Origin of the sequence: Glutamicibacter sp. AOP38-B1-38, from assembly GCF_052377485.1 — a bacterium.
Lineage (GTDB): Bacteria > Actinomycetota > Actinomycetes > Actinomycetales > Micrococcaceae > Glutamicibacter.
Genome location: NZ_JBQSWU010000023.1, coordinates 1 through 57,671 on the forward strand (window position 1 = coordinate 1; position 57,671 = coordinate 57,671).

General features: G+C 60.1%; 48 protein-coding genes (1 of these 48 running past the window's edge). 29 read left to right on the forward strand and 19 right to left on the reverse strand.

The genetic code is table 11. The annotated features are described in order from the left end of the window. Positions 1 to 207: 207 nt before the first annotated feature. Positions 208 to 1,191 carry an integrase gene (locus ACT3TP_RS13540; RefSeq protein ID WP_444620791.1) on the reverse strand — a complete coding sequence of 328 codons (984 nt, stop codon included), beginning with the start codon at positions 1,189 to 1,191 and terminating at the stop codon, positions 208 to 210. 385 nt (positions 1,192 to 1,576) lie between these two features. On the opposite strand from ACT3TP_RS13540, the gene ACT3TP_RS13545 reads away from it, so the two are divergent. The 3 genes from ACT3TP_RS13545 (at position 1,577) to ACT3TP_RS13555 (ending at position 6,679) form a co-directional block, all read left to right on the forward strand. After that, on the forward strand, positions 1,577 to 3,715 hold the full coding sequence (locus ACT3TP_RS13545) for an AAA family ATPase (RefSeq protein ID WP_444620792.1): 2,139 nt from the start codon (positions 1,577 to 1,579) through the stop codon (positions 3,713 to 3,715). Next, the gene (locus ACT3TP_RS13550; protein WP_444620793.1) at positions 3,712 to 5,505 is read left to right on the forward strand and encodes a UvrD-helicase domain-containing protein; all 1,794 of its coding nucleotides are present in this window, start codon (positions 3,712 to 3,714) and stop codon (positions 5,503 to 5,505) included. Before ACT3TP_RS13545 ends, ACT3TP_RS13550 begins: the two co-directional genes overlap by 4 nt. Before the next feature lie 217 nt (positions 5,506 to 5,722). Then, a complete protein-coding gene (locus tag ACT3TP_RS13555) occupies positions 5,723 to 6,679 on the forward strand; it encodes a DUF4062 domain-containing protein (RefSeq protein ID WP_444620794.1) in 957 nt (318 codons plus the stop codon). A 456-nt stretch (positions 6,680 to 7,135) separates the two neighbouring features. Here the strand turns inward: ACT3TP_RS13555 and ACT3TP_RS13560 are convergent, their stop codons facing one another. After that, positions 7,136 to 7,564 carry a LexA family protein gene (locus tag ACT3TP_RS13560; RefSeq protein WP_444620795.1) on the reverse strand — a complete coding sequence of 143 codons (429 nt, stop codon included), beginning with the start codon at positions 7,562 to 7,564 and terminating at the stop codon, positions 7,136 to 7,138. Positions 7,565 to 7,807: 243 nt separating this feature from the next. Beyond that, on the reverse strand, positions 7,808 to 9,439 hold the full coding sequence (locus ACT3TP_RS13565) for an Eco57I restriction-modification methylase domain-containing protein (protein WP_444620796.1): 1,632 nt from the start codon (positions 9,437 to 9,439) through the stop codon (positions 7,808 to 7,810). Between the two features lie 84 nt (positions 9,440 to 9,523). Between ACT3TP_RS13565 and ACT3TP_RS13570 the strand changes: the two genes are divergently transcribed. Together ACT3TP_RS13570 and ACT3TP_RS13575 are read left to right on the forward strand one after the other, a co-directional pair. Beyond that, positions 9,524 to 10,783, forward strand: coding sequence for a phospholipase D-like domain-containing protein (locus ACT3TP_RS13570; protein ID WP_444620797.1), 1,260 nt, complete (start codon positions 9,524 to 9,526; stop codon positions 10,781 to 10,783). 410 nt (positions 10,784 to 11,193) lie between these two features. Continuing rightward, complete coding sequence (locus tag ACT3TP_RS13575; RefSeq protein WP_444620798.1) at positions 11,194 to 11,676, forward strand: DUF6416 domain-containing protein; 483 nt, start codon at positions 11,194 to 11,196, stop codon at positions 11,674 to 11,676. Between the two features lie 958 nt (positions 11,677 to 12,634). On the opposite strand, the gene ACT3TP_RS13580 is transcribed toward ACT3TP_RS13575, so the two are convergent. From ACT3TP_RS13580 to ACT3TP_RS13600, 5 genes are all read right to left on the reverse strand, one after another. Further along, positions 12,635 to 13,354 carry a helicase C-terminal domain-containing protein gene (locus ACT3TP_RS13580; protein WP_444620799.1) on the reverse strand — a complete coding sequence of 240 codons (720 nt, stop codon included), beginning with the start codon at positions 13,352 to 13,354 and terminating at the stop codon, positions 12,635 to 12,637. Further along, entirely contained in the window at positions 13,351 to 13,773 is a 423-nt protein-coding gene (locus tag ACT3TP_RS13585; protein WP_444620800.1) for a recombinase family protein, read from the reverse strand. Before ACT3TP_RS13585 ends, ACT3TP_RS13580 begins: the two co-directional genes overlap by 4 nt. A 463-nt stretch (positions 13,774 to 14,236) precedes the next feature. Then, positions 14,237 to 14,575: a hypothetical protein gene (locus ACT3TP_RS13590; RefSeq protein ID WP_444620801.1), complete on the reverse strand. Its 339-nt coding sequence runs from the start codon at positions 14,573 to 14,575 to the stop codon at positions 14,237 to 14,239. Continuing rightward, positions 14,572 to 15,189, reverse strand: a complete 618-nt coding sequence (locus ACT3TP_RS13595) for an AbiTii domain-containing protein (RefSeq protein ID WP_444620802.1) — start codon at positions 15,187 to 15,189, stop codon at positions 14,572 to 14,574. The genes ACT3TP_RS13590 and ACT3TP_RS13595 overlap by 4 nt, the downstream gene beginning before the upstream one ends. Before the next feature lie 364 nt (positions 15,190 to 15,553). Beyond that, positions 15,554 to 16,720: a metallophosphoesterase family protein gene (locus tag ACT3TP_RS13600; RefSeq protein ID WP_444620803.1), complete on the reverse strand. Its 1,167-nt coding sequence runs from the start codon at positions 16,718 to 16,720 to the stop codon at positions 15,554 to 15,556. Between the two features lie 231 nt (positions 16,721 to 16,951). Here ACT3TP_RS13600 and ACT3TP_RS13605 point away from each other — a divergent pair, with 231 nt between their 5' ends. Further along, positions 16,952 to 18,217 carry an MFS transporter gene (locus ACT3TP_RS13605; RefSeq protein WP_444620805.1) on the forward strand — a complete coding sequence of 422 codons (1,266 nt, stop codon included), beginning with the start codon at positions 16,952 to 16,954 and terminating at the stop codon, positions 18,215 to 18,217. Then, positions 18,214 to 18,888 carry a FadR/GntR family transcriptional regulator gene (locus ACT3TP_RS13610; RefSeq protein WP_444620806.1) on the forward strand — a complete coding sequence of 225 codons (675 nt, stop codon included), beginning with the start codon at positions 18,214 to 18,216 and terminating at the stop codon, positions 18,886 to 18,888. Before ACT3TP_RS13605 ends, ACT3TP_RS13610 begins: the two co-directional genes overlap by 4 nt. Positions 18,889 to 18,993: 105 nt before the next feature. Here the strand turns inward: ACT3TP_RS13610 and ACT3TP_RS13615 are convergent, their stop codons facing one another. The 5 genes from ACT3TP_RS13615 to ACT3TP_RS13635 form a co-directional block, all read right to left on the reverse strand. Further along, a complete protein-coding gene (locus ACT3TP_RS13615; RefSeq protein WP_444620807.1) occupies positions 18,994 to 20,733 on the reverse strand; it encodes an ABC-three component system protein in 1,740 nt (579 codons plus the stop codon). Next, positions 20,734 to 21,006, reverse strand: a complete 273-nt coding sequence (locus ACT3TP_RS13620) for an ABC-three component system middle component 6 (RefSeq protein ID WP_444620809.1) — start codon at positions 21,004 to 21,006, stop codon at positions 20,734 to 20,736. It lies immediately after the preceding gene. Then, positions 20,979 to 21,908 carry an ABC-three component system protein gene (locus tag ACT3TP_RS13625; RefSeq protein WP_444620810.1) on the reverse strand — a complete coding sequence of 310 codons (930 nt, stop codon included), beginning with the start codon at positions 21,906 to 21,908 and terminating at the stop codon, positions 20,979 to 20,981. The genes ACT3TP_RS13620 and ACT3TP_RS13625 overlap by 28 nt, the downstream gene beginning before the upstream one ends. 241 nt (positions 21,909 to 22,149) lie before the next feature. Then, a complete protein-coding gene (locus tag ACT3TP_RS13630) occupies positions 22,150 to 23,292 on the reverse strand; it encodes a glutamate--cysteine ligase (RefSeq protein ID WP_444620811.1) in 1,143 nt (380 codons plus the stop codon). A 157-nt stretch (positions 23,293 to 23,449) separates the two neighbouring features. Beyond that, entirely contained in the window at positions 23,450 to 24,691 is a 1,242-nt protein-coding gene (locus tag ACT3TP_RS13635; protein ID WP_105553093.1) for a class I SAM-dependent methyltransferase, read from the reverse strand. A 496-nt stretch (positions 24,692 to 25,187) separates the two neighbouring features. Here ACT3TP_RS13635 and ACT3TP_RS13640 point away from each other — a divergent pair, with 496 nt between their 5' ends. The 12 genes from ACT3TP_RS13640 to guaA all read left to right on the forward strand — a co-directional run bounded on the left by ACT3TP_RS13640 (position 25,188) and on the right by guaA (position 41,824). Next, positions 25,188 to 26,729, forward strand: coding sequence for an amino acid permease (locus ACT3TP_RS13640; RefSeq protein ID WP_444620835.1), 1,542 nt, complete (start codon positions 25,188 to 25,190; stop codon positions 26,727 to 26,729). A gap of 192 nt (positions 26,730 to 26,921) precedes the next feature. Beyond that, positions 26,922 to 27,218 (forward strand): co-chaperone GroES, encoded by a 297-nt coding sequence (groES, locus tag ACT3TP_RS13645; protein ID WP_096283020.1) that lies wholly within the window; start codon positions 26,922 to 26,924, stop codon positions 27,216 to 27,218. A 100-nt stretch (positions 27,219 to 27,318) separates the two neighbouring features. Next, complete coding sequence (gene groL / locus ACT3TP_RS13650) at positions 27,319 to 28,917, forward strand: chaperonin GroEL (protein WP_096283021.1); 1,599 nt, start codon at positions 27,319 to 27,321, stop codon at positions 28,915 to 28,917. Between the two features lie 314 nt (positions 28,918 to 29,231). Then, entirely contained in the window at positions 29,232 to 31,331 is a 2,100-nt protein-coding gene (locus ACT3TP_RS13655) for an acyltransferase family protein (protein ID WP_444620812.1), read from the forward strand. 113 nt (positions 31,332 to 31,444) lie between these two features. Next, positions 31,445 to 32,950, forward strand: coding sequence for an IMP dehydrogenase (guaB, locus tag ACT3TP_RS13660; protein ID WP_096283025.1), 1,506 nt, complete (start codon positions 31,445 to 31,447; stop codon positions 32,948 to 32,950). Between the two features lie 163 nt (positions 32,951 to 33,113). After that, positions 33,114 to 33,932 carry a class I SAM-dependent methyltransferase gene (locus ACT3TP_RS13665; protein WP_444620813.1) on the forward strand — a complete coding sequence of 273 codons (819 nt, stop codon included), beginning with the start codon at positions 33,114 to 33,116 and terminating at the stop codon, positions 33,930 to 33,932. Between the two features lie 1,281 nt (positions 33,933 to 35,213). Beyond that, positions 35,214 to 35,804, forward strand: a complete 591-nt coding sequence (locus ACT3TP_RS13670) for a DUF222 domain-containing protein (protein ID WP_444620836.1) — start codon at positions 35,214 to 35,216, stop codon at positions 35,802 to 35,804. Positions 35,805 to 35,995: 191 nt separating this feature from the next. After that, positions 35,996 to 37,324 (forward strand): DUF4872 domain-containing protein, encoded by a 1,329-nt coding sequence (locus tag ACT3TP_RS13675; protein ID WP_444620814.1) that lies wholly within the window; start codon positions 35,996 to 35,998, stop codon positions 37,322 to 37,324. A gap of 145 nt (positions 37,325 to 37,469) precedes the next feature. Further along, positions 37,470 to 38,621: a GuaB3 family IMP dehydrogenase-related protein gene (locus tag ACT3TP_RS13680; RefSeq protein ID WP_105553087.1), complete on the forward strand. Its 1,152-nt coding sequence runs from the start codon at positions 37,470 to 37,472 to the stop codon at positions 38,619 to 38,621. A 177-nt stretch (positions 38,622 to 38,798) separates the two neighbouring features. Further along, positions 38,799 to 39,587 (forward strand): SURF1 family protein, encoded by a 789-nt coding sequence (locus ACT3TP_RS13685; RefSeq protein ID WP_444620815.1) that lies wholly within the window; start codon positions 38,799 to 38,801, stop codon positions 39,585 to 39,587. A gap of 36 nt (positions 39,588 to 39,623) precedes the next feature. Further along, positions 39,624 to 40,088, forward strand: coding sequence for a DUF3817 domain-containing protein (locus ACT3TP_RS13690; RefSeq protein WP_444620816.1), 465 nt, complete (start codon positions 39,624 to 39,626; stop codon positions 40,086 to 40,088). Positions 40,089 to 40,237: 149 nt separating this feature from the next. Further along, a complete protein-coding gene (gene guaA, locus ACT3TP_RS13695) occupies positions 40,238 to 41,824 on the forward strand; it encodes a glutamine-hydrolyzing GMP synthase (RefSeq protein ID WP_096283032.1) in 1,587 nt (528 codons plus the stop codon). A 262-nt stretch (positions 41,825 to 42,086) separates the two neighbouring features. Here guaA and ACT3TP_RS13700 read toward each other — a convergent pair whose 3' ends face one another. Then, the gene (locus ACT3TP_RS13700) at positions 42,087 to 42,947 is read right to left on the reverse strand and encodes an Ltp family lipoprotein (protein ID WP_444620817.1); all 861 of its coding nucleotides are present in this window, start codon (positions 42,945 to 42,947) and stop codon (positions 42,087 to 42,089) included. A 557-nt stretch (positions 42,948 to 43,504) separates the two neighbouring features. On the opposite strand from ACT3TP_RS13700, the gene ACT3TP_RS13705 reads away from it, so the two are divergent. Beyond that, positions 43,505 to 47,599, forward strand: coding sequence for a DNA helicase (locus ACT3TP_RS13705; protein WP_444620818.1), 4,095 nt, complete (start codon positions 43,505 to 43,507; stop codon positions 47,597 to 47,599). After that, positions 47,596 to 47,913 (forward strand): hypothetical protein, encoded by a 318-nt coding sequence (locus tag ACT3TP_RS13710; protein ID WP_444620819.1) that lies wholly within the window; start codon positions 47,596 to 47,598, stop codon positions 47,911 to 47,913. Before ACT3TP_RS13705 ends, ACT3TP_RS13710 begins: the two co-directional genes overlap by 4 nt. On the opposite strand, the gene ACT3TP_RS13715 is transcribed toward ACT3TP_RS13710, so the two are convergent. Both ACT3TP_RS13715 and ACT3TP_RS13720 read right to left on the reverse strand, forming a co-directional pair. Beyond that, the gene (locus ACT3TP_RS13715) at positions 47,910 to 48,608 is read right to left on the reverse strand and encodes an RcpC/CpaB family pilus assembly protein (RefSeq protein ID WP_444620820.1); all 699 of its coding nucleotides are present in this window, start codon (positions 48,606 to 48,608) and stop codon (positions 47,910 to 47,912) included. The two genes, ACT3TP_RS13710 and ACT3TP_RS13715, sit on opposite strands and share 4 nt — an antisense overlap. Before the next feature lie 64 nt (positions 48,609 to 48,672). Then, entirely contained in the window at positions 48,673 to 49,290 is a 618-nt protein-coding gene (locus ACT3TP_RS13720) for a 5-formyltetrahydrofolate cyclo-ligase (RefSeq protein ID WP_444620821.1), read from the reverse strand. A gap of 74 nt (positions 49,291 to 49,364) precedes the next feature. Between ACT3TP_RS13720 and ACT3TP_RS13725 the strand changes: the two genes are divergently transcribed. Both ACT3TP_RS13725 and ACT3TP_RS13730 read left to right on the forward strand, forming a co-directional pair. Next, a complete protein-coding gene (locus tag ACT3TP_RS13725) occupies positions 49,365 to 49,982 on the forward strand; it encodes a GNAT family N-acetyltransferase (RefSeq protein WP_444620822.1) in 618 nt (205 codons plus the stop codon). A gap of 183 nt (positions 49,983 to 50,165) precedes the next feature. Further along, positions 50,166 to 50,954 carry a hypothetical protein gene (locus ACT3TP_RS13730; protein WP_444620823.1) on the forward strand — a complete coding sequence of 263 codons (789 nt, stop codon included), beginning with the start codon at positions 50,166 to 50,168 and terminating at the stop codon, positions 50,952 to 50,954. A gap of 77 nt (positions 50,955 to 51,031) precedes the next feature. Here ACT3TP_RS13730 and ACT3TP_RS13735 read toward each other — a convergent pair whose 3' ends face one another. Then, entirely contained in the window at positions 51,032 to 51,532 is a 501-nt protein-coding gene (locus tag ACT3TP_RS13735; protein ID WP_444620824.1) for an Lrp/AsnC family transcriptional regulator, read from the reverse strand. Positions 51,533 to 51,643: 111 nt separating this feature from the next. Between ACT3TP_RS13735 and ACT3TP_RS13740 the strand changes: the two genes are divergently transcribed. The 6 genes from ACT3TP_RS13740 to ACT3TP_RS13765 all read left to right on the forward strand — a co-directional run bounded on the left by ACT3TP_RS13740 (position 51,644) and on the right by ACT3TP_RS13765 (position 57,311). Beyond that, positions 51,644 to 52,117 carry an NUDIX hydrolase gene (locus ACT3TP_RS13740; RefSeq protein ID WP_444620825.1) on the forward strand — a complete coding sequence of 158 codons (474 nt, stop codon included), beginning with the start codon at positions 51,644 to 51,646 and terminating at the stop codon, positions 52,115 to 52,117. 38 nt (positions 52,118 to 52,155) lie between these two features. Next, positions 52,156 to 52,983 (forward strand): glycine betaine ABC transporter substrate-binding protein, encoded by an 828-nt coding sequence (locus ACT3TP_RS13745; protein ID WP_444620826.1) that lies wholly within the window; start codon positions 52,156 to 52,158, stop codon positions 52,981 to 52,983. A gap of 67 nt (positions 52,984 to 53,050) precedes the next feature. Beyond that, positions 53,051 to 54,271, forward strand: a complete 1,221-nt coding sequence (locus ACT3TP_RS13750; protein WP_444617277.1) for a pyridoxal phosphate-dependent aminotransferase — start codon at positions 53,051 to 53,053, stop codon at positions 54,269 to 54,271. A 19-nt stretch (positions 54,272 to 54,290) separates the two neighbouring features. Continuing rightward, a complete protein-coding gene (locus ACT3TP_RS13755; protein ID WP_444620827.1) occupies positions 54,291 to 54,446 on the forward strand; it encodes a hypothetical protein in 156 nt (51 codons plus the stop codon). A 111-nt stretch (positions 54,447 to 54,557) separates the two neighbouring features. Then, entirely contained in the window at positions 54,558 to 56,360 is a 1,803-nt protein-coding gene (locus ACT3TP_RS13760; RefSeq protein WP_444620828.1) for a GmrSD restriction endonuclease domain-containing protein, read from the forward strand. A gap of 87 nt (positions 56,361 to 56,447) precedes the next feature. Continuing rightward, complete coding sequence (locus tag ACT3TP_RS13765) at positions 56,448 to 57,311, forward strand: PPK2 family polyphosphate kinase (protein WP_444620829.1); 864 nt, start codon at positions 56,448 to 56,450, stop codon at positions 57,309 to 57,311. A gap of 21 nt (positions 57,312 to 57,332) precedes the next feature. Here the strand turns inward: ACT3TP_RS13765 and ACT3TP_RS13770 are convergent, their stop codons facing one another. Both ACT3TP_RS13770 and xseA read right to left on the reverse strand, forming a co-directional pair. Then, the gene (locus ACT3TP_RS13770) at positions 57,333 to 57,563 is read right to left on the reverse strand and encodes an exodeoxyribonuclease VII small subunit (protein ID WP_444620830.1); all 231 of its coding nucleotides are present in this window, start codon (positions 57,561 to 57,563) and stop codon (positions 57,333 to 57,335) included. A gap of 9 nt (positions 57,564 to 57,572) precedes the next feature. Further along, positions 57,573 to 57,671: the end of an exodeoxyribonuclease VII large subunit gene (xseA, locus tag ACT3TP_RS13775; RefSeq protein WP_444620831.1), read on the reverse strand. The gene runs 1,170 nt beyond the window's last position; the window shows 99 of its 1,269 coding nt (coding positions 1,171-1,269); the start codon falls outside the window, past its right edge; the stop codon is at positions 57,573 to 57,575.

The window sequence follows — 57,671 nt, forward strand, 5'->3', positions numbered from 1 at the left end:
GCAGGTTTCGTCCCAGCCGTTTTCACGAACCTTGCTTTACGCATCTGGCTCGTGCCTTCAGCGATATCCATGGCACGACGCTCCATCAGATTGATGTTCCGATTATTCAGTGACGAAACGCTTCGCAGACCACCTGTTGCGTCATGTCAATGCCTCCGGGAACTCTGATACGTTACGTCAGATGAAAACGTCCGGGAAACAGGTTTCTCATGATGAGGCCTTCCTCGCCTGCCGGGCCGAGGACCCGGACTTAGATATCGACAATCGCTCCAGGCTGCCGGTCAACCCAAAGATCTGCTGCGACAACGCCATGACCCGTATCTTCTTGAACTGCCCGTTCATCCGAATCACCGGCATCTTCTTCACTTCCGGATGCGCTCCCGCACGCTGGTGAGCAGTAGCCGGCCGGTCATGCACCTTGATGACCTTGGCCCCTTTGCGAGTCTTGTGCAGCAACTTCTGCTGCGGCAGAAGATAGTTCGTGAACACCCGGTCCAGCTCCCAAATCTGATTCAGCAATACCAGCTCTTCGGGACTGTCATAGCGCTGGTAACCCGCGAGCTCACGAACCCGAGACCAGTTCTTCTGTTCCACGTGCGCCCCGTCGTCCTTGTTCCCTGACCGGGAGCGGGTGAAGCAGAATTCGCCTTGGCTGTTGCCGCCTTCATGGCCCACCAAATCGATCTCGACAAATCCCGGTACCGCGTCATCCCATTCGGCCCACGTGCGAATGGGAATTTGGGACTTGAGCAGCGAGCCAGGCTTGGTATGGGACCTGCCATGAAGGATCATCTTCCGGCGTTCGTTAGCCAAGCGCCGGTCGATCGTTGACGCGCTCATCTTGATCAGCAGAGCGGCTTGATCGTCAGTGACGTCCAGGGCTTTCTCGGCGCGCAGCATCGGCACCAGAAACGGCATGGAAGCAGTCAGCAGTTTCGACGCTGAGCCACGCAGGACGGCCCAGCACAGGATCAGGCCCGGTTGCAGGTCGGCCGGGTAGGTCGGTTTCCTGCCTGCTCTGATGATCCGTGGTTTGGCGGGCTTCATTGCTTCTCGCAGGGCGCAGCGGGCGTAGTCGCGGTGCCAGCCGGTGATTTCGACCAGTTCATCCAGGATCCGTGTTTTCCCGGCTTTAGCGCCGAGTCGGTAGCTGTTCGCGAGTTGTTTGGTGACTTGTTTGCGCGCGCTCATTGTCAGTCCCATGCTGCTGAGCAGATACCCGCAGGGTCCGAGAAGCAAGAGATATTTTGGCTGAGGTTTTCTTGTGACGCAACGTAGTATGGCGAGTTCTAACGGTCGTTGCAACGAAGACGGGTTGCGCTCTATAACAATGCACAGGAGCCTTGTTTCATTCGACGCCAACTATTGTGATGCGAGAACTGGCTCGTCAGCGGACGCCACCGATAGAATACAGCGGCATGTTGCGCTCAGCTGGCTGCAGCTGCACTGCCATACTGGGCCTTAGCCCTCGATGCTCAGTTCGATGTATTCAAGCTAGAGCATTCGAGAAGAAAACAAAATAGCGCGCGCTCAGTCGCGGGGCATTTAACTATGATTTTGAAAAGGAAAGTCCCAATTGCACATCTCGAAACTGAGCTTGGTCAACTACCGTAACTTCGCTGCGACTGCGTTGGACTTCAAGGCTGGAGTAAACACCGTGATTGGGGAGAACGGTGCAGGCAAAACCAATCTCTTTCGAGCAGTCCGTCTGCTTCTCGACGCCAATATGCTTCCGTCCGCGTACCGACTCAACAAGGAGGACTTTCACCGTCCACTTGGAGATTGGAGGGGCCACTGGATCGTTATCAGCATCGAGTTCGACGAGGTCAGTGACGACGAATCGATCCAGGCGCTGTTCCTGCACGGAACCGGTGTAGCCAACGAGAACTCCGTCCAGCGCGCCACCTACAACCTGATTTTCCGTCCGCGGCGCGAAATTCGGCACGAACTATCGCAGCTGACCTCGGGAGACCACGTTGGTCTTGCGGCAATCCGCAAGAACATTACGATCGCTGACTACGAAACAATTTTCACCGGGCGCAGTACCGGAGACTTCGTCGACCCGAATTTCTACAAGTCTGTGGTCGGAGACTTTGACGCGGTCGAGTTTGGTGGTGTGCTCCATCCTCCCGAGATCGGTGCCACATTGCCGAAGCAGTTGTCTGTCGCCAAAGAAATTTCCTTCTCATTTGTGCCGGCATTACGCGACGTAGTCCGCGACTTTCAGGAGAACCGTCCTAATCCCCTCCGTAATCTCCTGAAAAGCAAGAGCGGCGCGATAGATCTCACCGCTTTCAAGGTAATTGCCGACAAAGTCGTTGACCTCAATCAATCAATTGAAGACTGGCCCGATGTTGGCGTTATAACCGAGGACATTAGACAGACGATTAGCGAGACTGTCGGCGACGCATACTCGCCATCATCGTTGCATATTCGATCTGACTTACCGTCAGACGCGGATCACCTCTTCCAGTCTCTGAAACTGTTCGTGGGGGAAGACGGAGTAGGCTTTGAAGGAGGCATCCACCAATTGAGCTTGGGCGGCGCGAACCTCATCTACTTGACCCTGAAGTTGCTGGAGTTCAAGTACTCCCAGGCCACAATGCCGATTGCAAACTTTCTTCTCATCGAGGAACCCGAAGCGCACATCCATACTCACATCCAGAAAACCCTGTTCGACCGCCTGAACTACGACGCGACGCAGATTATCTATTCGACGCATTCGACCCAGATTTCCGAAGTCAGCAACGTCAGGAACATGAACATCCTCGGGCGTGAATCCGGTGTCGTGGAAGCGTTCCAACCGGCGAAGGGGCTTGACGATAAGCTCGTCCGAAACGTCCAGAGATACCTCGATGCGGTTCGGAGCAACTTGCTCTTCGCGCGCAGCGTTGTCCTGGTAGAGGGGGACGCGGAAGAGATCCTCATTCCCGTCATGATCAAAAAGCTCTTGGGGATCGGCCTCGATGAATTTGGGACGAGTCTCGTTAACATTCGAAGTACCGGCTTTGAAAACGTCGCATGTCTTTTCCATGACGAGCGAATACGGAAGCGCTGTGCAATCATCACCGACTTGGATGCACCGATCGAGGTGATTGATTCGGGCGACGAGGATGAAACTCGCGCCAAGAGGCGCAAAATGATGGCTCGATCCGCAAAAAGCGGTATTGAGCGCAAAGCACGACTTGACGCATTTGCTAACAAAAACCAATGGGTTGACGTCTTCTATGCGGCACATACATTCGAGGTTGACTTTGTCGAGAGTGGAAATAGCGAGCTGGTCAAGGAACATGTAGGGGAGAGCTGGAAGACAAAGCTATCCCGCAACTTTGCAAAGTCGGCGTTGTCCTCAGGCGACCTCGCCCGGTTCGGAAGAGTTGTTTTGCGGATGGCCGAGAAGCAAGGCAAAGGATGGTTCGCCGTGCACTTGGCATCGACTGTTACTCCCCACATTTCGATACCTCGGTACTTGATCGAAGCCATTCACTTCGCGAATCCGGTTCTGTCGGACGAGGTCTGGTTCAATATCTTGACCTACCGCCTAGACACGCTGATTAAAGAAGGATCCTGCGATGAAGGCGAGTCAAAGAAGTTTGCTCATGAACTCGGGCAATTCCGCCAGGGGAACAAAACACTCAAAAATCTTGCTGATCTCGCTAAACAGACATTTCAGAACGATGAGATCAACGACTTCCTCGAGGTCTTCGTGCGATGAACAGCCGGACCGAATACCTTCTCAACAGGGAACAGCGGGCAGCGATCACGGAGTCTGGAAACGTTATTCTGATCGCCTGCCCCGGAAGTGGCAAAACCCGAACCTTGACGCACAAGGTAGCGGCAGAGTTAGAGAAGCTCACCTCTCCGCGCCAGTACGTCGTCGCGATCACTTACACGCATCGCGCCGCCGAGGAGATTGAAGAGCGCATCACGGAGCTGGGTGTCGACACCGAACAGCTCTGGATTGGAACAATTCATTCGTTCTGTCTTGAATGGATCATTCGCCCCTACGGGATCTACCACCCGAAACTTCAAAACGGATTTCAAATCATCAACTCGCACGAGTCGGAGCAGATTATCACTCCCTTGTGCTCTGGTTATACGCCACGAATCACTTTCTACGACTGCGGCTATCACTTTACGACGTCCAGAAGGGTGCTCCAAGTGCAGGACACCCGAAAACATCGGGCCGTGGACACGGTGCTCGATCAATACTTTGCCAAACTCGAGAGCGAGCAAATGCTCGACTTTGAGCACATACTTCTATATGCCCTAGAGCTCATTCAACTTCGCCCGGCAATCAGCAAACTACTTGCAAAAGTCTTCGCCTTTATCGCGATCGACGAGTATCAAGATACCCGCGAGATTCAGTACGAGATCATTGCATCCATACTCCGGGCCGGAGGCGGCGAAGTGCGAACGCTGATAGTCGGCGACCCTAACCAAGCCATTTTCTCCTCACTAGGCGGCTACGCCGTGGATCCCCGGGACTACTCTGTGCAGACCGGAATGACGATTAGAAAAATGGAGCTGTCAAAGAACTATCGATCATCTGCTCGGATCATCGAGTACTTCGGCAACTTCAAGGTGACCGGAAGCCCCATCATGCCAGCTTCGCCCCATGTCAGCTATGCGAGCGAGGTGACATTCAATGAAAATCTCCAGAGATCTAACCTCGAAAATGAGATCGTTCGGCTCATACGCCACAACGTCGACGAATTAGGCATAGCTCCGAGTGAAATCTGCGTATTGGCTCCATGGTGGGCCCACCTGGGTTCACTGACGCGATCGCTCGTAGCTGCCCTGCCTGAGTTCGAGTTTGATGGTCCGGGAATGATGCCTTTCGCGCGAGATCACGACAACTTCTGGTACAAACTCGCGAGGATTGGACTGACTGAATCCTCGCCAAGGATGTTCGTATCCCGGCTTCGCTGGGCGCGCGAAATCCTTAATGAACTGAACGCAGCATCAATCAGCACCGGGGATCTAGACCCGAGGTCCTTGCTCAGGCTGTCGAATGGTATCCATCTGTCTGCTCTTGAAGGACTCGACTACCTGCGCGAATACTTTGACGAGTTTTTCGAAAGACTCCGAATTGACTTTTCGACGGTATCCACGCTCGTCGGGCAGCACGAGGCCTTTTTCCGAGAATCGCAGACACGTATCGATCGGCTCCTCCGAGAGGATACGCCGTTCGCGACAGACATCGACGTATTTAGAAAGGCGTTCCGCCCGCGGTCAGGCATCACCGTCTCGACCATTCATGGGGTCAAAGGAGCGGAGTTCGACACCGTAATCGCATTTGCGCTGATGGACGGAATGGTCCCGCATTTCAGTGACGCGGATCAGCTCAATGGTGCCAAACGGTTGCTGTACGTGATTGGCTCCCGGGCCCGCAAGAACCTTCACTTGATTGCCGAACGGGGGCGCAATCGTGGGGGAAGTTTCGGCGAATACGAAACCTCAATCCCATTGCGGGGACTCTCATACAAATATGACGACTTCTGACAAGTAACAACAGTGAGACGCCTCACGGAGACTCATTGGCCTTGTGCGATGGAGCGAACCATCGTCAATGAGCGGCGTCCTTGCTCTGAGTCCAAGACCTCGCACTCAGCTTCCATAGTTACTTTTCACTTCTATGGGATGGTGTAAGTATGGATCGCAGGCATCAAGTGTTTATCAGCTCCACGTTCGCAGACTTGAAAGAAGAACGCCGGAGATCATGCAGTCACTACTAGAAATGGACTGTATCCCGGCTGGCATGGAAATGTTCCCCGCCGCCAACGAAGACCAAATGACGCTAATCAAGGGCGTAATCGACCAATGCGACTACTACCTCGTCGTAATCGGCGGACGCTACGGCAGCATGTCCGCTGAGGGAATCAGCTACACAGAGCAAGAATACGACTACGCGGTAGCTGAAGGAATTCCAGTCATGGGCTTCGTCCCAGCTGAGCCCGACGCTATTCCTCGAGGGAAAACTGATAAAAGCGACGTGGCTGCGCAGAAGCTAGCTGCCTTTCAGGAAAAGGTGCAAACCCGAGTAACGAAAGACTACAAGAATGCAGAAGATCTAGGCGGAAAGGTTGCACGCGGACTCTCTCAACTCCGTAAGGCACACCAGCGTCCTGGCTGGGTTCGCGGCGACCAGGCGATGACCCCTGAAACACGTACCGAGATCGCAGAGCTCAAGGCCGAGGTAGAGCGTTTGAAGCGAGTGCACGCAGAAGAATCGATGCCTGCCGAAGTTGTTGCGTTGGACACGAGCTTCCAATACGGTTCCGACTCAGTGAAGCTGTCTTGGATCTTCGAAAGCGGCAGTCCTTACAATCGTAAACGCGTGAACCAAAGCAGCACTTACACCTGGGACGACTTCATCAAGGCCATAGGACCGCACATGGTAGATGAAGCCTCAGAGACTCAGCTTCGAAATGCGATCAATAAATACGTTGCTCAGGACGTATACAAGAAGAACACCAAGTGGCCCACTGAATTAGACCCTTCGCTCGAACTTTCAGCGGCAACTTGGGGAATAGTTTTGACGCAACTACGTGCGTTGAAGATCGTTGCGGTTGGCACAAAAAAACGAAGTACCACGGACAAAGACACCTACTTGAGGCTCACGAAGGCAGGCGACGACTACCTCGTTGCTCTTCATGCCATCAAACGGCAGCAATGAAACAACGCATAGAAACTTAGGCGCAACGCGCGAGATAAACTTCGGTCGTCCCGCCTGGACAGCAGAATACCCGATCATAACTTGCTGGAGTTAGACATTTTTCTCCCCTAACCATGCAATATTAGTGGGCTGCTGGACAGCAACAGACGAGCTCTGGCCAGATCCTCTATTTGTACGCTCGCGCATGTTCCAGGGATGCCTGCGCATTGCGGAACTCCTCCGATTTTGCCCCCAATTGTGGCTACGCAGACATCGAACGCTTACTGGTTGTTGAGGTTTTTGACATACGGGCTCGTTTACCTACCAACCTCGTTTGTCACCGCACTCCGACCGAGACACTTCGATGTGATCAATTCCCCCTAATTCAATCCGAGTGACAATTCGGTCATTGGGTGACCCAGCAACATGCTTCAGTTAAGTGAATGTTCACGTCCATGTGCGCGATGTACTCCTGGTTCAGTTCGGCAGAGGAGCCTCGAGGTGGTGGAGGCATGTGGTGGCCACACCCCATATCCGAAAATCCGATAATTCGGCGACCGGCAGGTCAGGGTAGTTCGGATTCTCCGCTTTCAACACCACGCCTCGTGGTGTTGTGATCAGGCGCTTGACGGTCATTTCTCTGTCGGTGACCGCGATGACCGCATACCCGTCCTTAGGTTGCATGGAGCGGTCTACGATCAGTTCATCCCCGTCGCTGATGCCGGCGCCTTGCATGGAATCGCCGGAGACTCGCACGATGAAGGTGGAGATCTGGTAGCGGATCAGTATCTCGGATTGGTCGATTTTCGCGTCTGAGTACTCCTGGGCGGGGGAGGGGAATCCGGCCGGGACGCGGTCCAGTGCCACCTCGATCACGCGCTGCGGCGGTGAGGTCAGCGCGCACACTTGTATTCGATTAACTTTCAGTACTACACTTTTTCTAAGAATATTTATTCTAATACTTGAGTGTAGAGCTGTCGGCTGAGGGTTTGTTTTTGATGCCACACCGGGCAAAGAGGTGGGATGGTTATTCGACAGTATTTTGCACTTTTTGGAAACTGCGCGGACTAAATGTCTGAAACATCCATACAGGAGTTCGAATTCAACAGGCGCCTGTTGCTGATACTGGAAGGTATATTCCAATTACCCTCAGGAGTAGAACTTCGATTGGGTGCGTTGCAGCCGTCTATCCATTAGCACGTGCCGAGCCTCGTTTAAGACGCTCATTACCTGTTGGTCAAGCTCCGGAATGAGTCGAGTGAGGAGCGCGTCAGTTGCTTCGACAAGAGATTCTGGATCTTTGGAAGTTCTGGATATCTCATCGAGTTTCATGAGCTCGGATGCAGCTCCAGGGACGACAGGAACCTTCAGCGAGTTAACTTCGCTAGGAACGAGTTCGAGCACACCTCCGCCAAAGCTCCGCCCTTCGACTTCGGCAGAAAGCATTGTAAGCGAGTTATGGAATGTTGCAGTGAAATCATCTGCACTAATAGCAGAGCCCGCAAGAATTTGACCTTTGTAAATCGTATCGGTCGTCACTACTCTTGCGTGGTTGGAAATTACTCGTGGGAACCTGTTCGAGCGTTTGGAAAGTAGCAGGTCGCCAGAGGGGACGACAGGTACGCGGTACCACGGCGTGCGTACACGACACTTGAAGCGTTGATCGATTTCTTGGCGGGTTCCTTCTTCTAAATAGAGCTTCGCGAGCTGGTGGTCCTCAGGCGAGGATTTTGTGGCAGCGAAGCTTAAAAGCCAAGAAGGGTGGCCGGCATCGGATAGCGCTTTTTGCTCTTCGCCGGTGAAGATAAGACCTTCTGCATGTCGCGAGCGAGGGAGCAATGGAATCGCCCATTCCTCAAGGTTATATGCGACGATTTGCGAAGAATCTACGCAGAAGTAACCATTCGCACCAGTTACCGTCGAAACACTGAATCGCGCGACGCTATTAAGAGGTCGAACGTCGGTGATTGATTGAACAGCAGTCAGCGCGGCATTCTGCGCAGGCGTTAGTAGGTAATTGGTCCATGTTCCTGCGCTCGGTGAAACTACGTGATTCCAAGAGCGGATACCCCCGTTGTGATCATGGAACTGGATAACTGAATCAGTAACGGAATCCGAGCATGCTCGACCACTTAGTATCAAGACCTCTTGGAGGACGGAGGGGAAAGAACCCGGTTTGAAAAGGTCGATGGTGAGATCGATAGTGTTATGTAACAGCCAGTTGCGAACAGCTTTAGCAGAAATTCCGGTTAGGAACTCGGTGGGGAGGATAACTGAGAAGACGCCCCCTTCACGCAGCTTCTCAAGAGATAGTAAGAAGACGGGTATCCAAAGATTGGATACTGATGAACCAGTAACGCCCAGCTCTGCGCTTATTTCTCGCGCCCTCTGTTTGTCCTGGTCGGAGATGAACTGGAAACGGACGTAGGGAGGATTCGCAAGAACCCAATCGAAGTCGGCATTTTGGTCTTGTGACCAGGTGAGCACATTTTCGTTGACTACCCGGCCTGGCAGAGATGCTGAGTTTAGTGTATCTGCAGACTTAGCGGCTTCGCTGCCTAGGAGTTCGACTGCCTCGATGAGTTTGATGCGATGGGAGAGGTTGTTTCGGCTTATTCCTCGCAGAAACGCGCCGTCACCAGAAGACGGCTCAAGTACGCGGAGGTTCGATCGGCCGTCTAGTAGTTCCATTGAGCGTCTGATGCACAGGTCCACTAAGACTTCAGGTGAATAAAATCCTCCGCGTAGTTTGTTTTCACTTACTTCGTCACGTGTCCGCATTTTATCCTCTACTTCAGTTACTGAAGTCCTAGTCTATCGCAGATTTTGTCCTGCATGCAGTGACTCTCATGCGATCCTTGATTTATGAAATTACAATTCGTCGGCCAACCGTTCGCAGGCCAAGCAAACCTTGTTGACTTCATTGAGCATGCAACGAGCAATGGATACGTCGAACTCAAGATTGCTGTTGCGTGGGCCAAGCGCTCGGGGCTTGGTCGGCTATGGGATGCGCTCGAGGAGTTCCGTGGCAATGGAGGAAAGGTACTTCTGATTCTGGGGGTTAGTGAGGGCGGTGCAACCAAAGAAGGACTGGAAATGGCCCTCAAGATATCTGATCACAGCTATGTCTTCCATGACCCTCAACGTACATTTCACCCGAAGGTCTACTTTGCCTCGTCGATATCTGGTGAACGCTCTCTTCTAGTCGGCTCTAGTAATCTTACGGCAGGTGGGCTCAGCTGGAATTATGAGGCTTCGATGTGGGTCGATTGGGATGCAGACGAAGGCAAAGATGTTACCGATGAGGTATCCAGATGGTTCGATAACCTCATAACTCAGCCGTCATCGTGCAGTCGGTTATCAGCCGACCTCATTAAGGATCTCGAACGAAGCGGAGACATCGTTATTGGATCGGAGACCCGCGCGCGACGAGTGCAGAAGAACAAATCAGATACACCAGAAGACAACGACAGTGCGGTCGTAGCGACAATCAGTGGCTTATTCAAGCCCGTTCTTGAAGGATTGCGCAAGCTTCCTGGGCTTAGCTCGAAGATCGCTCCACTTATTTCGAAACCCAGTGGGAACGGACCAAAGAATTCTTCGATCCCGAGAAATAAGTCCGCAATAACATCCGCGACGGTGAAAGAGCCAGCGCTGGCAGGGCCTGCCCCTTTGCCTTTGAACAACGTCCAGCGGCGCTGGTTCAAGGAACTCGATAATACTGCTGCGCAACAGGTGAAATCAGCAAAAAGTAACCCTACCGGTAATCTTCGCCTTAGCCGAGAAGCGGCTACCATCGACCACACTGTCTACTTCCGCGAAGATTTCTTCGGTGGGCTTCCCTGGACTCCGTCTGAGGGTAAAAAATCAGAGCAAGAAGTAGTCGTAGGGTTTCACGCATGGATTGACGGTACGGATTTCGGCACACAGGATCTAAGGGTTAGCCACGATCCAGCAAGAATTTCGGGCCAGGGGAATGTTGCGACTGTCCTTCACTGGGGTGTGCTGTCCCCTCAACTGAGGGAAACAAATTACATAGGCCTCTATATCAGTCTTGAGCGCACCACTAATGATGGGTACAATCTCGTGATTTCCCAAGCCCCTCGTGGCGACTACATGGTCTAATTTGTGTATCACGAGCTCGATCATAGATGGAATCTTTATCTTGCCGCGTCGGTTTGAGCTTGGCGGATTTCAAGGAGATACGGAGATAATCGGAGAGTAACCGTCTGTCCGAGTAACTTTGAGATCCTGCGACTAGGTATTGGATCGCCCTCATCCGGAATCGCCGTATATTTATCTGCAGTTATCTGAGGAAAATCTTAGAATCCCCGTTAACGCTTTTCGTTAGTTGGCCTTGTCGTAATGGCACTTAGGAAACTATTGACTTGAGCGCACCACAAATTATGGGTTATGACACGCCCAGGTGGTCGGGTAGACCCGATGACAAGATACCTTCAAGGTATCTTGCGTGAAACGCTGACATATGGAAAGATGATCTAAGGTATCTCACAACCTATCTTAGGGGTTCAATTTTGTTCCAGATCACAGTTCACGTTCCCGATCATCGCGTGGAAGAGTTTTACATCCGCTTCGGCGAGTTCCTCACTAACGTGCCCGACCTTACTGCACCGCTTGTAGCCGATTCGAGGCTCCTCCCCGGTTGGGTAGAAACCGATGATGCGCTCAAAATTGCGGAGAAATTCTGGGGAGAGTTATCAGTGCCAGGCCGCAGTGTGCTTCTTTACATGGCTAGAGCGGCCAAGGATTCCACAGCTTCTCTATCCGCGGAGAAGGTCGCAAAGGACGTACAGCATCCCAAGGGAAAGTCAGGAATTGCTGGGATTCTGGGCGGCGTAGGCAAGGCAATTCGTCGCGCCAACTTGCCTATGTACAGCACACCTTTCGGCGGTCGTTGGCACTACATATGGGGTTGGGAAGGTGATGTTTATACAATGGAGCCGAAAGTCGCTGAACTGTTGCGCAAGGCAGCCAATGGTCCCGCTCGTGATCTCTAGCCGGGGTGGTGACCAATCTTAACGGGCTGGAACGATGCCTATCTGACGGCCGCTAAACAGTTCCCCCAGTTGTGGCAACGAGTCGTCCAGCGAGCCCCGTAGCGTCGAGCTTGTGACCATTCAAGAGTCGCGCCACATCGGAAAGATCTGACCAGCCATTGGTGGCTAGACTTTCAGTTAGCGCCCGCGCATCTGACTTCAGCTCGTCGAGGAGCAAGGCATTTATGACTCGCATTCCGCTTGGCCCGGAGGCGGTGTTGTGCAACTTTCTCTCACGGTGAAGCATTACAGGAGTAGCAGCCTGATCAGCGGGATATTTACGTCCGGACCACTGCGCTGCTTCTCCCAGCTAACCTGAATCCCTCTTGCTGATGAACCCACCCATAGCGCCACTCTTTACCTCAATCACCCAGAATTAGCTCGGCTCTACCGCCCAGAGATTGTCTGGTCCTTGGCCGAGTCCCCTCTCAGGTCTTCGTGCGCCAATGCCGAGGAATAAGACAAGTTCCAAGATTGCCTCCTCGAACTCCTCTGTCGCCTTGGGATTGAAGCGAAGACGAGCGAGAATACCTTCCACCGCGACCCGCAGGCTTGCGGTGTGCCGAACATACTCGTGGCACGTTGCGCCACCTTGGCAGCCTGCGAACCAGCGAACGTGAGTGGGCGATACGTATTCCCTGTCATTGGCTGCAGCACGTATAGATTCTTGCTCCGCGCTTGAGCAAGGAGGTTTTTAGCTTGTGTCGGATTATACCTTTCCGCGTATGCAGCCGTTTGTTCCAGGAGCTGGCCCGCCTGTCAAGGGTCAACGTAGGCTTCGGCTGCAGCAACCAGACGAGTCGACCCACCTTCGAAATCTCCGGCAAAAGCTGAGTCGAAGGCACGACGCATCTCGATAGCCGACGCGTCGACTCTAGCGGGGATGGAACAGGGGAGCGGAGCTGGCTCTTCGCGAATTTCACCCAATAGGAGTCACGGGTAGGGACTGCCATGCAGTGTCCATGATCTTGCTCAGCGGCTGATTATCTAGATCTTTGGCCATCACATGGGATGCCTTGAGCTGCGCTTGGGTCGAAGGACTGAACCGCTCCAGCGTTCGAGGGTTAACTGTTAGTTGCGCAAGTCGACGCCCGATAAGAAATACGACACAGTGACCCTCATTGCTTCGGAGCACCCTCCCCATACCTTGTTCAAGTCTCTGGACCTGGCGATCGTCCACTCCACCAAGACTCCGCTGCATCAGGGATTCCAAGCGCTCATCGCCGCTAAACGCTTGTGGTAGCCGGTCAATCACCAAGATCCGACACGCATCGTCAGGAAGGTCAATCCCGTCGTATTCATTCACGGCGATCACGAGTCCAACATGTTTCTTCGATCGTATTGAGGCGACAACCTTAGTCAGATTGACCTTGGTTGCAATAGTCGTGCTGTACGCACTCCACGTCGCGATCGCCTTGTCGCTGGGAATGATCACCAAGGTGTTGTGTTTTTCGCTGAGCTTCGCAATCTTGGCTCGACCGTTGTCCTCCGTGATGGAGGAATTAGTCTCCTTAGGAGCCAGCAGCATGCGCTCACAAGTGTCACCCGCAGTGAGCAATTGAATTGGTTCACCCACCAATGCTGGATCGGCGTCGAAATCTGTGATCAGGGCGCTGTCATTGGCGAGGGTGGCGGTCAAAAAGACTTGGCGTTGAGCGTCGGCGAAACTGTGTACTCGGCCTTGGTACGTTCACGGATGAGGTCTCGCTCGAACTCCGCCAAGGGCGCAAAAATGTTGAACACGAGCCGTCCGCCATAAGAGCTTGTGTCGATGTTTTCCTGCAGGGATTTGAACTCGATGCCCTGTTGTTGCAGCACATCTATGTGGTTATTCAGGTGGCGGATGGACCGGCCGAGACGATCAAGCCGCCAGACCACGAGAGTGTCGCCGGGACGGATCTGGCCCAGGAGCTTATCAAGCTCGGGACGAGATTCGAGGGAGCCGGAAGCGGCGTCGGTGAATATGCGATAGCAGCCTGCTGAAGCGAGTGCGTCGAGTTGTAGTTGTGCGTCTTGGTCGCTGGTGGAGACTCTGGCGTCTCCGAGGAGCTGTCCCATAGGTCTTAATGTATCAATACTCGTGAGGCAGGAACGTTTTCACTACATAGTTTATGACACTGGGTTCTGCGACGAAGTGGCCTTGAAAATCTGTTGAGTTTTCAATTGTCGGCGACTTTTGCTCGAACTTCCTGATCGGTGTGTCATATATGACCCTTTTCGGAACATGGAAAGCTGCCATTCGTTCTCAGGTACGAATGGCAGCTTTTCAATTTCAGTGGTGCTCTCCTGCACCCCTCGACCGATCTGCTCTAGGAACGACTTGAGAATATTCCGACTGTCTTATGGCTTCTGCGTCTTCGGTATTTAGGATTCTCTAGACATTCCACTACAGGTCCATATGCAAGGTTCAGTGTCTGCTCCCGCAGCTTCAATAAATGCGACTGTTGTGCGAACAGGATTCGTGCTCGCCGATGGAGAACCGGCTGGTCAGAATCCTAAAAAATTGGATGGCGGAGTCTCTCTAACCGAAAGCTCCCGATAAGGCCAGCTCAGTGATTGCTTCGGTGGCGCTTCCAACAACTGATGCAAGGGTTGGGATCCCTACAGCCGTAGCCAGTGCGCGGAGTCTACCAACCCTTTGGATAACATCTCCAGTTGTGGCAGTTTGCCCTTGTACTGTCTCGCGAAGATCGTCGATAACTTTTGTAACGGCCATCTGTGTTTCTTGATTTCTAACAACTTTTATTGCTGTTTGCCGTGCAACTGTGAGCAGTTCTACTGCGTCTTGGATGCTAAGACCATGAGTTGCGGCGCTTGCCCGATGACCAATGGCGGAAGGCCCGTTGAGTTGAGCTGTCATGAATGGATTGTCGTGACGTATTGGGTTCCGATGTGTTGGCTAACCGCTTGATCAACTCGGTCTTTTCGAGGGAGATCAGTGAGCGGGGTGTCGGAAGTAAGATCCATAATTAGCTCCATTAGCTGTGTACGGATTTTGCTGAGTATTCCTGTGATTGCGGAACCGTTCATTGTATATGACATGTTGATAATTTGTTGGAAAGGATTCAGATTTGAGTTCCAGAGCGACTGTGCGTAACTCAGTCCTTCAGAAGAGAATGAAAGAGATTTCTCTTTGGCGAGTTCTTCAAGCTCTTCAACCGGTTGTTGAATGATAAACTTCTCTGCAATAAATTCGCGTGGTTTAGGTGGGACTTGCAAGCGCGTGATGATCTGCCCTGTCGTAGAGTAATTTCCGCTCATGGAGTCCATCTTTATTGGAGGAGATCGAAGTTTGCGGTATTCGGGAAGATCATCGTCATTACCATATCCATGTAGTTCATTGCGTGCCCAATCTCGTAGCGCGTTGGATTTGGTTTCCACGCCTAAAGCTAAGCATTTACGCAAGAGTCCTGCTAAGGACTCAGACTCATCGAGAATTCGCTCACGGAGAGATTGCAGCAGAGTTGTTGTCATGAGGATATCGTAAGCGTCGGAGCCGACGCTATAGCACCTTGCCTCTTGCTTTTGTTTCCCTCCGAACACTGCTCAGGTGGTTTCGACCCAGCCTGGTTGTGAGGATTCCCGTAACAGATGGTTCGATTGGCGTTGAGTCAGGTTTCTAACTATTCCTGAGCTTCACAGTGGAAGGAGATATGCGAGGCATTGGGCGAAGCCGCAGCTTGGATTGAACGCCAACCGTAAATACTGTGCGAGACATTGAGCAGCTTAATTTCGCGCAACACGAACTAATCCAAAATCGCAACGACTCGGTACTTTCAGAATCGACTCTGGAACAATGCTGCGCGCTGAATATTCAGCGCGCAGCAAGCGATATTGACTATGGCATCGGCAGTGGTTCATCGAGCGGTTGCGCCTTCGCGCTCATGTCGACTCCCAGATCCTTGGCGAATACCGTACGAGTTCCGGTGTAGACCCCGTCCTTGTTCTCGTCGAGTTCGAAGATTCGGGCTCCACGAAGCTCGTGGTTCTCGGTACCGCCCAGACCGTACGTGCCGAATCCGGTGCCCGGGGCGTAGCCGAGTTCGATGCCGTAGTAGTCTCCCTTGAACGTATTGATGTGGTCGTGGCCGCAGTACACACCGCGTACGTCGCCGCGCTCCTGCAGGGCAGTGAACATGCCGGAGTTGAAGGCACCCACGTAGATCCCTTCGTTCTTGACTCCTTCGATGGAGTGCTTGGCCACGGCTTTCTCATGGTCGGCATCATTCGAGGTGAACTGGGAGCCGTACCACATGTGGTGGTGCTCCCACAGAGGGATATGGAAGAACATCAGAGACTGGACCTTGCCATAGCGCGCTTCGGTTGCCTGGGAAGCGTCGCGGTACCAAGCGATCTGCTCGGGTCGGATCCAGTCGTAGGACATGAGACCCTCGAAGTCCTGTCCGCCAATGGTCTTTGGCGCGTAGCGGTTGGAATCAAGCAGCCAGATGCCGAAGGCGGGCTTGGCGTTCTTGGATGAGGCGATCAGCAGTTGGGAGTTCGATTCGCCCTGGATCTTGTCATTCTTCGAATTGGTGTTGAACTTGTAGCCGCGAATGAAATCGAGAATTTTGGCATCCGTCATATTCGTGCCATTGGGCATCGAGTCCTCATCATGATTGCCAAAAGTCAGCGCCCAGGGGATGCCCCAGGATTCCATTGGCTGGACAACATTGTTGATAGCCTGCTTGACCTCGGTGGTGGTTTTCGGCGAACCATTGATGACATCTCCGTTGATGAGTGCGAAGCCCGGCTTTTCGGTATCCAGCACCTTGTCCATCAGCTCCAGGGTGCGGCGATCGGTGCGCGGGCCATCCTGGGTGTCGTTGAACTGGACGATTTTGAACTTGCCGTCTGCCGCGAACTTGAGCTTCGGGGTAGCTGCTGGGGCTTTCTTGGCCGGGGCTGCGGTCGCTGCTGTGCTGCTAGCAGCAAGGAGTCCGGTAATCGCGGCAGCTGTGCTGCCGATCAAAACTCCGCGACGGGGGACAGAAGAATTGCTCATAGGTGTGCCTTTCACATGAATAAGGTAGCCAGTATGAATTAGTTGGCTGATAACCACTAGAGCGTAGAGCTGGCTAGTGACCAGACAGTGAACGTTGGTAGTCGCTTCCTGCCCCTGCCCGTAAATAAAGCTGTAGAACATGCACCTTCGGGATTCCTGCCGATTCGGGCGTGCAACAGCTCACAAGATTTGTCGAGGCAAACATCAAACGTCTAATGTTTAAACGTGATCGTGAACTCAGCTGAACAGCCCGTCCCGCCCGATGCCCCGCAAGCTCGGAAATCCCCGTGGGTGGTCGGTGCCCTTGCCGTCGCCGCGGTAATCCTCGTCGGGTTGAACCTGCGTATGGGCATCGCCTCCGCGTCACCGCTCTTCCACGAGCTGCAGGAGATGCTGGGCTATGGCACCTTTATTGCCTCGCTGCTGCCGACCATTCCGGTGCTCTGCTTCGCGGTGGCTGGTGCCGCAACCAGCATGGTGATTCGCCGGACCGGCCTTGAATTGGGCATTGCTCTTTCCTTGCTGCTGCTTACGGCTGGCTTGGCCCTGCGAGTTGTCGATTCGACTTGGGCGCTATTGGCAGGCACTGTGGTGGGCATGAGTGGTCTGGCTATCTGTAACGTCGCCATGCCTTCCTTCATCCGCGAACATCACGGACACCGTTCGGCCTCGATGACCGCCGCCTACACGACAACCATGTCAATCGGCGCCACCTTCGCCTCCGCGGTCAGCATCCCTCTGGCAATGCAAGTCGGATCGCCCACAACCGCCTTGGCGTTTTGGGCGATACCGGCCACCTTGGCACTGCTGGCTTTTGTGCCCTTGTCTTTCGCGGGAAACCGCGCGAAGCCCGCTGCGGGCGTGCATGTCTCACCCTGGCCGCTGCTGGCCACGGGCAAGGGGCTGCTATTCACCACGGTCTTCGGAATTCAGTCCTTGCTGGTCTACACGGTGGTCAGCTGGTTGCCGCATATTCTCATCTCGCGCGGGCTGGAACCAGCTGCCGCCGGGCTGATGCTCGGAATCGTGCAGGGAGTGAGCATCCCGGCCGTGTTGATCATGCTCTGGATGGCCTCGAAGCCCGGTTTGCTGCGAAGTGCTTTCCTGCTGACCACAAGCTGCTCGGTACTTGGCTTCCTAGCCCTGCTGGTTCTGCCCGTGGAATTGTCCTTGATCAGCTCGATCCTCATCGGACTGGGATTCGGTGTCTTCCCGCTGGTTATGCTTATGCTCAGCCGCAGCGGTGGAAGCGCGGAGGAAACCACGGCCCTGTCCACGGTGGCTCAGTCGGTAGGCTACTTGATTGCAGCCCTTGGCCCGTTCGTACTGGGTCTGATGCAAGGCGCCTTGGGATCCTGGACCTTGGGCCTGGCGATAGTGCTGGCATTCGCGGTGGTTCAGTTGGTGTTCTGCTTTAAGCTCGGAGGCCTGCGCACCGAGGCCGATTCCCGGCAGTTGGTCGAAGTTGATGGTTCGGCCGAGGTGGAGCGCTCATGAGTAACATGCCAACGCGCCCACCGCTGGCCGATGAGGTCGTTGCCCGCTTGAGCGATGCCGTGGCGCAGGGACGCTGGGCGGTAGGGGATCGCATTCCGGCAGAACCCGAGCTGATCGCCGAAATGGGTGTTTCGCGCGGCACGCTGCGCGAAGCAATTAAGGCTCTGGCGCGCACGGGCATGTTCGAAGTTCGCCGGGGAGACGGCACCTATGTGCGGGCCACCAGTGAAATCAGCGGAACCGCGCAACGGGTCTACCGGGAACACTCCGACCAGGACGTACTGCAAGTGCGTTTTGCTTTGGATACACAGGCCGCGCGGCTCGCTGCGAAAGCTGCTGAGGCGACAGTGGTTGAACGGCTGCGCACTCTGCTGGGCCAGCGAAGCGATGCTTGGCGGGAACAGGATTACCAGACTTGGTCGCAGGCTGACTGGCAGTTTCACCTTGAAGTGGCGCGCGCCTCTGGCGTTCCGCTGCTGCATGAGATTTACGAGAGCTTCGGCGACGTCTTCCACGGCACGAAAATGGTACAGCGTCTTGCTGATGGCTTCGACGGGTGCTTGCGCGAAGGGCACGAGTCCCTGGTGGATGCCATCGAAGCCGCCGACGACGAAGCGGCCGCCCGAACAGTCATTGCTAACCTCGATTACTGCATGAGCTGGATGCCTTAACCATTGGCTCGTGAAGCTCGGTTCCTTTCGAATGATCGTCAAGTTTTGGCCGTCACGTGGATATCAGCCGGTCGATTCACTACTCGAAGCCTCTGAAGATTTAACTTACATGAACTGAATGCCGAATAGACCACCGTGCTCGTAGGTGTCATAGAGTTTTGGGTCGATTATGTACGGGTTCGGATCGAATCCGAACGTTTCAGTCTTAGATAAGTCGTCAGAGTTCATCGTCACGATATATTGCATATCTTCTTGCTCGCAAATATCGACCGCTAATTTAAAGGCGCGAGCAACTTGTCTTTCATCGACGCCATCAAATAAGTGGCTATCGTGTACTAGAAAATCAGGGCCGTGCCCTTCACGGTGTGCAATCACTGCCCAAGTTAAATCAAAACAAAACATCGTCATCTGCCCGATACCGCGGCTATCTTCACCACCGATGTGAGGTCTGATCTTTAGACTCGTCTCCAAGGGGTCGATTTGGATGTATGCCTCCCGGTCAGGACTGTAGAGAGCTGCAGAAAAACGCTGGAAGAGCTCGTTGATTGTGGCCACCTGGGTAGCACGCTCTTCAAGATCTTGTGCAATTTGTTGTTTCAACGTGAGGCGTTCCAGTTTGATTTCAGATTTTGTCGCCTCAAGTTTCTTGGCCGTATCGAATCGTGAGCGAAGCGAATCTAGTTGAGCCTCAGCCGTTGATAATCGTGTTGTGATCTCCGTGTACGCGTCTAGCGCCCCGCCTTCGTTGAGGATATTCAGAAGCCGCGCATGTTCCGTTCCTAGTTTATTCCGTTCTTCCGTCCGGTTTTCAATGCGGTTGCGTGTGGCTGCGAGCTCGGTTTCAAGATAAGTCCGTCTGTTCAGCGTGACTGAAGCATGGAACTCGAGGACCTCGTCATATGTCCTTGTTACCGAATCTGGCAGTACAAGTCCCAACTCCTGATAAACTCTAAAGACGTATTCTGCATCTGGCTCGGATTCTGAAGCTAGAGCGTTCTCAAAATCGCTAAGATTTCGTCGATCTGCCGCATCGCGCATGCGAGAATTGCGTATTTTCTCATCGATTTCATCTGCCTGGCGTTGGATAGATTCATACTCTGGTACGACATTGAACTTTTTTATCTCAGTAGAAAGTTCTTCGACGCGTCTGGTTGCGGCTACGATTTGACCACGAAGCTCTGACGCCGACCCAATTACTAATCCGAAAATTGGGTCTTTCGTGGCTTTGGTAAGTTCCTTCCTGAGACGTTCACGTGCCGCGATGTTCTGGTAGTTAGAAACAAGGCGCCAATTTAGTCCAAGCAGATATGCAATATTAGTTGTGGCTTCGGTTATGGATTGGCGAGGAAACGTCGAGATCGGATCGTTGAATCCTTTCTGGCTGTCGCGTCGCACATACAGAGAAACAAGGCCACGGGCGCTCAACCCGGCGTGGTTCAGCGGAAAAGAAAACAGGTCTCGCCCGATTGCTTCTGTCCACTCGCGATTGGTAGCCGATCCCATCGCGCCAACATGCTGACCGGCATCAATGGCGTTTGGAGTTGAGACTATTTGATTTCGTTTCGTGAGAGACCTTGTTACGGAGACCTGAGGGACTTTCGAATTCCAATCTAGTGTTAAGGTGAAGGAATAATTCTTCAATGCTTCTTTTCGCAGCACAGAATCTGTGAGCCGACTTAGGCCAAGTGTGAAGTGAAGAATTTCAATTAGCGACGACTTCCCTGCTCCGTTGCGGCTGTCTGTATCAGAAGATTCGTTGCTCTTTTCAGCAATGAGGATGTTGAAACCTCGTTGGAAAGTCACAGTTTTGAATTCAGGTATCTGGGAGGTAATTTTGCCGAGCATTTATTTGTCCTTGATCCTGCGTAGGAGGCCTTCGTCGTAATAGATATTTCCGCAGGCGAAAAGTAGATCAAGAGCATACGAAAACCAAATGAATGATATTGGCTCTTTCGCATTATGATCGTGACGCCATTTATGTATGAGATTCCACGTCTCTGTTACTGTCAATGGTCTATCGAGAACTTGGATTATTTGGGCTGAAATCGACAACAATGCGCGCTGCGGCGAAATGCCTTTGGTAGGAATGATCATGTCAAAGCCACCTGAGGTGTCCATCCATCGGGTGCATCCTCAAAGATGTCACATGATTGGAAAAAGCTTGAGAGTACTGCTGTCTGCGCCCTGTATACGGGTCCAGTCGCCGGACGCGAACCACCCAAGAAAGTCCTTAGACCAAGTAGTATCTCTTCTGGGTCATCCCAATTTTCGCGTAATTCCTTGTACTCACGATGAAAAGATGCTGCGACTTCGTCCCGTTCCATAGCATCGATTCGATCTGAATAGTAGGAATCAATTACATCACTGTGTTTCATACCGTCGCGTAGTTCCGCTTGAGTCTCTGGAGTTAGCGCACTGTAAACGAGCTTGAAAGCTGAGATCGGCCCCAAGTTAGGTGGATCGTTGTCTGTAATTCGGGACTTGGCAAGAATTTTGAGCAATTCTGACATTTCGTCTAGTCCAATACCGATGGCATGGTTTAGCGGCAGTTGGCGTCCGAGCACCTGCTCGACATCGTAAATATCGCAGCGCCCCAGCATGTCTCGAAGTTGTCTCGTGCCAATTAATTCAAATCTGGTTTGATCATGCTGCGAGCGAAGCTCAGCCAACCGACTCGCGACGTCGGGATGCACGCCACGAGAGTCATTGTGCACGAAAACAAAGGTGGAAAACTGTCCGGACCGTTGGCGAAATGCGCTCTCCACATCCCCATTCAACTTTTTAATTGTTGCGGAAGAACTGGGAACTTCAGGTGCGTAGCAAGCGTAGAGTTTCTTGCCTGAAAGGGAGAGCCCATCGCTTCCTTTGTCACCGAGTTTGCCGTGAGTCCGAACATCGACAAATGTTGGATCGCACAATGACATTATGTCGTGAAAAAGCGACTCAAAAGCAGCACCTGTTCGCTCATGCATAACCGACCAAAGGACCGGCCGGAGTGCCATGCGTTCGTCAAAATCCATTATTCTCCCGTCAAGATAGGATTCAGGGAACTCAGTTCATTCCTGCAAGAAGTCGCTGTCTAACACGAACCTTCAGAGAGAAGAGGACGGAGCCTGTATAACCGTATCCATAAAAGGTGAATATATTTAATTTGTTGCGACTTCATGGATATAAAATAGTTGGATATCAATGAAATCAATAGCTGGATTGTTGCAGGGTGGAATGACCGGACAAGCCAGGCACTCATTTTAACCTTGTGTTTTAGACAGCCTTCATGCGCCTAACGTTTTCCTGCACTACTGCCTTGAAGTCGCCACCGGACGCCGCAAAGGTGTTGCGCTGCAGTTGGTATTCGGCGCCGCGTTCAATAAGGCGGATGATGCCCTGGAGTTCATCGCTGCAGCCGAGTTGCTCGGCCACCGGTGCCAAGCGCTTCACTTCGGCGCGCAGGTGGTCGGTCACCAGCATCTCGTCGCCCTGGGCGTTGAGAATGATGATGGCGTCCAAGCCGTAGCGGGCGGCACGCCATTTATTCTCCACCCGGAACCAGGCCGGCATGACAGGGACCTTGTACCCGGCTTCGATTGCCAGAGACATGTCGTGCACTAGGCACTGGGTCAGCGCGGTAATCGCGGCAATGTCATCCAGGGAGCTCAGTCCGTCGCAGATGCGCATCTCCACGGTGCCGAAGCGCGGCACCGGGCGGACGTCCCAGCGGATTTCGGAGACGTCATCGATGACGCCGGTGTGCAGCATGTCCGCCACGTGGGATTCGTATTCGGACCAGGAATTGAAGTGGAAGGGGATTCCGGCGGCTGGTAGCTGCTGGAACATCAGCGAACGCTGCGAAGCGTACCCGGTATCTTCCCCGCCCCAGTAGGGGCTGGAGGCGCTGAGTGCTTGGAAATGCGGCTGGTAGTTGATCAGTCCGTCGGTGATCGGCAGCGCCTTGTCACGGCTGTCCAGCCCAACGTGCACGTGCACCCCGTAGATCACCATCTGCCGTCCCCACCATTGGGTACGGTCAATCAAGTTTGCATAACGCTCTTTGTCGGTGACGGGCTGTGAGATCGGGGCGGCAAAGGGATGCGAACCAGCGGAATACAAGTCCACACCGTGTTTTGCAGCCACCTCGTTGAGCATGCGCACATTGGTGCGTAGCTCTTGCGCAGCTTCAGCGACGGTGTTGTGAACCCCGGTAACTATCTCAACTGTGTTCATCAGCAGTTCGGGCTTCACCGTGGGGTGCTCATCCTCGCTGCTTAGCCCTGCATCTTCCTTGAGCTGATCAAGGATTTTTTCGGCGACCGAGCACAAGTCCGCACTTTCGCGATTGACCAAGGCGATTTCCCATTCAACACCAATGGTGGACTGAGAAGACTTGGCGAACTCGATTTTCTGCACGGCGCTCCTAATGCTGACGTCTCGGACGGAAGGCTCCGGAGCCGAATAAAACTAGACGGTTAAACCATCGAATTATTCGAAGGCCTTCCATTCTTATTGTAAGTTTTGCGTCACCCCTGCCATGACATTCATCCGGTGGGAGGTGCATCACTATAGATTAGTGCGGTTCCGCCTCGACGGCCACACGATTCTGGCCGATACGGGCAAGAATGAGCGTTGCGTGCTTCTTCGCCGACTTCGGGGCACCAGCCAGCAGGATGCGGCGCAGCTCCTCGGGCAGCACATCCACTCCGCGCTTTTTGATATCCAAGCTGCCAATGCCGTTGGCCTTCACCCAGGACTTCAACTTCTTCACGTTGTAGTCGTGGACTTCCAAGACTTTGAACCCGCGGGCGAATGGGGTCTGCAACTGCTCTGCGTGCGTGAAGTAGGCAATGTGCTCATCCAGCAAGTGTCCGCCGGTGGATTCGAGCAATGTGGAAATCAGGTGCGAACGAATCACCGCACCATCGGGTTCATAGAGATGTGCTTGGAGTTCGCCTACCGGAGCCAGCGGATCCTGCTCCACGGTGAGCTCGCTGGTCAGTTCGTGAGCACCGGTTTTATCGATGACCAGGGCCGCGCGGGCCACGTCCGGGCGTTTCAGCTTGCCGAACCACAAGCCGGCTTCGATTACCGAGCCGTGATCGGATATCCACACCGCCTCGGCACCGGCCGGAATCGCTTCATGCGGCAGGCCCGGGCCGAGCTTCACTCCGACGTCCAGTCCGGAGTCCACGAGCTTCTCCACGAAGGACAGGGGAGGGGAGAATGCCTCCGGGTCGAAGAGTCGGCGGGTACTGCCGGTTGCGTCGGTGCGTCGGGCCGGGTCCAGCCATACGCCATCGATGCCGGTGAGGTCCGCGGTTTCGGCGCTGCCGTGCACAACGCGGGCATTTTCGAAGGGCATCAAGTTCAAGGTGGTAGCCGCGGCGGTGGTTTCATCCTGTTCCACGGCAGTGACCTGCAATCCGGCGCTGGCCAGGGCGATCGAGTCGGCACCGATGCCGCAGCCCAGGTCGGCCACGTGGGTGCTGCCGGCCTGAACGAAGCGGCGGGCGTGCAGCCCGGCGATGGTCAGGCGGGTGGCCTGCTCAAGCCCTGCGGGAGTGAAGATCAAGGTATCGGCAAAGGGGCCAAACTTGACCCGGCCGCGGAAGCGCAGCTCGGCTTGGGAGATCACCGCACGCACCACCTGGGCGTCATGCCCTTCCTTGCGAAGTTTTTCGTTCAAGGACCACGCCGCGTCCTTGGTTGCCGCCATGGACGGATCGACGGTCGCCAATAGAGCCCACCCCTCGGGGGAGAGGAGAGCCGCGAATTGGTCGTTGAGTGTTGAATCATTTGAAGCCTGAGCCATGGAACAAGCCTATCGTCATCCGGCACCCTTCCCGGCGTTCGGGGTTTCGAGGCTACGGGGAGGTACTACGGACATAATGTGACAAATGCGCGTCATATTAATGGGGCTTGTTCCGAGCTATCAAGCTCTATGAAATACAGCGGGAGGCGCTCAAATCCGAGGCTTTTGCGGGCCCGTCTGTGCAAAGGTCGGCGAAGGTGGCCGATCGCTAGAGCAAGCTTTGCTAATTCTTACATATGTGAAGGCCAAGCAAAGCATGCGTCTTGAATGGGGCACCTTCCATCTCGTCCGCCATGCCAGCGGCCATGCTTTAGTCTTCTCCAGCCCATGAGGAGAAGCGGCGTGGGCCTGCAGCCTCGAAGGCGCCGCCATGGTGAGCGGGGGAGGCGCTCGCTAGTCCCGTCCCTGCTGTGGCGCACGTCGCATCGACCCCGCCTTCTCGTGTTGTATGTCACCTGTGAACAAACTTAGGCAGAGCACGAGTCAACCCGCCGCGGTGCAGCGTGGCACCGCGGCGGAGAATCCAGCAACGGGAACGGACCCGGCCCAGCACCAGCTCAAGCGCGGGCTGAGCAGCCGGCACCTGCAGATGATCGCCATTGGCGGTTCCATTGGCACCGGGCTGTTCGTGGCCTCCGGAGGCACCATCGCCCAAGCAGGCCCGGGTGGCGCGCTGCTGGCCTACGCCGCGGTGGGCCTCATGGTCTACCTGCTGATGCAGTCCTTGGGGGAGATGACCGCCAAGATCCCGGTGGCCGGTTCCTTCCAGACCTTCGCGACCCGCTTCGTCTCGCCTTCCTTCGGCTTTGCCATCGGCTGGAACTACTGGTTCAACTGGGCCATCACCGTCGCGGCCGAATTGGTGGCCGCCGGCATTGTCATGAGCTTTTGGCTTCCCGATGTCCCAGGCTGGGTCTGGGCCGGGGCTTTCCTGGTGGCGCTCACCGCGCTGAATGCCCTGTCTTCCAAGGCCTTCGGCGAAGGCGAATTCTGGCTGGCCATGATCAAGGTGGTCACCGTCGTCGCTTTCCTGGCCGCCGGCATCCTGATGATCTTCGGGGTGCTCGGCGCGCAGACCGATCCGCTGGCCAATTGGCGCGAAGGCAAGGACGTCTTCCACGGCGGCTGGCTGTCCATCGTCTCGGTGTTCATGATCGCCGGGTTCTCCTTCCAGGGCACCGAGCTGGTGGGCGTGGCCGCCGGCGAGGCCAAGGATCCGCGCCGCGAGGTGCCCAAGGCCATCCGCCGGGTGTTCTGGCGCATCATGCTCTTCTACATCGGCGCCATCTTCGTCATTGGCTGCCTGATTCCCTTTGCCGATCCCAGCCTGCTGGCCAGCGGCGAAGCCGATGTGGCTTCCTCGCCGTTCACCCTGGTCTTCGAGCGTGCCGGCATCGCCTTTGCCGCCGCCGCCATGAACGCGGTCATCCTCACCGCCATCCTCTCCGCGGGAAACTCGGGGCTCTACGCCTCGACCCGCATGCTCTACTCCATGGCCCACGACGGCAAGGCGCCCAAGGTCTTCGGGCGCACCAACTCCCGCGGGGTGCCGATCATGGCCTTGCTGGCCACCTCGGCGGTGGGCCTGTTCGGCTTCCTGACCGCGCTGGTGGGACAGGGCGCCGCCTACACTTGGCTGCTGAATGTCTCCGGGCTGTGCGGGTTCATTGTCTGGGTGGGCATCGCCGTTTCGCACTACCGCTTCCGCCGCGGCTATCTGGCGCAGGGCTACAGCGTGAAGGACCTGCCCTATCTCGCGCCGCTGTTCCCGCTGGGGCCTATCGTGGCCTTCGTGATGCTGATCGCGGTGATTGTCGGGCAGAACTATCAGGCGGTGATGGCCGGGCATGGACTGGAAGTGCTTTCGGCCTACATCGGGCTGCCGCTGTTCCTGGGGCTGTGGCTGGTGCACCGGATGGTCACCAAGTCCAAGGTCGTCAAGCTTTCCGAGATGGATCTCTCCGCCCCGGAGGACATCGAGGAGTCGGCCGCAGTGCGCTCTGGGCGAACCAGTGTGACGAACTCGGTCAATCGTTAGCACTCGCCTTGACCGAGTGCTAATCCACGGCCTAAAGTCATCTGTGGGTGTCCAGTTGAACAGGATTTTTATCCAGTTCAATAAGACACACCGCCTGACTGGATCACACCAACTGGCACCGCGACGACGGTTGGTCCAATGCCATAGGGCGAAACCCTACATTCATTGGTTCATACACGAAAAGGAGAGACCATGTCTGTCTCCATCAAGCCACTCGAAGACCGCATCGTCATCAAGCAGGTCGAGGCCGTAACCACCACCGCTTCCGGTCTGGTCATCCCTGACTCCGCCAAGGAAAAGCCACAGGAAGGTACCGTTGTCGCAGTAGGCCTCGGCCGCGTTGACGACAACGGCAACCGCATTCCACTGGACGTTGCCGAAGGCGACGTGGTGCTGTACTCGAAGTACGGCGGAACCGAGGTCAAGGTCGGCAACGAAGAGTACCTGGTGCTCTCGGCTCGCGACGTCCTGGCTGTCGTCGTAAAGTAACGCCAACCTCGCAGCTCTCCGGTCCCAACTCCTTTGACGCGCACGCGTTTGACGGGGTTCGGGGCCGAACTGCGACCGATGCTATTTCAGGAGTTAATGCATGGCTAAGCAGCTAGCATTCAACGAGGAAGCGCGACGCGCCCTCGAAGCGGGCATCGATAAGCTCGCAAACACGGTGAAGGTCACCCTCGGCCCACGCGGCCGCAACGTGGTGCTCGCCAAGAGCTGGGGCGCCCCGACCATCACCAACGACGGTGTCACCATTGCGCGTGAGATCGATCTGGAAGACCCATACGAGAACCTTGGCGCGCAGCTGGCCAAGGAAGTCGCCACCAAGACCAATGATGTGGCCGGCGATGGCACCACCACCGCGACCGTGCTGGCACAGGCACTGGTCAAGGAAGGTCTGAAGAACGTAGCGGCCGGCGCCGCACCGGGCGATATCCGCAAGGGCATCGAACTGGCAGTAGAGATTGTCGCCGAACGCCTGAAGGCCAACGCCGTGGCGGTCGAAGACAAGGTCGCCAACGTGGCAGCCATCTCGGCACAGGACGAGGAAATCGGCGCACTGCTGGCCGAGGCCTTCAAGACCGTGGGCACCGACGGTGTCATCACCATCGAAGAGTCCTCGACCACCGCCACCGAACTGGTCCTCACCGAGGGTATGCAGTTCGACAAGGGCTACCTGTCCCCGCAGTTCATCACCGACCAGGAACGCCAGGAAGTTGTCCTGGAAGACGCGGTCGTGCTGATCAACCCGGGCAAGATCTCCACCGTGGCAGAATTCCTGCCGCTGCTGGAAAAGGTGCTGGAGACCAAGAAGCCACTGCTGATCATTGCCGAGGACGTCGAGGGCGAAGCCCTGTCCACGCTGGTGGTCAACAAGCTGCGCGGCCTGCTGAACGTGGTTGCCGTCAAGGCTCCGGGCTTCGGCGACCGCCGCAAGGCCATGATGCAGGATCTGGCGATCCTCACCGGCGCCCAGGTTGTCTCGGCCGAGCTCGGCCTGCAGCTGGACCAGGTCGGCACCGAGGTTCTCGGTTCCGCCCGCCGCGTGACCATCACCAAGGATTCGACCACCATCGTTGATGGCGCCGGAACCGAGGAAGACGTCGCAGAGCGCGTAGCCCAGCTGCGCGCAGAGCACGCCCGCACCGACTCCGAATGGGACCGTGAGAAGCTGGCCGAACGCCTGGCCAAGCTCTCCGGTGGCATCGGTGTCATCAAGGTCGGCGCCTCCACCGAGGTTGAGCTCAAGGAACGCAAGCACCGCATCGAGGACGCAGTGTCCTCCACCCGTGCGGCGCTTGAAGAGGGCATTGTCGCCGGTGGCGGTACCGCACTGGTTGACGCGCTCTCGGCACTGGACGAAGACGCACGCGTCGCCTCGGCGACCGGCGATCTGGCAGCCGGCGTGGGCATTGTGCGCCGCGCCCTGGTTCAGCCGCTGTTCTGGATCGCTACCAACGCCGGCTTCGACGGCGCGGTAGTAGCCTCGAAGGTGGCCGAAACCGGCCCGAACGAGGGCTTCAACGCCAAGACCGGCGTCTACGAGAACCTGCTCAATGCAGGGGTCATCGACCCGGTCAAGGTCACCCGTTCGGCGCTGCTCAACGCAGCCTCGATCGCTGCCCTGGTGCTGACCACCGAAACCTTGGTTGCCGAGAAGGCTCCCGAGGAAGAGGCTCACGCCCACTAGCAGTACCAAGAAGCCGCCGCTTCCCCCAAAAGACGTCAGTCTTGCGGGGGAGGCGGCGGCTTTTTTGCTTTCTTGCCCGCCGCTCACCGCGGGCCGAGGCGCGCCCACTGTGACAGAATCAGTTCGCCCCGGCCCGAGGGGTAAACACCGCAAGTCATCCCGGTTAGCCCGATAGCCTTATCCGGCTCAGGTGCGCTCGCATAGCTCGCGTTATGCGCAAAATGAGCTGCCCTTGGTAGAATCTTTGGTTGTCCGGTGCCGTTCCCCGTCATCTTGGACAATTGCCCACCAATCGACGAGGAAAGCGGCACCGCGTGTCACCAGCGATCCCCAGCCCACGGAGCACCGTGCCGCGCACGGAATTCCGTGCCGATTTGCAGGGCCTGCGCGCGCTCGCCGTGCTGCTGGTGATGTGCTATCACATCTGGTTCCAACGGGTCTCCGGCGGCGTGGACATCTTCCTGATGCTCTCGGCCTTCTTCCTCACCGGCTCGCTGGCGCGCAAGCTCCAGTCCGGAGACAAGCCCTCGGTGCTGGGCAACTGGCTGCACCGCTTCTCCCGGCTGCTGCCGCAGGCGGCGCTGATCATCATCGCCACCGCGCTCACCGCCTGGCTGGTGCTGCCCGGAACCCGCTGGCTGGCGCTCATCCAGGAGGCCTTCTCCTCCCTGTTCTTCATCCAGAACTGGACGCTGGCCACCGCCGAAGTGGACTACTACGCCTTCAACACCTCCGCCGCCTCCCCGCTGCAGCACTTCTGGTCGCTCTCGGTCCAAGGACAGATCTTCCTGCTCTGGCCGCTGCTGCTCATCGGCGCCGCGCTGATCTGGCGGCGCTGCTTCTCCCGGCACAGCTTCGCGAAGATCGCGGCCATCATGTTCGCCGCCATCTTCGCCGGCTCGCTGAGCTACTCCATCTACCTCACCGCGGCCGATCAGCAGCTGGCCTACTTCCACACCGGGACCCGGCTCTGGGAGTTCGCGCTGGGCTCGCTGCTGGCCCTGGGCCTGCCTGCCCTGTCCCGGCTGCCCGAGGCGCTGCGCCGGATCGGCGGCTGGGCCGGCCTGGTGATCATCATCGGCTGCGGCGCGCTGCTGGACGTGCAGGGACAATTCCCCGGCTTCCTCGCGCTGGTGCCCACCCTGGGCGCCGCCCTGCTGGTCATCGCCCCGGGCACCCCGCGTCGGAGCAACCCCGCCGGCTGGCTGGGCAACGCGGCGCTGGTGAAGCTCGGCGAACTGTCCTACGGCATGTACCTGTGGCACTGGCCGCTGCTGGTCTTCTACCTGCACCTGGCCCCGGTGGACCACGCCTCCCCGATGGCCGGGGCGCTGCTGATTCTCGGCTCCATCGCGCTGTCGGCGGCGAGCACCCGCTGGGTGGAAAAACCGCTGCTGGCCGTGCAGCGCGCCGGCGCCCTGCCGGTGCTGCGCTTCCTGGGCCAGCCAAAGCTGGTCAGCCAGGCGCTGGTGATCGTGGTGGCCCTCTCGGTGGCCTCCGTGCCGATCGCCGCCTGGGAATCAAATGTCGAAAAGCGCCGCGCGCAGGCCGCCGCGCAGGCCCCGGAGGAGAACCCCGGGGCGATGGCCACCGACACCTGGGATCCGTCCCCGGCCGCGCTGACCCTGCCGCTGCGCACCGAACTGGACACCGAATGGCAGACCCCGGGTGAGAACTGCAGCGGCACATACACCCCGGAGGACCCGGCGATCCTGTTCTGCAACCAGGGCGGGGATCCGGCGGCCAAGCCCGATCTGGTGCTGCTCGGCGACTCCCATGTGCAGCACTGGTCCGAGGCCGCCGCACGCACCGTCGAAGAGGCCGGCGGCAGCTGGGTGATGATCTACCAGCCCGGCTGCCGCTACGGCTCCACCGACAACCTGGATGACCCCGAATGCGCCGCCTTCCTGCCCGCGGCCCGCGACTACGTGGAGCAGTTGGCCCCGGACATGGTGCTCACCGTGGCCACGCGCACCGCAACCTGGATCGACGACGCCGGGCGCAGCGCCGGAGCCCAGGAGGCCATGGCCGATGACTACGCCGCGGCCATCGAGCCCTTCGTGCAGGCCGGCAGCCAGGTGATCGCGATGCGCGACACCCCGCGCTATGAATATTCCATCCCCGAATGCGTGGACCGCAACCGGGCCGCGCCCGAGGCCTGCGATGCCCCGACCACGGACAAGCTGGCTGAGGTGAACCCGGTGGACCGGTTCCTTCAGACCCACGATTACGGCTCCCGGGTGGTCTCGCTGGATCTGACCGGCATGCTCTGCCCGGAGGGTACCTGCAAGGCGGTGATCGGCAACGTGCTGGTCTACCTGGACGATTCGCATTTGTCCAAGACTTTTGTGACCAGCGCCGCCGATCGCTTCGCCGCCTCCTTCACGCGGGCCACCGGCTGGAACAAGGAATAAAAAACCGGCCCTGTGACGTTAGCTTAGACACAGATCACCAACGGGAATCGTCAGCACCCCAAAAGGGATCTACCATTTAAGCAACCTCCGCTTTCGCTCCGAAAGGTTCTTACGTGACTGAGTTCAACCCCTTTGCCTTTGAAGGACTCACCTACGACGACGTCTTGTTGTTGCCTGGCCCCACGGATGTGATCCCCTCCGACGCGGACACCACCACCCGCTTCACCAAGCGCATCAACATCCAGACCCCGATCAGCTCGGCGGCGATGGACACCGTAACCGAGGCTTCCATGGCAATCGCGTTGGCTCGCCAGGGCGGCATCGGCGTGATCCACCGCAACCTGTCCATCGAGAACCAGGCCAAGCAGGTGGACCAGGTCAAGCGCAGCGAGTCGGGCATGATCACCGACCCGGTCACCGTGCACCCCGGCGCCACCCTGGCCGAATGGGACGACCTCTGCGCCCAGTACCGCGTCTCGGGCCTGCCGGTCATCGATGAGAACCGCAAGCTGCTGGGCATCATCACCAACCGCGACACCCGCTTCGTGCCGCGCGAGAACTACATGACCACCAAGGTCTACGAGGTGATGACCGGCATGCCGCTGGTCACCGCCAAGGAAGGCGTCGCCCGGGATACCGTGATCGAGCTGCTGTCCAAGAACCGCATCGAGAAGCTTCCGCTGGTCGACGACTCCGGTGTGCTCACCGGGCTGATCACCGTCAAGGACTTCGACAAGGCCGAGCAGTACCCGCTGGCCACCAAGGACGAGGACGGCCGGCTGCGCGTCGCCGCCGCCGTGGGCTTCTTCGGAGAAGGCTACGAGCGGGCGATGACGCTGATCGAGGCCGGCGTGGACGCACTGGTGGTGGACACCGCCAACGGCCACTCCCAGGGCGTGCTGGACATGATCGCGCGGCTGAAGAAGGATCCGGCCGCCGCGCATGTGGACGTCATCGGCGGCCAGGCCGCCACCCGCGAGGGCGCGCAGGCGCTCATCGACGCGGGCGCCGACGCCATCAAGGTGGGCGTGGGCCCCGGCTCGATCTGCACCACCCGCATCGTCGCCGGCGTGGGCGTGCCCCAGGTCACCGCCATCTACGAGGCGGCCAAGGCCGCCATCCCGGCCGGCGTGCCGCTGATCGCCGACGGCGGCCTGCAGCACTCCGGCGACATCGGCAAGGCCCTGGTCGCCGGCGCCGACTCGGTGATGCTCGGCTCGCTTTTGGCCGGCACCGCAGAATCCCCGGGCGACCTGGTCTTCATGGGCGGCAAGCAGTTCAAGGCCTACCGCGGCATGGGATCCATGGGCGCGATGGAAACCCGCGGCAAGAACACCTCCTACTCCAAGGACCGCTACTTCCAGGCCGACGCACCGTCGAACGAGAAGCTGATCCCCGAGGGCATCGAGGGCCAGGTTCCCTACCGCGGCCCGCTCTCCGCGGTGGTCCACCAGCTCGCCGGCGGCCTGCGCCAGACGATGTTCTACGTCGGCGGGCGCACCATCCCCGAGCTGAAGGCCCGCGGCAAGTTCGTGCGCATCACCTCGGCCGGGCTGAAGGAATCGCACCCACACGACATCATGATGACCGTCGAGGCGCCGAACTACCGTTCACGCTAAAGCAGCCAGGCCCAGCGCCCCGGACCTTCCCCCAGCGGAAGGACCGGGGCGCTTTGCCATGTTCCCGAAGGGGCCGCAGGGTTTAAACTAAAGAGCACAGGAGAGTCGCACCCCGCGAAGCTCGGGGACCTGCACGTCTCTCGCAGCTGCCAAGGAGCAAGTGATGAACAGCATCGAGCCATCCTTCGACCGGTACACCAGCGGCACCCTGCGCGATCGGGTCTTCGCCGCGCTGCGCAGCGCGGGAGTGAATCCGCAGGCCTTCAAGCCGGCTGACCTGCGCGAGGCGGACCATTTCCACACCGGCGGGCTGCAGGCGACCAGCTTCGTGGCAAATTCCCTCGAACTCGGCGCGGGAACCCGGGTGCTCGACGTGGGCGCCGGCCTGGGCGGGCCGGCGCGCTGCTTCGCCATGCGCGGCGCCCTGGTCACCGGGGTGGACATCACCGCCGAATTTGTGGACCTGGCCCGGGAGCTGGACGCGAACTGCGCGCTGGATCGGTCCATCACCATGCTGCAGCGCCCGGGGCACGACACCGGGTTGGCCAATGCCAGCTTCGATGCGGCGGTGCTGATGCACGTGGGCATGAACCTGGCCGACAAGCCTTCGGTCTTCGCGGAGGTCTGGCGGCTGCTGCGCCCCGGGGCGGTGTTCGGCATCTACGACCTGATGGGTACCAACAACCTGCCCTACCCGATGCCGTGGGCCGAGCGGGCCGAGGCCTCCTTTGTGGAATCCGCCGCGGACTACGCCGGCGCGCTGAAGGACGCCGGGTTTGCGGTCACCGGGCAGGTCGAGCGCACCGTGGAGGTGCTCGAGGTCCTGGAGCAGATGCGCGGGGCGCTGGAGGCGGGAACCGACCCGCTGGCCACCCCGCTGGTTCTGCGCGAGGACGGCCCGCTGGCCGTGGCGAACCTGAGCGCGGCGATCACCTCCCGGCAGCTGGTCCCGCTGCTGATGCTCGCAAGCAAGCCGGCATAGCGCCCGGTTTTTCCCCGCGCGGAAGCTTATCCACAGTCCGCGCTCCGCAAGCCCACCCCCTGTTTGTTCGCGGGCATACTCGAACCCATGAACACCACCGCCCTCGGGGACACCCTCAGCCAGCTGGACCGGAAGCTCACCGAGCTCACCGGCCCAGCCGCGTCCCCGAGCCTGGCGGGCACCGACCTGCGGGCCCTATTCACCGGCACGACGCAGCTGCTCGCCACCCTGCGCGAACACCTGGCCGGCACCGAGGACCCGCGCCTGGCCCTGGAACTGGCCACCGCCGGACAAGCGCTGGCCGATGAAGCCGCCCGCATGCGCGTGGCCGCCGCGGACCGCATCGCCGCCACCAACGCCCACACCCTCCACCCCGAGGAACTCGACGTGCTGCGCACCGCCGGAGCCGACACCACCCGGGACGCGCGCCGCTGCGCCGGGCGGGCCAGCTTCCTGGACCCCGCCGCGCTCTTAGCGTCCTGGCTCCACCTGCCCTATGCCGAAGCGGCCGGCCTCGTCCAGGACGCGAGCGACCTCATTGGCCGCCGGGACCCGGCAGGAAACCTGCTCCCGCCGCGCTTCACCCATCTCTCGGAGCTGTTCACCGCCCCGGACCCCGCCCGCACCCCGGTGCTGCACCCGGCCCTCGTGCAGGAGACCTGCCGCAAGCTGGCCAAACGCGAACCGAAGGACCTGACCTTCGAAGGCACCGGCACCGAGCCGACACTGCTGCACACCGATGGACGGGCGGTGGAGGAACACGCCGCCGAGGTGCTGCGCGGGGCGCAGAGCGTGAAGGAAGCCGAGAAGCACGTGACGAAGCTGATCAACAACGCCGCCACGACTCCGGGCACCGCCACAAAGGCCTCGCTTCGGCGCGGGTTGCATGCGTTGCCGGTGCGCAATGCGCTCAGCCGGGAGTTCCTTTTGCGGGTGAGCACGCTGGAGGGTGAGGTGCTCGATTCGTTGATCGCGCAGGCCAATAATCCGCGCACCCGGGTGGGGCAGGCGGTGCGTACGAACCGCGGAGACCCTGCACCGTCCCACGATGAAGCAGAAGCATCCGGCGCCACCGAGTCGACCAGCGGCGAACAGATCAGCACCGACGAGGACGCGAAGCCAAACAGTTCCACAGCGGACGCCGATCTTGTGAACGATCCGGTGGTACCGGAAGTCGTTGTCGCAGACACGCAATGCGCTGCAGATCGTGAAGCCCCTTCACCGGAAGCCGGCACCAAAGCCGCATCGGGTTTGGGCTTCCCGGATTTCCTTCCCGAAGGCGTGGGCAACGAAGCACGCTGGGACCCCGAAGAGACCGAAACCATCGCGACCGTACCCGAACGGGCGTTAAACGCGCTGCTGGACATCCTCACCACCACCGATGGAGGCGGGCGGCGGATCCGGCCGGAGGTGATCGTGCATCTGAAGCTCGAAAACCTGCAAGATTTGGCTGCCGGGGATGCGCGCACCGCGCACGGGGTGCATCTGCCGCCCGGCGAGCTCAGACGGCTCTTGTGCCAGGCAGAGATCATTCCGGCGGTGTTCAACTCGAAGAGCGAACTGCTCGATTATGGCCGGGCCCAACGGATCGTGCCGGAGAAGCTCAAACGTGCGGTGCTGGCCCGCGATGGCGGGTGCATTGTGCCCGGCTGCACGGAGCCGCCGGAGAAGGTGGAGTTCCACCATATTGATCCGTGGTGGCTGGGTGGGCCGACGAAGCTGGGCAATCTCGGGGCTTTGTGCCGGGGTGCGCATATGGATGCCGATGCGGGGCGGATCCAGGTGGTGCTGGTGGATGGGTTGCCGCATGTGATTTTGCCGAAGCATGTTGATCCGGAGCAGCAGCCGCGGCGTAATACGTATTGGGACTAGCCACCGGTTAGCGGGAGAACTCCGTCCACCGCGCGGGGCACGCCACCGGGGGAGCCAAGGGGGAACGCCAAGGCCTGCGCGTCCAGTGGATGAAAGCGGCAGCCGTGCCCACGTAGAATGAAGGCACGGCGGCACCCACCGGTGCGCGGGAGCTACCCGCCTGCGCGTATCCGTGAACGAAGGACATTATCTTGGCACAACCCGCGAATCTGAAGAAGCTCGCCCGCGAACGCATGGAACGTACCGGGGAGAGCTATACGACCGCGCGCAAGAACATCCTGACCGACAAACCCGAAGGCCCCAAGGCCGTGCGCGCCGCGGCCGCCCGGAACTACGCCAAGGAAGCACGGGATGCCAGGGCGGCAGAGAAAACCGGCAAGAAGCCCAAGCCGGCCCCTGCGCCAGCCCCGGCACCGTCACCGGCGGAGGAGCTTCCCGAATACCCGGCTCCGACCGACGTTGTGCAGTACGACGCGGGCCTCTGGCATCGGGTGCTCACCCAGGCCGGAGTGACCAATCCCGCCACCGGCGAACCGATGAGCGAGGCCCTGCTGGCCGGTCTGGCCGGAGGCATCGGCTTCATGGTCTTCACCTTCGAGTACGAAGAGGTGACCACCGCAACCATCGTGACCCGCGCACACCCCGAGCCGTACACGCAGAACCTGCTCACCCGCAGCGGGGCTAAGGTCAACGAACGCACCACCGGTTCGGCGCAACGCGCCGCCGAATACCTGGACCACGCGCTGGACGCCGGACGTGCGGTGGTCGTGCGCGTGGCAGTCGGTGCCCTGCCCTGGATCGAATCCAGCGAGGTCGATGAGGCCGAAACCATCGACCTGGTCATCGTCGGCGAACACGAGGATGACCTGCTCGTCGACGACGGATCGGGCTCGCTGATGCCGATCAGCCCGAGCGATCTGGCCGCCGCCCGCGCCAAGCGCAAGAAGGAAAAGCATTGGCAGGCGTGGATTCCTTCGCGCCGTTCGCCCAAGCTGGAAACGCTCACCGCGAATGTGCTCGAGGCGATCACCGAAACCAACGGCCGGCTGCTGGGCACCGCCGAGCTGAAGGGGATCCCGGTGCATTTCGCCAACCGCTTCGGCATCGCCGGCATGCACACCTGGGCCGAACGGCTGCGCGACACCAGCACCAAGAAGGGCTGGACGCAGATCTTCGCCGATCCGCAGCGCTTGAGCGCGGGGCTGGCCCAGCTGCACGGCTTCATGACCGACACCCGCTTCGGCGGCTTCGGCGGCCTGCGCGGGCTCTACGCGGACTTCCTCGACGAATGCGCGGAACTACCCGGCTTGGAACCGCTGGCAGAACATGCCGCTGATTACGCGCAGCTCAGCGCCGACTGGATCGATCTGAGCGAAATGATCGATCCGGACGTGGATCCCGAAGTCCGCAGCGAGCTCTTCGAGCGCATGGCCGATCAGATGGAGCGCATCGCGCAGGCCGAGGAACGCGCCGCCACCGCCCTGGCGGGCACCCTGGCCACGCTGAATCCGGCCGGCTAAGCCGGAATCCGCGTGCCTCGGCGCGCGGATCGCGGTGAGCTTGCTCACCGCTTTCTCCCGGAATCACGCCCCGTGCCTGTATTGGTGCGGGGCGTGCCGTGCGAGATAAAGCGGGAATCCGCGTGGAACTTGGTAACCTTGTCTGGTGAGTAACGAGATTGAGATCGGCCGTGGCAAGCGGGCCACGAAGGCATATTCCCTGGACGACGTAGCGATCGTACCGAATCGCCGCACCCGTGATCCCAAGGACGTTTCGGTGTCCTGGCAGATCGACGCCTTCCAGTTCAACACCCCTATCCTGGGCGCACCGATGGATTCGGTGACCTCCCCGGCCACCGCCATCGCGTTGGGCAAGCTCGGCGGCCTGGGCGTGCTGAACCTCGAAGGGCTGTGGACGCGCTACGAGAACCCCGAACCGGTGCTCGCCGAAATCGCTGGGCTGAAGTCCGAGGCGTCGGTCCGCAACGATTCGAAGATCACCGCGAAGCTCCAGGAGCTCTACGCGGCGCCGATCCAGCCGGAGCTGATCAGCTCCCGGCTCTCCGAGATCCGCGACGCCGGCGTGGTCGTGGCAGGCTCGCTGACTCCGCAGCGCACCCAAGAGCACTACAAGACCGTGCTCGATGCCGGCGTTGACATCTTCGTCATCCGCGGCACCACGGTCTCTGCCGAGCACGTCTCGCAGACCACCGAACCACTGAACCTCAAGCAGTTCATCTACGAGCTCGACGTCCCGGTCATCGTCGGCGGCGCGGCCGGCTACACCCCGGCCATGCACCTGATGCGCACCGGCGCAGCCGGCGTGCTGGTCGGCTTCGGCGGCGGCGCCTCCTCGACCACCCGGCGCACCCTGGGCATCCACGCCCCGATGGCCACCGCCATCGCCGATGTGGCAGCGGCCCGCCGCGACTACATCGAAGAGACCGGCGGACGCTACGTGCACGTGATCGCCGACGGCGGCCTGGGCAACTCCGGGGACATCGTCAAGGCGGTCGCCATGGGCGCCGACGCGGTGATGCTCGGCACCGCCCTGGCGCGTGCCGAAGAAGCTCCCGGCGCAGGATTCCACTGGGGCATGGAGGCCGTGCACGAGGCCAGCCCGCGTGGAGACCGCGCGCAGATCGGCACCGTCGGCACCCTGGAGAACGTGCTCTTCGGCCCGTCCCACGAGACCAACGGCACCTCCAACCTGGTCGGTGCGCTGCGCCGCTCGATGGCCACCACCGGCTACTCGACGCTCAAGGAATTCCAGCGCGTCGACGTGGTCCTCTCGCCGTATGAGTCCGACCGCTTCTAAATCACTTCACCGCAGTCCCGTCACGCCGATCCCCGGCATGGCGGGACTGTGGCGTTTAACGCGCCTTCAACGAACGGGGATGCCAGATGGTTCCCAAAGTGCGCAAGCTATCGGGTTAGGCCAATCTCACCCCGTGCCCAGTGGAACTTCTACAAGCAATCGAAGTACCGTTGGAGTGTGCTGAAAACCGCTCTCAAACCCAAATGGATCGCCGCGCTGCTCGGTGCGCTGCTCGTGGCCACCGGATTTGTGGCCCTCTCGGGCTGGCAATTCGGGGCCTCGTCCACCGAACCGGCCGTCAAGATCGACGAAACCGAGGTCCCGGTCCCGCTGACCGAGCACTACACCCCGGGTGTGGAGATGCTAGGCACCAAATCGGATCAGATCGTCACCCTCTCCGGCGAATTCCTTCCCGGCACCGACGTGCTGGTCGAGGGCCGCGTGGACGATGACCGCCTCGGCAGCTGGGTGGTAGCGGCCTTTGCCGTAGACGGCGCACCGGACGGCGAGGCGATGGCCGTGGTCCGCGGCTGGCAGCCGGAAACCGGCACCCCGTCCGCGGCTCCCGAGGGCTCGGTGGAAATCACCGGGCGCCTGCTGCCGCCGGAAGGCCCGGAGCTGAACCATGATGTGCGCAACCCGGCGCTGGCCACCCTGTCCACCGCGCAGCTGGCCAACATCTGGGACCAGAACCTGTACTCCGGGTTCGTCACCGCACATGCACTGAGCGTCGATGGCCAACCAGCCAACCAGCCGGGCATCGATGCGATCTATGTCGGTCCGCAGCCCCAGGAGCCGCAGATCAACTGGCTGAACGTCTTCTACGGCATCGAATGGGTCGTCTTCGCCGGCTTCGCCTTCTTCCTCTGGTACCGGCTGGTGCGTGATGATTACCAGCGCGGCATGGACGATATCGCCGAAGCCGCCGCGCAGACCGCCGCCCGCGAGAAGCACCTCGAGAACTAGCCCCCACCTCCCACCTTCGGAAAGGACTCCTTGCAGATGTCCAGCACCACTCCCGCCGCCCGCCCCCGCAAATTCGGTGGCACCCCGGCCCAGATCCGCTCGGCCGCCATCTTCTACAAGGTGTTCGCCTACGCCACCGGCGTGATGCTGCTGCTGCTGGTGGCAGAAATGATCTTCAAGTACTTCTGGCAGCTGGAGCTGTTTGTCGGCGGCGAATTGCTCAACGGGACCGCCAACACCATTTCGATGCTCAACCGTGCCGAAATCAGCGGGGGAGTGAACATCTCCTTGGGTATCCTGATCGTGCATGGCTGGATGTATGTGGTCTACCTGTTCGCCGACTTCCGCCTCTGGTCGCTGATGCGCTGGCCATTTAGCCGCTTCATCACCATCGCCCTGGGCGGGGTGATCCCGTTGCTCTCCTTCTTCACCGAACGCACGGTGCATGCCGAGGTGGACGCCGAGCTGGCCGCCCACCCCAAGGCCGCCAAACGCTACTAGGCTGATCCGCAGAATCCCCGTCACGCATCGCCGTGGCGGGGATTTTTGCTTCCCGCGCCCGATGCATGCGCGCCGCCACACCCTCCGGGTGACGCTGATGACACGTCATGCGCTATTTCGCGCCCGGCGAACCGCGTAGACTAGAGCTCGTGACTACTGCTCCCCTCACCCCAGAACATAAGCCGGTTCTGGTCGTCGACTACGGGGCCCAATACGCGCAGCTCATCGCTCGCCGCGTACGTGAGGCCCGTGTGTACTCGGAGATCGTTCCGCACACCCTGTCCACCGAAGCCATCCTGGCCAAGAACCCTGCAGCGATCATCCTCTCCGGTGGTCCCTCCAGCGTTTACGCCGAGGGTGCGCCGAGTGTTGGTGCAGACCTCTTCGAAGCCGGTATCCCGGTCCTCGGCATTTGCTATGGCTTCCAGGCCATGGCAAACGCTCTGGGCGGCACCGTCGCGGAGACCGGCCTGCGCGAATACGGTTCGACCCAAACGACTTTCAACGGCGATGCCCGTTCGCTGCTCGCCGGTGCCGAAAAGGCACCGAACGTGTGGATGAGCCACGGCGACTCCGTCTCCGAGGCACCTGCAGGCTTCGAGGTGCTCGCCACCACGGCAGGGGCCCCGGTCGCCGCCTTCGCCAACGAGGCCAAGCGCCTCTACGGCGTGCAGTGGCACCCGGAGGTCAAGCACTGCGAGTTCGGCCAGGACATCCTGGAGAACTTCCTCTACAACGGTGCGGGCCTGAAGGCCGACTGGACCGCCGGCAATATTGCCGAGGAGCAGATCGAGCACATCCGCACCCAGGTCGGCGACGGCAAGGCCATTTGCGGCCTGTCCGGCGGCGTTGACTCGGCCGTGGCCGCAGCCCTCGTGCAGCGCGCCATCGGGGAGAACCTCACCTGCGTGTTCGTCAACCACGGTCTGCTGCGCGAAGGCGAAGCCGAACAGGTGGAGAAGGACTTCGTCGCCGCCACCGGCGCGAAGCTCTACATCGCCGACGAACGCGAACGCTTCTTGACCGCGCTGGACGGGGTCACCGACCCGGAGACCAAGCGCAAGATCATCGGCCGCGAATTCATCCGTGCCTTCGAGGCCGCGGAGATCGCGATCCTGAAGCAGGAAGCCGGCAAGGGCGAACCAGTCAAGTTCCTCGTCCAGGGCACGCTGTACCCGGACGTCGTCGAATCCGGCGGCGGCGAAGGTGCTTCGAACATCAAGAGCCACCACAACGTCGGTGGCCTGCCCGAGGACCTGGACTTCGAGCTTGTCGAGCCGCTGCGCACCCTGTTCAAGGACGAGGTCCGTGCCGTGGGCCGCGAGCTCGGCCTGCCCGAGGAAATCGTGGGACGCCAGCCGTTCCCCGGCCCGGGACTGGGCATCCGCATCATCGGTTCGGTCAACGAGGAACGCCTGACGCTATTGCGCAAGGCCGACGCCATCGCCCGCGCCGAACTGACCGCAGCCGGCCTGGACGAGGAAGTCTGGCAGATGCCGGTCGTCCTGCTCGCCGACGTGCGCTCGGTGGGTGTCCAGGGCGATCACCGCACCTACGGCCACCCGATCGTGCTACGTCCGGTCTCCTCCGAGGATGCGATGACCGCAGACTGGTCGCGCCTGCCGTACGACCTGCTCTCGAAGATCTCGAACCGCATCACCAACGAGGTGGACGGGGTCAACCGCGTGGTACTGGATGTTACCTCCAAGCCACCGGGAACTATTGAGTGGGAGTAATCCCACATGAAAGCCCCTGTTTCTCCGATCATTGTTGGAGAAACAGGGGTTTTTTCACGAGCGCTGTGAGTTGCGCTCGGAAGTATCTAAATCTAGAGATTTAACATGCACCATATTGAGTTGGGAATGGAGTGAGTCATAAGCATCCTTGATTCCTTGTTCAAAGGCTAGCGCCCGTGGATTGGAAGCCGAATTCAGCGAGGTCGAAGTAGTTAAACGATTCACTTCGGTTGTGTGCTGAGCCGCCAAGCACGCGACAGGTTCAGAGCCCTGTTTGCTTTACACCGTATTGCGCCTGTTTCTTAGTGAATCCTTCAAAAACGAGCTGATCTATCAGACCTTGTCGTGAGTAGGCGGAATAGTCTAGGTATTGATCGGCCATTAATGCGGCTTGGTCGTTCCAGCTGACGCTAACATTCTCGGCTGCCCAGGTCGCGTCGGCCTTCGAATATTTCTCAAATATTAGTTGATCAATGAGCCCTTCTTTCGAAAAAGCACTGTAATCGAGATAATCGTTTGCCGTCTTCAACGCATTGAGCTGGGACGTTGTGGCTTCTTCTGTCTCAAGTGACTCGTCTACTGGTTCTGGTTCTTCCGTATAGGACTCGACAGAGGGCGCACTACTGGGAGCTAGGTCTTCCGAATCAGATGTTTCTGGGTTTGCCGTTTCCACATTTTCAACCAATGGCTCACAGATATGGAGTACTTCGTTTGCGGAAGTTTTAAACCGTTCGGCCTTGAATTGGAACTGGGCGTCACCATTCTCAACGGCCGTTACCATTTCTTCGAACGGCTCTTGCATAACAGATAGCAGATCGGCTAAGTCGGGCGAGGCGGATTCCGCCACAACGCTCAGGCCTTCAGCGATGTCCTTGGCTTTTGAGAATGCCTCATCGTCAATTGCGTCGAATTCGGTAAGGAAAATTGCTGCTTCAGAGATCTGATTGTCCACGCCGCCAAGCAACGTCTGACAGGTAGCGTCGTCCGATACTGCTATGGAAACTTTCGCAGTCACTTCGTGGCTTGGGCTGCTCGGTGGTGATGATGCATTTTCATTCTGCCCGGTCGGTGCCGAGCACCCGGCAAGCAATAGGATTCCCAAAAAAGCGATTGATTTCTTCACGATTTCTCCCCCCACGAGTCTGAATACCGCAATCTACGGTCGTTCAGCTTATATTAGGCAAGTCCTGAGGTTATACACAGTATTGCTAGAAGGGTTACGTTGCCAGCATTAACTAAAAAGCTCGCTATCAAAGTCCGCACTGTGCACATTGGCATATTTAGTATGTTTGGAGCAGCTTGCCGCACTGTTGCCGACCAGAATGTGGCAATAAATTGTTTGACTTGATGGTGAATAAAATGAATGAACGTTGTGCCGTCCAGCAAGGTAATCTCTGCTCATGCGGATTGGGGACAGATTTTATTGCCACGTCTGTTTTAATTCGCAATCAAAAGATCGCGGCCTACCAGTCGAAAAAGGCAAGATCCCCTCACTCGACAGCCAGAATCCCGGTGCTGAAATATATGTCGCGTGCTCTTTCTCCATTTGTGACATTACTGCTGAGCGCGGAAACGTGTTTCGCGCCCCGGTTCTCACCGGTGCGTGCACTACGTTAGGAAGGAGGCGCGCTGTCATTGTGGCGCGCCGTGATGGTCGGTTCAGTGAAGGGAATAACTGTCGTGACTAGTGGCCAAAATGCTGCTGCCGAGCGCGTCGCCACCTGGGTGAAATCCCTGGGCCAGAGTGCCGGCGCCGACACCACCTTGCGATTTGCGCCGTCGATGTCGAACAGCATCGACATCACTCACGCAAATCCATCGGGTTTGGCCCAGTTTCTTGCAGGTCGGCGCACCCGCCTGTCCACCTTGCTGCACGATGCGGAGCAGTTTGCCGCGGCGCGGCGCACCGCACGGGCGCTGAGCGCCAAAACCGCCGAGCTCTGGGAAGAGCGCGGCATCGACGTGGGCTACCTGGCCGCCGGTGTCGCGAATTGGCGTGCCGTGCACGAGGGCAAAAGCGAACCGGTATCCGCCCCGATCATGCTCGGCCGGATCACCCTGACCAAGCACCTGGACCACGACGACTACGACGTGCAGCTGGTGGGCCGCGCGGAGATATCCCCGGCCTTCGTGCGGCAATTCGAGTCCGACCACGAAGCCCGCATCGACGTGGACGCGGTGGACGCCGCGGCCTACTCCATCGCCCGCTTCGACCCGGTCCGCGGCATGGACGCACTGCGCCAGCAGCTCTCCGAGGTCCCCGGCGTGGTCATCGGCCACCGCCTGCTGGTCTCCACCTTCTCCGATCTGATCGACCCTGCGGACCCGGCGAAGCTCACCGGCTCGCACCCGGTGATCGAGGCGCTGATCCGCGCCGAGGACAACGCCGGCGAGCCCGCCGAAGCCGAGCCAACCGCGCCAGCCAAGGCCTCGGCGGACGCGGACTCCGAGACGCCAACCGAGGCGGAACCCGAAGGCAAAACCGAAGAGCCGGCCGGCTCGCGGCTGCGCCGCGTCGCCAGCCTGATCAAGGACTCCTCCAAAACCCGGCGCTCCGGCGAGCCAAGTGCTCCGGCACCGGGCGGCGCCACCCGCAAGGTGCACACCGGAACCAGCGTGCTGGCCAAGAACAGCGACGAACGCGATCCGGCCGAAGAGCTCTACCTGCTGGACGCCGACGAATCCCAGGCGCGCATGCTGGACTACATCTCCTCGGGTGAATCGGTGAGCATCAACGCCGCCGCCGGCACCGGGGCCACGCAGACCGCGCTGAACGCCGCCGGCCTGCTCGCCGCCCAGGGCAAGCGCGTGCTGGTTGTCGCCGAGCAGCGTTCGGCCGCCGAGGAATTCGTGCGCCGCTTCAACGAGCAGCTCGACGCCGGCAGCCTGCTGCTGGAACCCAATGAGGACCCCGAGGCGCTGCGCAACCTGCTGATCCGCGCGATCCTGCGCAACGAGCGCGCCACCGAACCGCAGCTGGGCAGCCTGCTGGAAAAGCTGCGCGCAAGCCGCAATTCCTTGCACGAGCACGTCAAGTCGCTGCATTCGGTGCGCAGCCGTTGGGGCTGCTCGCCCTACCAGGCGATGCAGGAGCTGGCCCGGCTCACCTCGCTGGATCCGGCCCCGTCCACCACCGTGCGGCTCAAACGCTCGGTGCTCGACTCCATGGGCCAGCGCGGCCACGTCGCCGCGCAGCTCAAGCGCGCCGCGCAGCTGGGCGCCTTCTCCAAATCGCACACCACCAGCCCCTGGTTCGGCGCGCCGCTGCGCAACCAGGAGGCCACCGAGCAGGCGCTCACCCTGGCCGGCGGGCTGGGCCGGGACCTGCCGATCCTGCACGAGCACATGCAGAAGATCGCCGCGCAGTCGCAGATCCGCCTGGAGGACAGCTACGACAAGTGGGGGGACCAGCTCCAGCTGCTGGTCGCCGTGCGCGGTTCGCTGGATAAGTTCGAGGCGGACATCTTCGAAGGCGAGATCGACGATTTGATCGCCGCCACCGCCTCCAGCGCCTGGCGCCGCGAGCACGGGGTGGAGATGGGTTCCATCGTCCGCTCCCGGCTGCGCAAGATCGCCAAGGAGTATGTGCGCCCCGGCATGCATGTCTCCGATCTGCAGGCGGCCCTGCAGGCGGTCTCCGTCCAGCGCGACGCCTGGCGGATCTACGCCACCAGCCAGCGGAACCCCGCGGTTCCCGGCGGGCTGCTGGATGTGGAGGCCGGATACCATGACGCCGGCGCGCGGATCGACAAGCTCGCCGCGGTGCTGCCCGCCCAGCTCGGTGCGCGGCTGCGCGAAATGCCGATCGCCACGCTGCTGGATACCATCGCCGCGCTGGTGGACCGCAAGGAAGACCTGGCCGAGCTGCCCGAACGCACGCTGATCGCCGAGCAGCTCTCCGAGGGCGGGCTGTCGGATCTGCTGGCCGACTTCGCCGAACGGGAAATCGACGCGGACGCGGTGGACGCCGAGCTCGAGCTCGCCTGGTGGCAGTCGGCACTGGAGGCGATGATCTCCGGGGACGACTTCCTCGCGATGAACGACGGCGCGAAGCTGGAGAAGATCGAGGCGGACTTCCGGCTGGCCGACGGGGCGCATATCGCTTCGGGCCCCTCCCGGATCCGCTGGGCGCTGGCGCGCAATTGGAAGGCCTCGCTGGCCGACCACCGGGCCGCCTCCAAGGCGCTGCGCGGCATCCTGAAGGACGGCACCCCCACCGTCGCCGGCCTGCTCGACTTCGGTCCGGCGCTGGTCAACTCGCTGACCCCGGTGTTCGTTTCGGCTCCGCTGCTGCTGGGCAGCGCGCTGCCGGCAGACACCGAATTCGATGCGGTGATCCTGCTGGAGGCCAACTACCTGACGCTGCGCGAGGTGCTCGATGCGGTGCGCCGCTCCAAGCAGGTCATCGCGATCGGCGATGAGATGCTCGGCGGCCCGAAGACCTTCGAGGTGTCGGTGGACCCCACCGCGCGGCTGAAGGAACGCAAGCCCGGGCTCTCCGCGCTCACCGCGCTGAACCGCGTGCTGGTCACCGGCACCTTGTCCACCGTGTACCGCGGCATCGACGAGGGGCTGGTCGAGCAGCTCTCGAACACCTACTACGATTCGGCCATCTCGCGCCTGCCCGTGGCCGTGACGATCACCGGAAGCAGCCCGCTGCTTACCGGGGTGTACGTGCCCGATGCCACCGGAACGCTGTCCAGCAGCGAGGAGGGCGTGCAGACCACCGCCGCGGAGGTCGCCAAGGTCGTGGACCTGGTCTTCGCGCACTTCGCCGCGCACTCCACCGAGTCGCTCGCGGTGATCGCCTCGAACCGGGCCCACGCCGCGGCCATCGCCGAGGCGATCCGCGTGCAGCTGCCCAACCACAAATACGCAATGAACGCCCTGCGCTCCAAGGTTGAACCCTTCGTGGTGACCACCATGGACCGGCTGATCGGGGTGCGCCGCGACGCGGTCATCTTCGCCTGGGGCTTCGGGCGGACCCCGCACGGCAAGACGCTGCACGAATTCGGTGCGCTATCCCGCCCCGGCGGCGAGCAGCTGTTCGTGTCCGCGATGACCCGTTCGCGCAAGCGGATGACCCTGGTCTCCGGGCTGCTGCCGGCCGATGTGGATCTGGACCGGGTGTACCGCGGGGCGCGGCAGTTCTTCGAGCTCTTCGGCCGCGTGCAGGCCGGGGATTCCGGAGTCAGCTCCATGCGCAGCCCGCGTTTCGACGCACTCGTCTCCGATCTGGCCCGGCGCCTGCGCGAACGCGGTGCGATCGTGTCCGAGGACTACCGCGGGGTGCTCGATCTTTCGGCCCACGCACTGGATATGGACGGCGCCGGCGCCGTGCGCCCGCTGGCCGTGGTCTACGATGGCACCGAGCACTATGCCGGGCTGACCGTGCGCGAACGCAGCCGGCTGCGTCCGGAATTCTTCGAGAACCATGGCTGGCGCTACGTGCCGCTGTGGACCATCGACGTGTTTACCGATCCGGCCTCGGTCACCGACCGGCTGGCCCGAAGCCTGGAGCTGCGTCCGGCCGCGCCCGCGGCGACGCACACCGGGCCGCGCACCCGGGTGCCGATGGCCCCGCCGGTCTCCGCCAGCTCCGTCACCGCCGACCCGCCAGCCGCGAAGAAACCGGCGGCCAAACCGGCGGAGCAGCCAGCGCAGCAGCCCGCGCCGAAACCGGCGGCCGCGCAGCCCGCCGAGGACGCGGTGCCGACCCCCGCGCCGATCCCGGCGCGCGCGGAAGGCGCGGAAGCGAAGCCCGACGGCAAATGAGCAAGCAAGCAGGGCGTACTCCGCCGGCGGGCGGCAAGCCCGCCGGCCGGGTGAAGCGTCCGCGCGTTATCGCCCCTCCCCAGCAGCTGAGCGTCAAGGTCGAGCTGACCGGCAGCTATGCGCCGGTGCCCGCCGGCGAATCGGTGGATCGCGCGCTGGCCGCAAGCCGCGGCGGTTCTACCGAGAAGGCCAAGGAGCCGCAGAACCCGCTGGACGAGCTGCGCGCCAAGGACGATGACCCGCGGATGTGGGGAGAGCCGGCCGAGGACCTGGCCGAAGCGATGAAGCGGGACAAGCCGCCGCACTGGGGCTAGTTCACCAGCACCGCGGAGACCTTGCCGCGCGAAACCGCCCCGGCCAGCTCATCGGAGCTGGCATTGGCGGCGGCGACCACGATGATCCCTTCGCCGGGCGTGCCGGCGGCGTTGAACATGCCCAGCTCGCCGCCGCTGTCACCGCCGGGCACCCAGAGCACCGGCACCGCGCGGGCGATGGTGCGCGAACTGATCTGCTGCTCGAACCCGTCCCCGGTGGTCAAGACGATATCCACCAGTTGGCCCGGATTAATCAGGGTCACCGTCGCCGGATCGCTGAGCCGGATGGGCACCGCGACGGTCCCGGCGGCGGAACCGGTGAGCAGATTCGGTCCGACCAGCAGGTGCTCGCGCAGCACCGTGCCCGCGGGGACCGCCACCGCCAGGCGTTGGCCGAGCACCGCGGCCGGCTCGGTGATCACCTGCCGGTCATCGGGAGCCAGCGGAACGCTTTGCACCTCGATCTGCGGCGCGCTCACCGTGCGCCCGGCGGCGATATCCGCCAGCGCGACCACCACCTGGCGCTGGGCCAGCTGCCCGGTGGCCAGCACGTTCAGCGCCGCGGCCAGCGCCAGCAGGGTGCAGGCCAGCGCCAGCGGTTTGCGGTAGCGGCGGAACAGCTCGCTGCGGCTGCGTGCCGCACGGATCCGGGGCCGCGGTATCACCGGGGTGCGGCGTGGGGGTAAATTGCTCATGCCCCCAGCAAAACCCCGCCCGGCACCCTAGCCGCGCGGCAGGCGGCGAACTGTGGGCAACCGGTTAGGGGTCGATGGTGTGCACCAGCTCCGGGGTGATCACCAGGTCCACCGGGCGGTCGTGCGCATCGACCGGGAAATTTCCGGCGGGCACGTATTCGCTCGCGTAGACCAGCGCGGCGATCCGCGTGGCCTTGTCCGCGACCTGCGGCAGGAAGCGGTCGTAGTAGCCGCCGCCCTGGCCCAGGCGCAGGCCGCGCTCGTCGACCAGCAGCGCGGGGATGAACAGGGTATGCACCGTGTCGAAGAGCTGCGCGCCGTGGCGTTCGCCCACCGGCTCGCGCACCGGGGCCCGCGCGCTGTCCACCAGCTGCACCTCGGGGGTCCAATGCGCCCAGCGCAGCTGGTATTCCGGTTCGCACACCGGCAGGTACACCTCGATGCCCGCCTGCACCAGCCGGGGCAGCAGCACCGAGGTGTCCGGTTCATCGGGCATGGACAGGTAGAGTCCGACCCGGGTGACGGTTCCGGTGGAAGAATCCAGGTAATCGAGCACGCGCGCGGCGAGCTGTTCGGCCAGCAGCGCCGAGCTGTTCGCGGAGATCTTCCGGCGGGCTGCCCGCACGGCGGCGCGCCGGGCCTGCTTGCTCTCGCCCGCTGGTGGGGAAGTGGCTGCATTCATGGTCTTACTCTACGCGCCACCCGGACCGTGGGTCATAAAAGTGCAGGTGAGCTCCGCGGGGATACGATATGTGCATGCTGAGTTTTCTGCGCGGAAAAGCCGCGTTGCCCGAGTTGTCCTCCTCGCGTTTGCTGCTGCGCGAGCTGCTGCTGCGCGATCAGCAGCAATGGCTCGCCCTGCGCTCGGCGAACGCGGACTGGCTCAAGCCCTGGGACCCGACGAACCCCTTGGGATCGCCGGAGCCGATGAGCTTCCGGCAGCTGCTCGCCGCCAAGCGGGCGGCGGCGCACGAGGGCACCGGGTACTCCTGGATTATGACGCTGCCGCAGCTGCACCGGGGGAACCCGCCGATCATCGGGCAGATTTCGGTCAGCGGGATCCAGTACGGGGCCGCGCGCAGCGCCTCGCTGGGCTATTGGATCGACGGCGCCCATGCGGGCTACGGGTTGGTCCCGGAGGCCTGCGCGCTGGTGATCGACCACTGCTTCCAACAGCTGGCGCTGCACCGGGTGGAGATCAACATCCGCCCGGAGAACACCCCGAGCCTGCGCGTGGTGGACAAGCTGGGCTTCCGCGATGAGGGGCTGCGCAAGGGGTTCTTGCATATCGACGGGCAATGGCGCGATCATCGAACATTTGCACTAAACCGCGAGGAGCTGCGCGGCAGCATGCTAGAACGCATCTACGAATAAAGCGGTGCGTCCGTTGGCCGAACCCCCGCTGCGGGCGCAGAAGTGCCCATCACTTGCGAATTCTTGCGGACACACCGAGAAAATTGCCCGTGGTTGCCTCCGGCGTTGCATAGTGTTGACCGAGGAAGCTAACTATTCGGCTTCCACCTGATCTGACCGTTCAAACGGTGTTGGAGGACCCCCATGGCTGGCACGTCACAGAGCGAAACGCGAGCGCAGTCTGCCGCGAGCGGACTGAAGATCCGTGTGCGCTATGGGCGGTTGGCGGTGGCGGTGCTCGGCCTGTTGGCGGTGCTCGCCACGCTTCTCGGCCTCGTGCTGGCGCCCTTCACCGCGCTGAGCTTCTCCGCCGTGGGCATCTTCTTCGCCATCGCTCTGGGTTCGGTGGCCACGCTGCGTGCCCTGGCGGTGCGTGATCGCAACCGCAAGCTGCTGGCGCATCTGCAGGCCACCCGCGAGCAGGCCCTGCAGACCCCGGCCTTCGCCGATGAGGCGAACCAGGTCATCTCCCGCAAAGCGGGTGAGGATGAGGTTTTCGACGCCCGCCCGGGTTCCGCCCGCCGCGCCCCGGCGATCACCGCCGAGGAACTGCGTGCCGAAGCGGTGCGCGTGGCCCGCGGGGACGGCGGCGTGAAGCAGCCGGCCACCTGGGAGCCGACCAAGGTGCCTAAGCCGACCTACGTGGAGGTGCGCGAGGCGACGCAGCGCGAAATCGTCGCCCGGGTGCGTCCCGAGCCGATCCCGGTCTCCGAGCCGCTGCGCCCCACCAAGCACATCAGCCTCAAGGCCGCCGAGGGCGCCAAGCGCCTGGCCGCCGAGGTCAGCGCCGAGGAACGCGCCTCGATCGCCAGCGTCGTGGCCAAAACCGAAGCCCCAGCGCCCGCGCCGGTGGAAAAGCCGGTCGAAGCCCCGGTGGCAGCGAGCAAGCCGAAGCTGAATCTGGACGCCGTCATGCAGCGCCGCCGCGCCTAGCACACCGTACAAGGAAGGCCCGCATCGACAAGGATGCGGGCCTTCTGTCTTGCCCAGAGGCTTTGGCTCCGGCGGGCCTAGAGTTCGCCGAAGGGCAGCGGTCCGCGGTTTCCCAGCTGGTGGTCGAAGACGAGCGTGGTTTCGGTGTGCCCGACCGATTCGTCGGTGGCCAGGTTGTCCAGCACCCAGTCGCGCAGCGCCTCGGTGGAGCCGACCGCGATATGCAGCAGGTAGTCGGTGCCGCCCGAGACGTGGAACATCGAGAGCACCTCGGGCAATTGCGGGATGCGCTGGCGGAAGGTGTCGATCTTCTCGCGGTCGTGGGCGCGCAGCTTGACCGAGATCAGCGCCTGCACGGTGCGCCCCACCGCGGCCAGCGACACCTCCGCGTGGTAGCCGGTGAGGATGCCGCGCTCCACCAGCGAGCGGGTGCGCAGCAAGGCGGTGGACGGGGCGATGCCCGCGCGCTGCGCGAGCGTCGCATTGGAGATGCGGGCATTGCTGACCAGCTCGTCGATGATGATTCGATCGATCTCGTCCAGATCGGTGCCGAAGGGAGACTCTGCGTGCGATGACATAAGAATATTTCACCATACCCGCCGCCGTTCGTTGAAATGTTTGGCGGTTTTCTGCTTCGCCTCCGGCTCGGATCCCGCCGCCGATGGCGCCCGGCCGATATATTGGAGCCTATGACACGACGCTCCGAAACCACCGGTGAACCCTTCGACACCCGCCTGGCGGCCTATGCCCTGGTGGAGCACGAGTCCAAGGTGCTGCTCACGCTGTGGGACATGCGTCATCGCGATGCCAGATTCACCCCGTGCTGGTCGCTGCCCGGGGGAGGGGTGGACCTGGGCGAGCAGGCCACCGACGGGGTCATCCGCGAGGTCTACGAGGAGACCGGCTACCACGTGGGCCAGCTTTCCCTGCTCGATGTCAGCACCGGCATCATCCCCGCCGCGAAGCGCTACTCCGGGGACGGTCACCCGATGCAGACCGTGGCCGTGACCTACCGGGCGCGGCTGCTCGGCGGTCAATTGCGCCACGAGCAGGACGGCTCCACCAGCGAAGCGGCCTGGTTCACCCGGGAGGAAATCCTGGGGCTGAACCGGATCGAACGGGTGGACAGCATCCTGCGTTTGACCTCGCCCGGCGTGCGCTAGCGCAAAAGCAAGACCCGCTGGCCTAGAATTCAGGGGAGATGAATTTAGCTAAAACCACCACCGCCGGCGTGCTGGCCCTCGCCGCAACGCTGGCGCTGTCCGCCTGCACAAGCCAGTCCCCGGAGCCGGTCGAAGAATCCAAGGGGATCGAGCTCGCCCTGTCCGCCGGGACGGACCCCACCCAGCGCGCGCTGGGAAAGATCTATGCCGAGGCGCTGCGTGCGGCCGGCTACCAGGTCACCGAGCTCCAGCCGAACGCGGATCCCTACCAGCAGGTGCTCGACGGCAACGCCGACGTGGCCCTCGCCGAGCCCACCGCCGCCGAGCTGCGGGAGGCCACCTCCGGAACCGCGGCGCGCAGCCTGGCCGCCAGCGGCGCCAATGGCTCCGCGGTGCTGGTGATGAGCGCCGCCGAGGCCAAGCACCACTCGGTGGATTCGGTGCCCAGCCTCGCCGCCGCTTGCCCGGAGCTGAGCTTCATCGGCGCCCAGCCGGCCAGCGACCCGCTAGTGGAAGCCCTGGAAGACGCCGGATGCGCCAAGCCCGAGGTGAAGACCGTGGCCGCGGAGCAGCTGCCCGGACAGCTGCGCGCCTCGATCGATCGGGTGCTGGTGCTCTCGGCCGCCGATGCGATCATCGGCGATGAGGGCTTCTACATCGTCCCGGGCAGCGCGGAGATCTTCGCGGACGCGCCGCTGGTGCCGCTGGCCGGTGCGGACCTCGACGAGCCGGCGCAAAACGTCGTGGACCAGGTCAGCGAGCAGCTGGACCAGGAGGCGCTGATCGGCATCAACCGGATGGTCACCGGCGCCGACGCGCTGGACCCGGAAACCGCCGCCACCCGGTTCAAGCTGTTGAACAACTAACCTAGGCGGGTGTTCATGCGCCGACCAGAAGGCGCGCGCCCCGCCCCAATCATGAGAAAGTGTACCCATGGCAGAATTCAAGCAATCCTCGAAGCTCCACAACGTGCTCTACGACATTCGCGGGCCACTGCTTGAGCACGCCCAGCGGATGGAATCCGAGGGGCACCGCATCCTGAAGCTGAACATCGGCAACCCGGCGCCCTTCGGCTTCGAGGCGCCCGACGCGGTGCTGGTGGACATGATCCGCAACCTGCCCAACGCGCAGGGCTACTCGGACTCCCGCGGCATCCTCTCGGCGCGCACCGCCGTCTCGCAGTACTACCAGACCCGCGGCATCCAGACCATCGGGGTGGACGACGTCTACCTGGGCAACGGGGTCTCCGAGCTGATCACGCTGTCGCTGAACGCGCTGCTGAACAACGGCGACGAGGTGCTGATCCCGGCGCCGGACTACCCGCTGTGGACCGCCTCGGTCTCGCTGGCCGGCGGCACCCCGGTGCACTACCTGAACACCGAGGAAGAGGGCTGGCTGCCGGATCTGGCCGATATGGAAGCGAAGATCACCGATCGCACCAAGGGCATCGTGGTCATCAATCCGAACAACCCCACCGGTGCGGTCTACCCGAAGCAGACCCTGGAGGGGATCCTGGAGCTGGCGCGCAAGCACAACCTGATCGTCTTTTCCGATGAGATCTACGAGAAGATCCTCTACGACGATGCGGTGCACATCAACACCGCGGCGCTGGCCGACGACGTGCTGGTGCTGACCTTCTCCGGGCTGTCCAAGGCCTACCGGGTCTGCGGCTTCCGCTCCGGCTGGATGGCCATCTCCGGGCCCAAGCACCAGGCGAAGGACTACGTAGAGGGCATCAACCTGCTCACCAACATGCGCCTGTGCGCCAACGTGCCCGGGCAGCACGCAATCCAGACCGCGCTGGGCGGCTACCAGTCCATCGATGACCTGATCCTGCCCGGCGGCCGGCTGCGCGAACAGCGCGACGCCGCCTACGACCTGCTCCAGGCCATCCCCGGGGTGAGCGTGCAGAAGGCCAAGGGCGCGCTGTACATGTTCCCGAAGCTGGACCCCGAGGTCTACCCGATGCACGACGATGAGAAGTTCGCCCTGGAACTGCTCAAGGCGCAGAAGATCCTGATCACCCAGGGCACCGCGTTCAACTGGCCGGCCCCGGACCACTTCCGCCTGGTCACCCTGCCGGCGGTGCGCGATCTGAAGGACGCGGTGGGCCGCATTTCGGCCTTCCTCGAAGATTGGCGCGCCCGGGCCTAGTAGGTTCTTCGTAAAGACGGTGGAAAACCAACGCAAGTTGGTATTCCACCGTCTTTCTTCAATTAAGCCCAAGATCGATCCGGTGCTCTGGCAACGGGCGAAAGAGGGGATCGCCTCTTTCCAAGTGAAAGAGAATTTCTTCCAAGAGAAGCAACAACTGAAAGTGGGGAGTTGATCGTTTCGCCAAATTCCGTAGTCGCATACGACTTTCGACGCTAAAATCGGGGTTTGGCTTGATAATCTTCATTCGTAACTAGGAAGCTTCAACACGCAAGGAGATCCGAGCATGGGGACTGGTAGCGAAGCGCAGAACCGAATGGTCAACGATTGGCTCACGAGAGTCGATTCTGGCCAGCTACGACTGCCGAGTTTTCAGCGAGGGGTTGCTTGGGACTCCAAGCGCGTAGTTTCGCTTCTCCAGACCATCATCGACGATCTCCCATTAGGCGTTGCCCTGGTTCTTGAAGTTGGCGATAACGAACAGTTCGTCTCAAGACCCTTGGAATCGGTCCCCGAGAGGCCAACCACGGTTACTGAACATTTACTTGATGGCCAGCAAAGACTTACAGCGCTCTATCGCGCATTGCACGATAACGATCCGAAGATGACTTATTTCGTGCATTTCCCTGTTTTGGACGACAACCGTCAAAATGATGATGATGGCGTGACCATCCGCAAGGTATCGCGTTGGGAAAACACTTCCGGAACTAGATTCCCAATTTGGACAGATTCTCCGTGTGAGTGTTTGAACCGTGGATTAATTCCAGTTCGACTGTTTAATCCCATGTTCGACGGCGTCGACGACTGGGTTGAGTCAGCGACGGCGGGTCTAGAACCTGGCGACGAAGTTGATGTTCTTTCCGAGTATCGCAAAGCTCTAAAATTCGCGAGCGATCGAAGAGCACAGATTAGAAAACTAATCGCTGAGAAGCGCGAAACTCTGAAGCACTTCAACCTTCCATATCTGCGTCTCCCAGCCACTACGTCGAAGCACACCGCCTTGGGCGTGTTCGTCAAAATGAACACGAATGCGAAACCTCTGAACGCTCACGACATTATCGTCGCGGAGCTAGAAGGCGCTACTGGCAAGTTGCTCAAAGATCTCGAAGCTGAGCTTGACCAGAAGCTTCCCAAGCTAAAACGATATTTACAGCTTGAATCAGCCGTGTTGCAGACGTCAGCTCTTCTGCAGAATAAGATTCCCAGCCAGCAGGGCTTCTTCGATATGGACTACAAGTTGTTCATTGAAAACTGGGGACTGGTAGAAAGCGGACTAGGCAGGGCCCTGCAAGTCATCGAGTCTATGAGGATCCTAGACAGCGAACGACTTCCATCCATCGTTCCGGTGCCGGTGATCGCTGCACTCCTTGCGGCTGAACCCGACCTAGGAGATCGTCGTGCAACTTCTGACAAACTGATGCGTCGCTATTCATGGCGCTCATTTTTCACGACTAGGTATGAAGCAGCGGCGGCTTCGAGAGCTTTCGTGGACTATCGGGCCTTGAGAGAAGTGCTTGAGGGGACTGGATCTGAAGACTCTGTCCCAGTATTTAACCCGGAGCAGTACCCATTGCCCACCGTCAAAGAGCTCATCGGTGCGGGGTGGCCACGTCGGAAGAGTTCTTTGGCGCGCGCGGTTCTCGCTGCTTCGATTTACTTTGGCGCGAGGGACTTCGCGGACGATACGGAAATTAATTCCGAAAACATCCAAAGCCGCGAGTATCACCATGTTTTTCCGGACAAGCTTTTGAAGGATGCGGGAATCGACTCGATGAGAGCTTTGAACTGTGTCTTGATTACATGGAAGACCAATAGGACGATCGGTCGTCTCGACCCGATCGCTTATTTAGAAGAGCGCGCCCAACGAGCCCCCGATGCAAACGATATCGAGAAACGTCTAGATACTCACCTGACCCCTTTTTCTGCATTGAGGAATGCGGGACCGTATAGCGATCTAAGCGACGAATTGCTGAAATCAGCGGTTCAATCTGATTTTGATGCGTATCTAGAAACACGAGCTGTACTTGTTGCTAAGTTTATGGACTTGTTTTGCAATGGCGAACAACCTCAACTGAACGACGTGAAGTGAAAATAACGTCTATGTATATCTGCGCCGCTTGATGTTCTGAAAGCGCGGGATGGCTAATATTTTGTAATTCAAAGAAGGAGATTTTCGATGAGTAAATATCCCGCCAGCTTGCTTGAAGCACTGCGAGCCGAGCCAGAGATGAAGCTTTCCGAAAGAGCAACCAAAGATGCTTCGTGGTGGCCTGAAGATGCACCAAAGAATAAAAAAGCTGCTGAAAAACGCATGGAGCAGCTGGCAGAGGAACTTTCAGAATTGCAAGAACGACTGTTCGCCGCTTCGGTTGCCGGCGACGGTGCTCCCGCAGTCCTGCTGATCCTGCAGGGAATGGATACTGCAGGCAAGGGCGGAATTGTCCGCCACGTCCTGGGAATGCTGGATCCCCAGGGCGTGGAGCACCATGCATTCAAGGCGCCGACCAAGGAAGAAGCCGCTCACGATTTCCTGTGGCGCATTACCAAGCAGCTGCCGGCTGGGGGACTGGTCGGGGTCTTCGACCGCTCGCACTATGAAGATGTGCTGGTCGCCAAGGTCAAGGGCTTCGCCAAGCCTGAAGTGATCGAATCACGCTACGGAAAAATAGTCGACTTTGAAAAGCAGCTGGTCGAGCAGGATATCCACCCGATCAAGGTGATGCTGCACATCAGCCGCGAAGAGCAATATGAGCGCCTGTCCGAACGACTGGACCGCGAAGACAAGCACTGGAAGTACTCGCCGGGGGATGTTGATGACCGGCTGCTGTGGGATGACTTTCAGGCCGCCTACGAGGTTGCTGTCAACCGCACCAATAACCAGAGCTCTCCTTGGAACATCATCCCGGCTGACCAGAAGTGGAAGGCACGTCTGTGCATAGCCGAGCTATTGCTGGCCACCTTGGAACGCATCACTCCAGACTGGCCTGAAGCTGCCTTTGATGTGAAGGCAGAGAAGGCTCGTCTGGAAGCCGCGAAGTAATGCGCGGTTAGGATCTAGCGACTATTCGCCGGAAGCCTGGTTGTGGTTGGCACGTGCCTGCTCCAAGCGCTGTGAAACGCCCTTGAGCCAATTCTCGCAGTGCGCGGCCAACGCTTCGCCGCGCTCCCACAGCGCCAGCGAGGCTTCCAGCGGCACGCCGCCGGTCTCCAGCTGATTGACCACCGCCATCAGCTCCTCACGGGCCTGCTCATAGGAGAGCTGTGCGATATCTTCGGGGATTTGCTCGGTCATGGTCATTCCTTAAAGTGCTTCGGTGGCCGGTGCGGCCGGGAAAATTTCGTCGACGGTGGCGCTCAGCTTGCCGGCGGCCACGCGGATGCGCAGGCCCTGGCCGGGATG

Excerpts from the sequence above, each read along its gene's own strand:
- ACT3TP_RS13610 (WP_444620806.1), top strand. The coding sequence starts at position 18,214 with ATGAGTAACATGCCAACGCGCCCACCGCTGGCCGATGAGGTCGTTGCC.
- ACT3TP_RS13600 (WP_444620803.1), bottom strand. The coding sequence starts at position 16,720 with ATGAGCAATTCTTCTGTCCCCCGTCGCGGAGTTTTGATCGGCAGCACA.
- ACT3TP_RS13750 (WP_444617277.1), top strand. The coding sequence starts at position 53,051 with ATGGCAGAATTCAAGCAATCCTCGAAGCTCCACAACGTGCTCTACGAC.
- ACT3TP_RS13615 (WP_444620807.1), bottom strand. The coding sequence starts at position 20,733 with ATGCTCGGCAAAATTACCTCCCAGATACCTGAATTCAAAACTGTGACT.
- ACT3TP_RS13690 (WP_444620816.1), top strand. The coding sequence starts at position 39,624 with ATGTCCAGCACCACTCCCGCCGCCCGCCCCCGCAAATTCGGTGGCACC.
- ACT3TP_RS13595 (WP_444620802.1), bottom strand. The coding sequence starts at position 15,189 with ATGACAACAACTCTGCTGCAATCTCTCCGTGAGCGAATTCTCGATGAG.
- ACT3TP_RS13735 (WP_444620824.1), bottom strand. The coding sequence starts at position 51,532 with ATGTCATCGCACGCAGAGTCTCCCTTCGGCACCGATCTGGACGAGATC.
- ACT3TP_RS13760 (WP_444620828.1), top strand. The coding sequence starts at position 54,558 with ATGGGGACTGGTAGCGAAGCGCAGAACCGAATGGTCAACGATTGGCTC.
- ACT3TP_RS13725 (WP_444620822.1), top strand. The coding sequence starts at position 49,365 with ATGCTGAGTTTTCTGCGCGGAAAAGCCGCGTTGCCCGAGTTGTCCTCC.
- ACT3TP_RS13585 (WP_444620800.1), bottom strand. The coding sequence starts at position 13,773 with ATGGGACAGCTCCTCGGAGACGCCAGAGTCTCCACCAGCGACCAAGAC.
- ACT3TP_RS13565 (WP_444620796.1), bottom strand. The coding sequence starts at position 9,439 with ATGCGGACACGTGACGAAGTAAGTGAAAACAAACTACGCGGAGGATTT.
- ACT3TP_RS13555 (WP_444620794.1), top strand. The coding sequence starts at position 5,723 with ATGCAGTCACTACTAGAAATGGACTGTATCCCGGCTGGCATGGAAATG.
- ACT3TP_RS13770 (WP_444620830.1), bottom strand. The coding sequence starts at position 57,563 with ATGACCGAGCAAATCCCCGAAGATATCGCACAGCTCTCCTATGAGCAG.
- ACT3TP_RS13720 (WP_444620821.1), bottom strand. The coding sequence starts at position 49,290 with ATGAATGCAGCCACTTCCCCACCAGCGGGCGAGAGCAAGCAGGCCCGG.
- ACT3TP_RS13745 (WP_444620826.1), top strand. The coding sequence starts at position 52,156 with ATGAATTTAGCTAAAACCACCACCGCCGGCGTGCTGGCCCTCGCCGCA.
- ACT3TP_RS13710 (WP_444620819.1), top strand. The coding sequence starts at position 47,596 with ATGAGCAAGCAAGCAGGGCGTACTCCGCCGGCGGGCGGCAAGCCCGCC.
- ACT3TP_RS13740 (WP_444620825.1), top strand. The coding sequence starts at position 51,644 with ATGACACGACGCTCCGAAACCACCGGTGAACCCTTCGACACCCGCCTG.
- ACT3TP_RS13715 (WP_444620820.1), bottom strand. The coding sequence starts at position 48,608 with ATGAGCAATTTACCCCCACGCCGCACCCCGGTGATACCGCGGCCCCGG.
- ACT3TP_RS13635 (WP_105553093.1), bottom strand. The coding sequence starts at position 24,691 with ATGGCTCAGGCTTCAAATGATTCAACACTCAACGACCAATTCGCGGCT.
- ACT3TP_RS13730 (WP_444620823.1), top strand. The coding sequence starts at position 50,166 with ATGGCTGGCACGTCACAGAGCGAAACGCGAGCGCAGTCTGCCGCGAGC.
- ACT3TP_RS13620 (WP_444620809.1), bottom strand. The coding sequence starts at position 21,006 with ATGGACACCTCAGGTGGCTTTGACATGATCATTCCTACCAAAGGCATT.
- ACT3TP_RS13590 (WP_444620801.1), bottom strand. The coding sequence starts at position 14,575 with ATGACAGCTCAACTCAACGGGCCTTCCGCCATTGGTCATCGGGCAAGC.
- ACT3TP_RS13550 (WP_444620793.1), top strand. The coding sequence starts at position 3,712 with ATGAACAGCCGGACCGAATACCTTCTCAACAGGGAACAGCGGGCAGCG.
- ACT3TP_RS13570 (WP_444620797.1), top strand. The coding sequence starts at position 9,524 with ATGAAATTACAATTCGTCGGCCAACCGTTCGCAGGCCAAGCAAACCTT.
- groL (WP_096283021.1), top strand. The coding sequence starts at position 27,319 with ATGGCTAAGCAGCTAGCATTCAACGAGGAAGCGCGACGCGCCCTCGAA.
- ACT3TP_RS13765 (WP_444620829.1), top strand. The coding sequence starts at position 56,448 with ATGAGTAAATATCCCGCCAGCTTGCTTGAAGCACTGCGAGCCGAGCCA.
- groES (WP_096283020.1), top strand. The coding sequence starts at position 26,922 with ATGTCTGTCTCCATCAAGCCACTCGAAGACCGCATCGTCATCAAGCAG.
- ACT3TP_RS13625 (WP_444620810.1), bottom strand. The coding sequence starts at position 21,908 with ATGGATTTTGACGAACGCATGGCACTCCGGCCGGTCCTTTGGTCGGTT.
- ACT3TP_RS13665 (WP_444620813.1), top strand. The coding sequence starts at position 33,114 with ATGAACAGCATCGAGCCATCCTTCGACCGGTACACCAGCGGCACCCTG.
- ACT3TP_RS13540 (WP_444620791.1), bottom strand. The coding sequence starts at position 1,191 with ATGAGCGCGCGCAAACAAGTCACCAAACAACTCGCGAACAGCTACCGA.